This window comes from Pseudarthrobacter sp. ATCC 49987 (assembly GCF_009928425.1).
In the GTDB taxonomy this organism is placed as follows: Bacteria; Actinomycetota; Actinomycetes; order Actinomycetales; family Micrococcaceae; genus Arthrobacter.
On the sequence record NZ_JAABNS010000001.1, the window covers coordinates 3076759 to 3134429 of the forward strand.

37 protein-coding genes, 2 tRNA genes, 3 rRNA genes and 2 pseudogenes (1 of these 44 running past the window's edge) are annotated in these 57671 nt (G+C 63.2%); 15 read left to right on the forward strand and 29 right to left on the reverse strand.

Translation table 11 applies throughout. The annotated features are described in order from the left end of the window. Nucleotides 1-134 precede the first annotated feature (134 nt). Both GXK59_RS14245 and GXK59_RS14250 read right to left on the reverse strand, forming a co-directional pair. Nucleotides 135-217 (reverse strand) — tRNA-OTHER (locus tag GXK59_RS14245). Between the two features lie 408 nt (nt 218-625). Continuing rightward, the gene (locus tag GXK59_RS14250; protein ID WP_160667753.1) at nt 626-2611 is read right to left on the reverse strand and encodes an SIR2 family protein; all 1986 of its coding nucleotides are present in this window, start codon (nt 2609-2611) and stop codon (nt 626-628) included. Nucleotides 2612-2736: 125 nt separating this feature from the next. Here GXK59_RS14250 and GXK59_RS14255 point away from each other — a divergent pair, with 125 nt between their 5' ends. The 3 genes from GXK59_RS14255 (at nt 2737) to GXK59_RS14265 (ending at nt 9589) form a co-directional block, all read left to right on the forward strand. Further along, on the forward strand, nt 2737-3453 hold the full coding sequence (locus tag GXK59_RS14255; protein WP_160667755.1) for an 8-oxoguanine DNA glycosylase OGG fold protein: 717 nt from the start codon (nt 2737-2739) through the stop codon (nt 3451-3453). A gap of 186 nt (nt 3454-3639) precedes the next feature. After that, nucleotides 3640-4629: a hypothetical protein gene (locus GXK59_RS14260; protein ID WP_160667757.1), complete on the forward strand. Its 990-nt coding sequence runs from the start codon at nt 3640-3642 to the stop codon at nt 4627-4629. Nucleotides 4630-4747: 118 nt separating this feature from the next. Further along, on the forward strand, nt 4748-9589 hold the full coding sequence (locus GXK59_RS14265; protein WP_160667759.1) for a DEAD/DEAH box helicase: 4842 nt from the start codon (nt 4748-4750) through the stop codon (nt 9587-9589). A 32-nt stretch (nt 9590-9621) separates the two neighbouring features. On the opposite strand, the gene GXK59_RS14270 is transcribed toward GXK59_RS14265, so the two are convergent. From GXK59_RS14270 to GXK59_RS14280, 3 genes are all read right to left on the reverse strand, one after another. Beyond that, nucleotides 9622-9783: a hypothetical protein gene (locus tag GXK59_RS14270; protein WP_160667761.1), complete on the reverse strand. Its 162-nt coding sequence runs from the start codon at nt 9781-9783 to the stop codon at nt 9622-9624. Between the two features lie 82 nt (nt 9784-9865). After that, complete coding sequence (locus GXK59_RS14275; RefSeq protein WP_160667763.1) at nt 9866-10483, reverse strand: recombinase family protein; 618 nt, start codon at nt 10481-10483, stop codon at nt 9866-9868. Nucleotides 10484-10672: 189 nt separating this feature from the next. Continuing rightward, complete coding sequence (locus GXK59_RS14280; protein WP_160667765.1) at nt 10673-11140, reverse strand: hypothetical protein; 468 nt, start codon at nt 11138-11140, stop codon at nt 10673-10675. A gap of 483 nt (nt 11141-11623) precedes the next feature. Between GXK59_RS14280 and GXK59_RS14285 the strand changes: the two genes are divergently transcribed. The 5 genes from GXK59_RS14285 to GXK59_RS14305 all read left to right on the forward strand — a co-directional run bounded on the left by GXK59_RS14285 (nt 11624) and on the right by GXK59_RS14305 (nt 17543). Continuing rightward, on the forward strand, nt 11624-12760 hold the full coding sequence (locus GXK59_RS14285) for an IS701 family transposase (protein WP_160667767.1): 1137 nt from the start codon (nt 11624-11626) through the stop codon (nt 12758-12760). Between the two features lie 660 nt (nt 12761-13420). Beyond that, entirely contained in the window at nt 13421-14578 is a 1158-nt protein-coding gene (locus GXK59_RS14290; RefSeq protein WP_160667769.1) for a hypothetical protein, read from the forward strand. Between the two features lie 327 nt (nt 14579-14905). After that, on the forward strand, nt 14906-16483 hold the full coding sequence (locus GXK59_RS14295) for a phage/plasmid primase, P4 family (RefSeq protein ID WP_160667771.1): 1578 nt from the start codon (nt 14906-14908) through the stop codon (nt 16481-16483). A gap of 191 nt (nt 16484-16674) precedes the next feature. After that, nucleotides 16675-17142 carry a hypothetical protein gene (locus tag GXK59_RS14300; RefSeq protein ID WP_160667773.1) on the forward strand — a complete coding sequence of 156 codons (468 nt, stop codon included), beginning with the start codon at nt 16675-16677 and terminating at the stop codon, nt 17140-17142. A 62-nt stretch (nt 17143-17204) separates the two neighbouring features. Further along, the gene (locus GXK59_RS14305) at nt 17205-17543 is read left to right on the forward strand and encodes a hypothetical protein (protein ID WP_160667775.1); all 339 of its coding nucleotides are present in this window, start codon (nt 17205-17207) and stop codon (nt 17541-17543) included. Nucleotides 17544-17756: 213 nt separating this feature from the next. On the opposite strand, the gene GXK59_RS14310 is transcribed toward GXK59_RS14305, so the two are convergent. From GXK59_RS14310 to GXK59_RS14335, 6 genes are all read right to left on the reverse strand, one after another. Next, nucleotides 17757-18407 carry an MAE_28990/MAE_18760 family HEPN-like nuclease gene (locus GXK59_RS14310; RefSeq protein WP_160667777.1) on the reverse strand — a complete coding sequence of 217 codons (651 nt, stop codon included), beginning with the start codon at nt 18405-18407 and terminating at the stop codon, nt 17757-17759. Then, nucleotides 18407-19498 (reverse strand): DUF262 domain-containing protein, encoded by a 1092-nt coding sequence (locus GXK59_RS14315; protein ID WP_202129130.1) that lies wholly within the window; start codon nt 19496-19498, stop codon nt 18407-18409. Before GXK59_RS14315 ends, GXK59_RS14310 begins: the two co-directional genes overlap by 1 nt. A 784-nt stretch (nt 19499-20282) precedes the next feature. Beyond that, nucleotides 20283-21374 (reverse strand): tyrosine-type recombinase/integrase, encoded by a 1092-nt coding sequence (locus tag GXK59_RS14320; RefSeq protein ID WP_237393904.1) that lies wholly within the window; start codon nt 21372-21374, stop codon nt 20283-20285. A 173-nt stretch (nt 21375-21547) separates the two neighbouring features. Next, complete coding sequence (locus GXK59_RS14325) at nt 21548-21775, reverse strand: helix-turn-helix transcriptional regulator (RefSeq protein ID WP_160667783.1); 228 nt, start codon at nt 21773-21775, stop codon at nt 21548-21550. Nucleotides 21776-21911: 136 nt separating this feature from the next. Then, a tRNA-Thr gene (locus GXK59_RS14330) sits at nt 21912-21988 on the reverse strand. Between the two features lie 153 nt (nt 21989-22141). Beyond that, complete coding sequence (locus tag GXK59_RS14335) at nt 22142-23032, reverse strand: DsbA family protein (protein ID WP_160667785.1); 891 nt, start codon at nt 23030-23032, stop codon at nt 22142-22144. A gap of 274 nt (nt 23033-23306) precedes the next feature. Between GXK59_RS14335 and GXK59_RS14340 the strand changes: the two genes are divergently transcribed. Beyond that, nucleotides 23307-24716, forward strand: a complete 1410-nt coding sequence (locus GXK59_RS14340; RefSeq protein ID WP_237394015.1) for an alpha,alpha-trehalose-phosphate synthase (UDP-forming) — start codon at nt 23307-23309, stop codon at nt 24714-24716. Then, nucleotides 24706-25518, forward strand: a complete 813-nt coding sequence (gene otsB, locus GXK59_RS14345) for a trehalose-phosphatase (RefSeq protein WP_160667788.1) — start codon at nt 24706-24708, stop codon at nt 25516-25518. Before GXK59_RS14340 ends, otsB begins: the two co-directional genes overlap by 11 nt. A gap of 4 nt (nt 25519-25522) precedes the next feature. Here the strand turns inward: otsB and GXK59_RS14350 are convergent, their stop codons facing one another. Continuing rightward, nucleotides 25523-25957 carry an MIP/aquaporin family protein gene (locus tag GXK59_RS14350; RefSeq protein ID WP_202129132.1) on the reverse strand — a complete coding sequence of 145 codons (435 nt, stop codon included), beginning with the start codon at nt 25955-25957 and terminating at the stop codon, nt 25523-25525. A 572-nt stretch (nt 25958-26529) separates the two neighbouring features. Between GXK59_RS14350 and GXK59_RS14355 the strand changes: the two genes are divergently transcribed. Both GXK59_RS14355 and GXK59_RS14360 read left to right on the forward strand, forming a co-directional pair. Next, nucleotides 26530-27612, forward strand: a complete 1083-nt coding sequence (locus GXK59_RS14355; RefSeq protein ID WP_160667789.1) for an ABC transporter ATP-binding protein — start codon at nt 26530-26532, stop codon at nt 27610-27612. A gap of 130 nt (nt 27613-27742) precedes the next feature. Beyond that, a complete protein-coding gene (locus GXK59_RS14360) occupies nt 27743-29158 on the forward strand; it encodes a DUF4032 domain-containing protein (protein ID WP_160667791.1) in 1416 nt (471 codons plus the stop codon). 57 nt (nt 29159-29215) lie between these two features. Here GXK59_RS14360 and GXK59_RS14365 read toward each other — a convergent pair whose 3' ends face one another. Continuing rightward, the gene (locus GXK59_RS14365) at nt 29216-30583 is read right to left on the reverse strand and encodes an FAD-binding oxidoreductase (protein ID WP_160667793.1); all 1368 of its coding nucleotides are present in this window, start codon (nt 30581-30583) and stop codon (nt 29216-29218) included. Between the two features lie 160 nt (nt 30584-30743). Here GXK59_RS14365 and GXK59_RS14370 point away from each other — a divergent pair. Next, nucleotides 30744-30950 (forward strand): annotated as a pseudogene (locus GXK59_RS14370) (substrate-binding domain-containing protein); the annotation flags it as partial. 166 nt (nt 30951-31116) lie between these two features. Here GXK59_RS14370 and GXK59_RS14375 read toward each other — a convergent pair. The 7 genes and pseudogenes from GXK59_RS14375 to GXK59_RS14405 all read right to left on the reverse strand — a co-directional run bounded on the left by GXK59_RS14375 (nt 31117) and on the right by GXK59_RS14405 (nt 45297). Beyond that, nucleotides 31117-31617, reverse strand: coding sequence for an SRPBCC domain-containing protein (locus GXK59_RS14375; RefSeq protein ID WP_160667795.1), 501 nt, complete (start codon nt 31615-31617; stop codon nt 31117-31119). 160 nt (nt 31618-31777) lie between these two features. Then, a 5S ribosomal RNA gene (gene rrf / locus GXK59_RS14380) occupies nt 31778-31894 on the reverse strand. A gap of 188 nt (nt 31895-32082) precedes the next feature. Then, nucleotides 32083-35216 (reverse strand): 23S ribosomal RNA (locus GXK59_RS14385). A 528-nt stretch (nt 35217-35744) separates the two neighbouring features. Then, nucleotides 35745-37268: ribosomal RNA gene (locus GXK59_RS14390) — 16S ribosomal RNA — on the reverse strand. Together the 16S, 23S and 5S rRNA genes form the textbook arrangement of a ribosomal RNA operon. Nucleotides 37269-37750: 482 nt before the next feature. Then, nucleotides 37751-41449 carry a 1,4-alpha-glucan branching enzyme gene (locus tag GXK59_RS14395; protein WP_160667797.1) on the reverse strand — a complete coding sequence of 1233 codons (3699 nt, stop codon included), beginning with the start codon at nt 41447-41449 and terminating at the stop codon, nt 37751-37753. A gap of 1 nt (nt 41450) precedes the next feature. After that, nucleotides 41451-43247 (reverse strand): maltose alpha-D-glucosyltransferase, encoded by a 1797-nt coding sequence (gene treS, locus GXK59_RS14400; RefSeq protein ID WP_160667798.1) that lies wholly within the window; start codon nt 43245-43247, stop codon nt 41451-41453. After that, nucleotides 43244-45297, reverse strand: a pseudogene (locus GXK59_RS14405) (alpha-1,4-glucan--maltose-1-phosphate maltosyltransferase). The gene treS and the pseudogene GXK59_RS14405 overlap by 4 nt, the downstream one beginning before the upstream one ends. 170 nt (nt 45298-45467) lie before the next feature. Between GXK59_RS14405 and glgP the strand changes: the two are divergent. Then, nucleotides 45468-48086, forward strand: coding sequence for an alpha-glucan family phosphorylase (gene glgP / locus GXK59_RS14410; RefSeq protein WP_202129133.1), 2619 nt, complete (start codon nt 45468-45470; stop codon nt 48084-48086). 76 nt (nt 48087-48162) lie between these two features. Here the strand turns inward: glgP and GXK59_RS14415 are convergent, their stop codons facing one another. From GXK59_RS14415 to glgX, 3 genes are read right to left on the reverse strand one after another with little or no spacing between them, the layout of a single operon-like run. Further along, nucleotides 48163-48519 carry a barstar family protein gene (locus GXK59_RS14415; protein WP_160667802.1) on the reverse strand — a complete coding sequence of 119 codons (357 nt, stop codon included), beginning with the start codon at nt 48517-48519 and terminating at the stop codon, nt 48163-48165. Between the two features lie 7 nt (nt 48520-48526). Beyond that, nucleotides 48527-49048 (reverse strand): ribonuclease domain-containing protein, encoded by a 522-nt coding sequence (locus GXK59_RS14420; protein WP_160667804.1) that lies wholly within the window; start codon nt 49046-49048, stop codon nt 48527-48529. Nucleotides 49049-49080: 32 nt separating this feature from the next. After that, entirely contained in the window at nt 49081-51195 is a 2115-nt protein-coding gene (glgX, locus tag GXK59_RS14425; protein ID WP_160667806.1) for a glycogen debranching protein GlgX, read from the reverse strand. Between the two features lie 116 nt (nt 51196-51311). Between glgX and GXK59_RS14430 the strand changes: the two genes are divergently transcribed. Next, entirely contained in the window at nt 51312-52115 is an 804-nt protein-coding gene (locus GXK59_RS14430; protein ID WP_160667808.1) for a carbon-nitrogen hydrolase family protein, read from the forward strand. A gap of 571 nt (nt 52116-52686) precedes the next feature. Here the strand turns inward: GXK59_RS14430 and rlmB are convergent. The 6 genes from rlmB to GXK59_RS14460 all read right to left on the reverse strand — a co-directional run. Further along, on the reverse strand, nt 52687-53673 hold the full coding sequence (gene rlmB, locus GXK59_RS14435; protein ID WP_160667810.1) for a 23S rRNA (guanosine(2251)-2'-O)-methyltransferase RlmB: 987 nt from the start codon (nt 53671-53673) through the stop codon (nt 52687-52689). Nucleotides 53674-53796: 123 nt separating this feature from the next. Then, nucleotides 53797-55266 (reverse strand): cysteine--tRNA ligase, encoded by a 1470-nt coding sequence (gene cysS, locus GXK59_RS14440; protein ID WP_160667812.1) that lies wholly within the window; start codon nt 55264-55266, stop codon nt 53797-53799. Between the two features lie 55 nt (nt 55267-55321). Further along, nucleotides 55322-55651 (reverse strand): hypothetical protein, encoded by a 330-nt coding sequence (locus GXK59_RS14445; RefSeq protein WP_160667814.1) that lies wholly within the window; start codon nt 55649-55651, stop codon nt 55322-55324. 42 nt (nt 55652-55693) lie between these two features. Then, complete coding sequence (gene ispF / locus GXK59_RS14450) at nt 55694-56230, reverse strand: 2-C-methyl-D-erythritol 2,4-cyclodiphosphate synthase (protein WP_160667816.1); 537 nt, start codon at nt 56228-56230, stop codon at nt 55694-55696. A 2-nt stretch (nt 56231-56232) separates the two neighbouring features. Beyond that, nucleotides 56233-57051, reverse strand: a complete 819-nt coding sequence (locus GXK59_RS14455) for an IspD/TarI family cytidylyltransferase (RefSeq protein ID WP_160667818.1) — start codon at nt 57049-57051, stop codon at nt 56233-56235. A gap of 210 nt (nt 57052-57261) precedes the next feature. Continuing rightward, nucleotides 57262-57671 carry the 3' portion of a CarD family transcriptional regulator gene (locus GXK59_RS14460; protein ID WP_024367191.1) on the reverse strand. Its footprint extends 73 nt past the window's final position, so only the last 410 of its 483 coding nucleotides appear in the window; the start codon falls outside the window, past its right edge; the stop codon is at nt 57262-57264.

Below are 57671 nucleotides of genomic sequence, written 5' to 3' on the forward strand. Positions count from 1 at the left end.
TGAACGCCAGCCCCTGCACACGCGATGCGCTGTCTGGTTCCGGGGGAACCAGGAGGGTGCGCCCTTGCTTGGGGGGAAAACAAAAACCGCGCCGCCACCGGGACAATTCCCAGTGACTGCGCGGTTTCCTACCGGGCCCCCTGTCGGATTCGAACCGACGACCCCCGCTTATCGCGGCGGGGTATCCCGGGTGTTCCCGATGGTGCCCTGAACTGGCCTCTGACCAGCGGTTTCGCAACTGTTGATGTCGAAAGCGTACCCGCCGGTTCCCTGGAGCTCCCGTTGAAAGCGTGTCGTAAACGTGCCGTATCTGTGTTGTTTTCGTCAACAGCAATGCCGACCATCCATTGCAGAGGAGATCTGTCAGCGATCATGTGGAACGACCCACTAGCGGGCGCGAGTCTGTATGAATTTGGTGGGCTATTAGACGAGGATCGGCGTCGCCCTTCAGTGGGTAGGCGCTTACGACTGGCCCTCACCGCGCAACCGCCCCTCTCCCCTTAACGCGATCTGGACACCCCGTAGCTGATGAGCGACTGCGCGCCGTAGCCACCAGACGTCCCCTTGGGAAAGCAGCCTGGTACATCGGCGCGGCATCCGCGAACTGACAAACTCTAATTCTCCTTCAACTCCCCATTCCACCCATCGGCCACCCACCGGCTGGTACGTCATCGAGCCACGCTGAGGGAATTATGGATCCGACCTTATTGACCATGTAGCGAAAGACATAGTCTGACCCTTGCTTGCCGGCGGCTTTGGCTACGCCGGATAGAGAGACGAACAGTGAGGCTTGGCTGTCGGAAAAGCCAGCGGAGATCAGCGGGTGGTACTCCCCTTCCGTGGCCAAAGAATCCAGCAGGCGCTCCACTGCGGGTACGTGGAAGTCCGAGTCGTTGACGTGCGTCGTGAACAGGTGTGGGGCACCCACGTCAAGCAGCTGGCCGAAGCCGCTAAGGAGGTCGTTTCTGGTCCGGTCTTTCCTCCTGAGCTGCGCTCTCGCTTCCTCGGTCAGTGTCGCGTTCCGATCACTGGCTTCGTTTTTCTGCCTAAGCAGGTCATAGTCGGAGGCGGCGCGTGTGTACCCGGCAAAGTGGTCGGAGAAGGCCGGGGAATTCTGAAGTCTCGCGGCCAGTCGAAGCGCTTCGAATTCCTGCCAAGCATCATCCAGTTCCTGTGAGCTGATGGAAAGCGCTTCTTCCAAGACGGGCGCCAGGTAGCCGTGGATCCGGTTCGGAGGCATGCTGTGTTCTGCGTAGAGCCGGTCGGCAGAGAGAAGCGATCCGTAGTACTCGCGCCCGCCGAGAAGCCCCTCTGGGCGGCTCATGTTCAAGAGACGCGCCAGCACCTCATGGCGGTTCCCGGCTAGGGCAGCTATCCCCGCGGCATAATACAACGCTGCAGCCGAAAACAGCTTGAGATTCAGATGCCAGACCAAGCCTTCGGCCGGAGTCGGCGCTGCTAGTCTGCGGATCTCGTTCATCCACCACGTATCGGTCTGGGGCGAACCCCAGTAAGCCAAGGTGGCAGTGAGCGCCGCGGCAACGGTGGTCGCCTCTTCGATGGCTGCTACCACATCAGGCTTCGGAGTCATCGGGAGATTCGTCGACACGAAATGCGGACCTTCGTGCACCCGCACGATTTCGCGTTTGAAACGGTCGTGGACCGAAATTGCCACAGCCCTGCCGGCGAGTTCCCGCTTGGCCGTTTCCACGGCGGCAGCCACTAACAATGGGTGGCGGGCTTCCCGGGCTTTCATAGCCCGCACGGCGTCACTGAGTTGGCTGAACCCCTCGTCAGCGCTGATGCGGAGGAGAAAGCCCTTCTTCTCCTTGATCAAGTCCTGGGCTTCCTTGCTGGCCTCATGCGGCTCAAACCAGCCCATCGTCTGCCTGGCCGAGTACTTACTCCGGATAGCGTCATGAACCTGAGGGTCATACACGCCCGACCATCCAGCGATGATCAGACCGTACTCACGCACAATCTGCTCCAGGAGCTCCTGCCGTGGGGGGCTGTATGCCGCGAGTTCGTCGTACGTGTTCAGCATTGAGCTGGGATCTTGGTACTCGCCGTGCAGGTGGATGACCCGGCATCCTTGGGTGTGGAGCGGTTCCATTCCTTCCAGGCTGGCATTGGAGGACAGAATGACTGGGTCGATTCCCTGAGCTCTTATCGCCTTCTCAATGAGGTGGTCGAAGTTCAGGGTGACGATGACTTTCACATACCCATCTGCGACAAGACGGGCGATGGCATGGTGGGCGTCGGTGGGCTCTTTGAGGCCACTTTGTCGCTCTTCTTCTGTTTGTTTGAAAATGTCCTGCAGGATGCTCTTTCGCTCCCACGGGGTGGGCGCCAACCGTTCCAACAGTGGCTGATACTCGGCGTCGTTGCCGTAAGTCTCCTCGTACCAGGCGTTCGTGTCCTTGATGTCGTCGGGGTCTTTCCCGGCTTGGAGAGCAACCATCGAGGTGAGCTTTTGGCGTACACCCCACGCGGTAGGAATCCCGCTTGCAGCTGAGACCCCGGAGCCGATCAACAGAGCGTACGATCCCGGGTTGGAGTAAACGGAAAACGCTAAGGTCATTAGGTCGTTCTGGGTGCTTTTGACGGTCATGCACATACGCTAGCGTGAGCGAACCTGCCCGGCGGGACCGTGACGTCTTCGGTCCAGTTCCGGCCTAACACGTCGGAGTCGGAGCGGATGACCAGACCGAGCGGGTCCTCGCCTAAGGTGGGTCCATGAGCGAACCCAGCGAACTGCCCGCCGTCCCAGCCGCGTTGACGGCGTGGATTGAGGAGCACCCCCGCCCCAATGCCATCAACGGCCATGGGTTCGAGCTGAATCTGGGCTTGTGGAACCGGCAGATGGGGCACCTGCGTGGTGGGCCAGTGGCAGGTAGCCAGGGAGAGAATGACCGCGGACGAATTAGTCGCGAGGATTTGTTCCGTCTGGCTCCGGCAGCGCGCGATGACGAATCGGGTGTCGGCGCGCTGCGGCTCTTCTGGCACATGCTCGTATGGGGAACAGGTACTGCGCACCGGAACACCCCAGGACGTATCCAGTCCGTAGAGTCAGATCAGACGAAGGCTGGTCTGACTCTGCACAATGCGGCCAAGCGATCAGTCACGGATCCGCGCGCCGCGTTTCTGTTGATGCGGCCCTGGGGAAACGCCCTGAAACATCTCGGTCCGAACTTCTTTACGAAATTCCTCTATTTCTCAGGCGGCGGGGCGGTGGACCACCCTTGCCTCATCGTCGATAAGCGTGTCCTGACCTCCCTCTTCCGAGAAACGGGAATGAAGGTGTTTCTCCCTCGGACCACGAACTATGGCGTCGGTGTCTATGAGTACGCGTTGACGGTGATGCATTTCTGGGCACGGGAACTTTCCACTACCGATCGGACGGTGGGGGCAGACGAAGTCGAACGGTGGGCTTTTGCAACCGGGAAGGCCTAGAAGGTCGCCCTTTTGCCCCCGACTCTGAGAACCCGCCAGCGCCGCCATCAGGAACATCACGGCCGCGCCACTAGGCTGGTTCCCATGCAAAGCGACGGACCAAAGCCTCGTCCTGACATGGCCCCGTTTGAACTCGTCTGGCCGCCTGCTTTGAAGAGGCCCGCAACCCCGCCTACCTTGCTGTACTTGGATCTCAATCACTGGATAAACCTCGCAAAGGCGAAACTCCAGCGCGGAAGCGCGGCCCGCTACCAAGATCTTCTCTACCAATGCCGACGAGCCGTCACGGAAAAGCGGATTCGAATCCTATTGTCGGCCCCATTGGTGGAGGAGATCTACGCAATACGAGATCCGCGCCAGAGGAACGATCTGGCAAACCTCATAGAAGAACTAACTCATTTCGAGTACATGGCGAGCCTTGTGGACGTTAAGAAACTCGAACTGCAGGCAACCCTGGATGCCATGACTAAAACACGTGGCCTGGCGTTTTCACCCGTCCCTCTGGTTGGTAAGAGCCTTTTGCATGCCTTCGGCAGGGTAGGTGGGTTGCGTCTGGTGGATGCCGATGGTTTATCCGTCGAGCGCAACACCCTCGATCCAGAGCGTCAGGAGCGGCTGAGAGCCTTGGAACGTCAGGCCGAGCGAATGCTCATTGCAGGGCCGAGCGATGAGGACCTCCCGGGGATGCGAGAACGAGGATATGCACCCGAGGTCCATCGAGAGTCTCTTGTCGGCAACGTGCGAATTGAGCAGCACTTCGCGGATGAACAGCTTAGCGAAAGTTGGCGCCGCGGACGCTTGAGGGATGTGTTGGCCGGGCGCGAGGTGAATCTCGAACTCAACGACATGCTCACTGCCGAATTGACGGCGCGGGCCATGACTCTTAGTGATGTCGTGGACAACCTCACAGATGCCCGAAGACTGGTACTGAGCATGCCCAGCAGCTGCGTGACCGTTGAGCTGAAGACCCACTATCACCGCGACGCAAAGAAACGATGGTCCGTCAATGACCTCCACGACATCAGTGCCATGTCGCTCGCGGTGCCATACTGCGACATCGTCTTCACTGACGCAGCTGCAAGGAATGGCTTAGTACGAGCAAAGCTCCATGAGCGGATGAACACCATCCTGCCGAGAACTCCGGAAGACCTGGCAAATATCCTAAAGGACCTCTAAGTCCAATCGCCTGGCTCGCTTGGCCTCGCTGCCGGCCCGGACTGTAAGCAACCGCATGCCGCCATGTGCGTGGTCACGTTGAGCCGTTCGGGTCCACCAATGAGGCAAGATACTTCTCATGGGTTCCACAACTTTCGAAGACGTCCTTGACCGCTTGTACTTCAAAGCCATCGACCAGAAGGACAAAGGAACCAGCTTCGAACGCCTGATCCGGCGCTACCTTCAGCTCGAGCCCAAGTACGCGGACCAGTTCTCCGATGTCTGGATGTGGAACGAGTGGCCCGGCCGGAACGGCAAGGTGGACACCGGCATCGACCTGGTTGCACGGGACCGGTACACGGGAGAGCTCACGGCGATCCAGTGCAAGTTCTTCGACCCGACGCTGACTCTTCAGAAGGGGCAGATCGATTCCTTCTTCACGGCCGCCGGCAAGACTGACTTCTCCTACGGCATGGTGGTCTCCACCACAGACAAGTGGTCCAAACACGCCGAGGACGCGCTCGAGGGCCAGTCGAAGGAGATGACCCGGCTGCGGCTCAAAGATCTGGCCGAGTCAACGATTGACTGGTCCGAGTTCGACGTGGACCAGCCGGAGAAGATGCGCCAGCTGGACCGGAAGGCTCCGCGCAAGTACCAGCGAGAGGCGATCGACGACGTCGCCGCCGGCTTCAAGGCCGGCGACCGAGGAAAGCTGATCATGGCCTGCGGCACAGGCAAGACCTATACATCACTGAAGATTGTCGAGGAGCAGGTACCTGTCGGGGGCAGTGTGTTGTTCCTGGTGCCCTCGATCGCGCTGCTGCAGCAGACGCTGAATGAGTGGACGGCGCAGGCCACCGTCCCGTTGCGGCCCCTGGCCGTATGCTCGGACACGAAGGTGGGCCGGCGCGAGCATGAGGACGTCTCCGTGCATGACCTCGCGTTTCCGGCCACCACGGACCCGGTGAAGCTGCTCAACCGGGCACGCATCAGCACGGGCCAGGAAGCTGTCACCGTTGTGTTCTCCACCTACCAGTCCATCGACGTCATCGCCCAGGCCCAGAAGGATGGACTTGGCGACTTCGATCTGATCCTGTGCGACGAGGCCCACCGCACCACCGGCATCACGGAAGCCGACCACGATGATTCGACGTTCGTCCGCGTCCACGACAACTCCTACATCAAGGCCGCCAAGCGCCTTTACATGACCGCCACCCCACGGATCTACGTGCAGGATTCTAAGGCCAAGGCGGCCGAGGATAACGTCGCCGTCTACTCGATGGACGACGAGGCCGTCTACGGGCCCGAGTTCCACCATCTGGGTTTCGGCAAGGCCGTGGAGATGGGCCACCTGGCCGACTACAAGGTCCTGGTCCTTGCCGTCGATGAGGAAGCCGTCTCCCGGTCGTTCCAGGGCTTGTTCGAGGAGAACGGTGACCTGAAACTCGACGATGCTGCCCGAATCGTCGGCTGCTGGAACGGACTGTCAAAGCGCGGCGTCAACGGCCAGCGCCTGGACGTCGCGGACGCCTCGCCGATGCGTCGCGCCGTAGCCTTCGCCCGCAACATCAAGGAATCGAAGAAGCTCGCCGCCGAGTTCGAACTGATCGGGCGTCAACTTCTTGTCAACAGCACCGATGGCCAAGCCAAGACTGAAGAGACCGTCTCAACCGCACGGGCGGACTCCGCGCTAAGGCTGGAGGCAGGTCACGTAGACGGCACGTTCAACGTGCTGGAACGCTCCGCGAAGCTGGACTGGCTCAAGGAACCCACGGACGGGAACGTCTGCCGGATCCTGTCCAATGCCCGGTGCCTGTCCGAGGGCGTGGACGTGCCGACCCTGGACGCGGTGCTGTTCCTTAACCCTCGCAACTCACAGGTCGACGTCGTGCAGTCGGTTGGCCGCGTGATGCGCAAAGCGGAGGGCAAGGAATACGGATACATCATCCTCCCAATTGCCGTTCCCGCCTCCCAGGACCCGGAAACGGCACTAAACGACAACAAGAAGTACAAAGTGGTCTGGGACGTGCTGCAGGCCCTGCGCGCCCACGATGACCGGTTCGAAGCCATGATCAACAAGCTCGACCTTAACCGGAACGCCAACGACGTCATCGACGTCATAACGGTCGCCGACCCGTTCAACAACGACATCGAACCCGGCACCGGAGGCTCCGCGGACAGCGACGGCCCAAGCCAGGACACGCTGTTCCACCTCGCCGGCGCCGATGCCTGGCGCAACGCCATCTTCGCCCGCATGGTCCGCAAAGTCGGGGACCGGCGCTACTGGGAATCCTGGGCCGCCGACGTCAAGGAGATCGCGGACCGTCACGTCGTCCGAATCCGCACCATCCTCGACGGCCCCGACCCACGCGCCCGGGAAGAATTCGCGGTTTTCCTGGAAGGGCTGCGCGGGAACCTGAATGACGGCATCACCGACTCCGACGCGATCGACATGCTCTCCCAGCATCTCATCACCAAGCCCGTCTTTGAGGCCCTGTTCGATGGCTATTCTTTCGCCGCGCACAACCCAGTCTCCCAGGTCATGGACTCGATGATCGCGGTGCTGGAGCAATACAACCTCGACTCCGAGGTCCAGAACCTCGAGGACTTCTACCGTTCAGTGCGGATCCGAGCGGAGGGCGTCACGAACGCCGAAGGCAAGCAGAGAATCATCACCGAGCTGTACGAGAAGTTCTTCAAACTCGCGTTCCCGCGCGCGGCCGAGTCTCTGGGAATCGTTTACACCCCGGTTGAGGTCGTCGACTTCATCATCCGTGCCGTGGACGACGTCCTCGCAAAGGACTTCGACACCTCGCTCTCCGCCCCGGGTGTGCACGTGCTGGACCCGTTTTCCGGCACCGGCACGTTCACAGTGCGGCTCCTGCAATCCGGGCGCATCAAGCCTGAAGACCTGCTGCGAAAGTACACGGCCGAACTCCACGCAAACGAGATCCTTCTTATGGCCTACTACATTGCCGCAATCAACATCGAAGCGACCCTCCATGGGCTCCTAGAGGAGCAGGCTGCGGAACGCGGCGAGGACCCCGATACGGTCGAGTACGTGCCGTTTGACGGGGTCGTGCTCACAGATACGTTCCAGATGACCGAGGACGGCGACACCTTGGACGAGCACGTCTTCACGTCCAACAACGAGCGTGTCGTCGCCCAGAATGCACTGGACATCCGGGTCATTATCGGCAACCCGCCTTACTCGGTCGGCCAAACAAGCGAGAACGACGACAACGCCAATCTGAAGTACCCGACACTCGATGCATCAATCAGGTCGAGTTACGTCCGCCGGTCGTCGGGAGCGAGCCCGCGGTCTCTATACGACTCCTACGTCCGCTCCATAAGATGGGCCTCCGACAGGATTCTCAAGTCAGAGCACGGGGGCGTGGTCTGTTTTGTCTCCAATGGCGGCTACATCGATTCAAATTCAGCTGATGGGCTTCGCAAGACTCTCGTCGACGAGTTCCACGAGATCTACGTCTACAACCTACGAGGAAATCAACGCACGGCCGGGGAGGAGAGCCGCAAGGAGGGCGGCAAGATTTTCGACTCCGGCAGCCGGGCAACTGTGGCCGTCGTGATGCTCGTGAAACGCCCCGGCCCGGTCACAAAAGGTGTGCTGAACTATCGGGACATCGGCGACTTCCTGAGCCGCAAGGAGAAGCTCGAGATTGTCGACGAGGCAGAGCTCGGGACAATTCCGTGGACCCAAATCAGTCCTAACGCCAACGGCGACTGGATCAATCAACGGACGAACGAGTTCGAGGATTTCGCACCTCTGGCTCGAACTGCCCGTGGCAACCAAAGCGGGACCCCCATTTTCGAACGGACCTCCCTCGGGCTAACAACGAATAGGGATGTCTGGATTTACGGCTCGAGCCAAACGGAGCTGACAGGCAACATTAATAGAATGGCCACCAGCTTCAACGATCTGGTCGCAAGCGGGATTAAGGATCATGCTCACCTGGAGACTTCGAAAATCAGTTGGAGCGTAAACCTCAAGAAACGCCTGACCAGCGGGGTCCCGCTGGATCTCCGAAATCCGGACGTTCGAGTAGCCGCTTACCGTCCATTCAACAAGCAGTGGGCAATCCTTGAGCGTGACATCATTGAACGCCCCCGGAGTATTCCGGAGCTCTTTCCTAGTCCATCGGCGACGAATCTCGGTTTCTACATCACCTCGCCAGCATCGCACTATCCGACTTTCGAGGCTCTAATGGTCGACGGGATTCCGGATCTGCACATGTTGGACACCGGCCAGTTCTTCCCTCGCTACACGTACTCGGCGCAGGCAACGGGGACGCTATTCGACTCACCCGACGGAGAGATGCAGCGGGTGGACAACATCACCGACGCAGCTCTTGCCGGCTATTGTTCAGCCTACGGTCCTGAGGTGACCAAAGACGACGTCTTTTACTATGTCTATGGTCTACTGCATTCCCTCGAGTACCGGGCACGTTTCGCGGCGGACCTCAAGAGAACTCTTCCGCGCGTCCCCAAGGTCCCCGGCATGGAAAGGTTCCGCGCCTTCAGCCAAGCAGGGCGGGAGCTCTCCATCTTGCACATCGGCTACGAGTCGGTGGACCCATATCCGCTCAAGGAGATACAGACCGGGCTGGTGCCATCCGCCGAAGAGTACGCCAAATATGCGGTGACGAAAATGAGATACGCCGGCAAAGCCGGCGCTTGGGACAAGTCTCGAATCCTCTACAACTCCTACATCTCCCTTGCGGGCATTCCAGAGGACGCACAACGGTACAAACTCGGTTCGCGCTCCGCGGTGGACTGGATTGTGGAGCGGTACCAAGTGAAGAAAGACAAGGCCTCCGGGATTGTCAATGACCCTAATGGCTGGTCACGCGAACATAGCCAGCCCCGCTACATCATCGACCTGATCGGCCGGATCGTCACTGTCAGCCTGGAGACAAACCGAATCGTCGACTCCCTGCCGAGCCTCGGTTTGGACAAGTAGCAAACAGGCCGGTCCGTGAAGGCGCCGGGACCTTAGAGCAGTTTCATCTTCGTCCAAGTGTCGGGATCAACAGCCTCGATGCCCTCAAGGAAGAACGCCCGGTCCGGCCCGAGGATTTCGCCAATGGATTCTGCGAGTCGATCGAGGTGCCACAGCGACAGAGTTCGTCCTGGACCAGCTTCCAGAACGATCACGGAGCAACCGTCTGTCTCGTAATGCCAGACGTTGTTCCACGCGAGTCGGGCCGCGACTGCCCTAATGCGGCTCCCCTCCATGTCACTTAGCATCCTGCTCCTGGGTACGTTCCAGTCCTGTGGCTGCCTCTCCATCGCGACAACGCACGGCTCTCTCCCTCGCCCTGTAGACCGTCCCGCGCGAGACTGAAAAGAGTTCGGCGAGCTCAGCGACGGAATGTTCGCCGGCGTCGCTCAGGCGCATTAAATGCTCCTCCTGTTTGAGGCTCAGCTTGGGCTTCTTACCGCGAAGTTTTCCTTTGGCCTTTGCAATTTGCATCCCCTGGCGCGTTCTGGAGCGGAGGAGGTCCGCCTCGAATTCCGCGATCATCGATAGGCAGGTGTAGAGAAGACGGGACATAGGGTCTTGAGGGTCGTGAACGGAGGTTCCCAGTTGAAGACTCACACCCATGGCGGTCAACTCCTCCAGTATGTTCCGCGCGTCCGGCAGTGAACGGGCAAGTCTGTCCAGCTTTGCGACGACGAGCACGTCCCCCTCTCTGACGGCAGCCAGTGCCTCCCGAAGACCTGGACGGTCCCTATTAGTTCCGGTCAGCCCGTGGTCAACATATACCCGGGTCGCGCCAAGTTCCTGCAGTTGCTGACGTTGTGCAGCAAGGTCCTGCTCCGCGGTACTGCACCGGGCGTATCCGATCTTCAATTTTGTCTCCTTCGTGTTCGTTTAGCCCCCGCTCACCGGACGGTTCACCGGGCGGGTCTTACGGACGCACATATTCCGGATCTCAGCGGGCCGGGCCGGTGTACCGGTGGCCGATCCCCTTACGGACGCCCGTCGCGGCCTGTTCGGCGTCCGCTTCCCACCCGTGGTTTCCTGCTCCGAGGAAGGCTGCTATACCTGCGCGGCGAGGTTCTTCAACAGCTGCCCTCGCCACTTGGGGTCCGTGAGAAGGAATGCGTGTGCCACGAAGATAGCGTCGACCGTTTTCGATTGCGCCAGGGAGATATGCTCCAGCTCCTCGATAAAGTCGACGAGCAGGCCTTTGGCAGCATCCTCGTCCTCATCCGGGTAAACGGCGGCGCAGAACTGGGAAGTCCAGAGGGTGGCCGCCGCCAGAGATTCGGTGCGGGCCGCGACATCACTGAAGAGGTAGCCGTCATCGCGCCAAGCCAACAGAATGTTTTGGTGATCAGCAACCCAGCCGGCCGGGTAGACCAGATTTGTAAGCCGGAGGGCTAGAGCCCCGAGATAAAGAACATCTTCAAGCATGTCGGGGATGACGCCGCCATATGGAGAACTGTCAATCCCTTCGGCCGCCCGGGCGATTGCTCCCGGATGATATTCGTACTGCTCGTACATGGTTCTCCTCGATCTCGGCTGATCCTCTGCAACTCATGTGTGCGGACCGTTGAAGAAGTCCCGTCGCGAGGCGAGGGAACGGAGACAGGCCTGCACCTCTTCTTCAGGCGCCGAAGGCGCCTGAAGAAGAGGTGCAGGGTTCAGAGTCCACTACAACAGGGCCGAGACCACGTCGTGTTGCTTGGTGAAACGTAGGGTTCCGACGCGTCTCCACCGGCAGCGGACACCGACAACGCGCCTGAGGACGAGCGGGCCACCACATGACTCATTACTCCGGCCGACTCGGGAAAGCCGGCTCCTCAGATCCGCGGGCGGAGATCCTTGGAGCTGCAAACTAAGGCTCGCGTTCCGGCTGCTGTCTTTCACGCAGGGCACCGACGAGGCCTAGTACTACAGTCGCGTTTAATTTTGGCCGTATCGGCGGTTTAACCGGACTTTCCGCTCGCGGCCTGTTAATCGTTGGTGGTGAGTGATGATATTTGTGTGGCGGACGTAGAAGAGTGGGCCGATGGTCTGGAAGAAATCGGCGATCTGATTGGGCGGCGGTTTGTCCGGTCGGAACCGCGGCGGAACGCTGTGGGGTATGTGCGAGGGCTGCTTTCGGATGAGGAACGCAAGAATTCCTGGACGCTGTCCGAACGCGCCGGGCACGGCACCCCGGATGGCATGCAACGCCTGCTCTCGACCACCGACTGGGACCCGGATGCCGTGCGGGATGACCTGTTCACCTACGTCAACCGCCACCTGGGCGATCCCGACGGGATCCTGATCATTGACGAGACTGGATTCCTCAAGAAGGGCGCCGCCTCAGCCGGGGTCGCACGCCAGTATTCGGGCACCGCCGGGCGCGTGGAGAACTGCCAGATCGGGGTGTTCCTGACGTACTCCGCCCCGGCCGGGCGCACCCTGCTGGACCGGGAACTCTACCTGCCCAAAGCCTGGGCCGATGACCGGGAAAGATGCACCCGGGCCGGGATCCCCAAAACCCGGGAATTCGCCACGAAACCGGCACTGGCAGCGGACATGATCGACCGCGCCCTGGATGCCGGGATCCTTGCCCGCTGGGCCACCGGGGACGCGGTCTATGGGCAGCACACGGGGCTGCGCCGCCGTCTGGAAGCCAGGGGGTTGCACTACGTGCTGGCGGTTCCCATGAACCAGAACGTCATCGCCCCCACAGTCGGGATCGGCGAGCAATGGCGCGCGGATAAACTCATCGCCTCGCTGCGCACCAATGCCTGGCGGACCAGGACCGCCGGCGCCGGGACCAAGGGCGACCGCCGGTATTCCTGGGCACGAACCCGCATCAACGGACCCGCCGAAACAGGGGAACACTGGCTACTGGCCCGCCGCTCCCTGAAAGACCCCTCCGATCTGGCTTACTACATCTGCCATGGCCCGAACCGCGTCTCGCTGGCCGAGCTGGTGCGGATCGCCGGCGCCCGCTGGGCCATCGAGGAAACCTTCCAAACTTCCAAAGGAGAAACCGGACTGGACCACTACCAAGTGCGCCAATACACCGGCTGGTACCGCCACATCACCCTCTCCATGTTCGCCCAGGCCTTCCTGACCGTGGTCCGCTCCAAAAAAGGGGCCCTGCCGCCGAAACCGCGGAACTGATCCGGCTCTCACTGCCTGAAATCAGGCGCCTGCTGGTCCGAATGGTCTGGCACCGGACCACCGCCCCCGAACAAGTCCTGGAACACTCAACCTGGCGACGAAAACACCAACACCGCGCACGACATAGTCATTACAAAGCCCGCGGACACACCCCATAAACGCGACTGTAGTACTAGGCAGCGAACGAATCATCTGAGGACCGTCTGGCTGCACATCAACGCCGGCGTAGACGCTGCAGCTCGTCTACGCCGGCTACCCAGGTCTCCCTCGGTGCGTAGATAAAAATGCGGACGACATTCCCAGTCATTCCGGGGTGATTTCGAGGCTGAGGGGTCGGGTCTACCTGTCTACTCGAATTTGAGAGTCATTCAAATATTTTCTAGTCCTGCCCCTGACAAGCAGGCGGGGATGCTCGGGGTAGATCTCGTAGACGGCCGAACGCCTCGGCCACAAGGCACCCACGCATCCCCGCGCCCCGGACGCGTCCGGCCTTTCCCGGGAAGAGAGCTGTCATTCTTCGTGCCTAGTCTCGCGTTTGCCGGGACCGACCCGGACCATGACCGGGGTCTCCACCCCAAAAATGACATCGGCGATTTTTTGCGCGGGGCACCCCTTCTATAGGCGACAACAACTCTGGCATCGACAGAAAGAGGTATCCTCGTGGACCTCGCCGCCTGGCACCAACAGTACGAAACGCTCTATGGAGCCCACATCGCCGCCGGCCACTACCAGGACGCTCTTCTGGGCATCAGCGTCCCGGGCAACTGGGCCGGGTTCAAGATCCCGCTCCTCGACACCGTTGCCATCGATAAGAAACTGATACAGCTGGATCGGGCCGGCAAGGACATTTATTTCCGGGTCGTCCCGCTGAAGGCCGGGGTTTACGGTCAGGGCGAACGGGCGGGCGCCGACCGCAACGATCTGATGCCCGCCGCGTGGGGTGACGGAGACACCCGGGACGGCGAACACAAACCGTTCCGTGGCGAATTCAAAGGCTTTCCGCACCCCACCACCGACCAAGTGCTGGACATGTACGAGGCCGTACTGCCTGTCTCGATGGCCAACGGTTCAGGAGGAGGCGTGCACGCGTACTGGCTCCATGCCATGCCGCTCGAGAACGCGGCCGGGAACAACGCGTCGATGAACATCCTCAGGCGGATCGATTACGCCATGAAGCAGGCGGCAAAGGAACGGGGCTTCGGTTTGGACACCGGCATCACCTCCGATCCTGCCCGCATCCTTCGGGTTGCCGGCTCCATGAACTACAAGCGCAGAAACGACCCGCGACACGTCACCGTGCTCACCAACAACACGGGCATCCTCTACACATTCGAGCAGTTGGACTCGATTCTGCCGCACATACCCAGGATCGAACCAAAACGCTCCATCGCCACCGCACCGAAACGCACAGACCGGAAACAGATCAATTCCTGGTCAGCGCAGGTTCCCGTCTCCTTCCTCATGGAGGAGGTCTGGGGCATGACCACCGCAGACGGCGACGCTGACACCACCGAATACCGCCGGTGGGTCTACCCGCGCGAAGACGGCACCGCATCCGAAAGCGACAAGCATGCCAAAACGTTCCTCTCCGAACGCGGCGTCGAGTACGTGGTCGCCTACGGCGGCCGCATCCAGGACGAATGGGGCATCAACGACTTCCGCACCGCGCTGACCTCCTGGGACCTGCTGCTGACCTGTCTCGGCGGAAACATGCCGCTAGCCCGCTTCATGGCCAAAGAATTCCCCGAGCCCTCCCAGGACCTCGTCGACAACCTCATATCCGCCAACGAAGCGCGCCACGGTATCACCGCCGGCTGACCGAACACTGTCTAAAAAAACTCGCAACAAATATTTCACCGTTTTTGCGCGGCGCGCCCCTTCTGTCTGTAGCAGGAAAAAATAACTGACCGCCCCGGCCCCAGGGCCACGTCTGAAAGGCAACACGTCATCGACGCCCCACCCCCTACACCGCTGGAATACACACCCCGCCACGTCGGGCCCGGCCTCCTTCAACTCGGGCCGCTCCTGGCACCCACCCCTCCCACAGCCCTGCCGGCCCTCGCCACAACCAGTGGCCCCGCCCAACCTTGCGCGGCATCGTTCTATGGCAAGGTCCCCGACCCGTCCCGCATTCTGTTCGCGGCCATGATGAACCTCACCGACATGGGTCTCGGCGCCCGGCTGGCCATCCATTACAAGGACTGTATTGCGTTCTGTACGAGCGCCAAGGGCGGCTTCTGGGTCATCTGGACCGGCACTCACTGGACTCAGGACGTGGACGGTGTCCTGGTTGAGTCCTTCGCCCGCACTGTCATTGCCTCCGTCAGTACCGACGAGGCAGAACATGCAAAGAACACCGACCCCGATGTGCTCAGCGCCCGGTCAGCCCTGGACCACGCCACCGCCTTGGGACAAGCACCAAAGGTGCTGCTGGCCCTCCAAGCAGCCCTCGAGGCCGCTGAGCAGAGGGCCGTCTACAACCGCAAACAGTTCGGCGAGCGTTGCGAAAACGGGATGATCCACATCACGGCAGCCATCAAGGCGGCCCAGGCTCACCTGACGGTCCCCGCCGAAAAGTTCGACACCAACCCCTACCTGATGAACTTCAAAAACGGCACTCTCGACCTGCGAACCAAATCCCTCACCCCGCACGACCCAAAGCAGTACATCACCAAAGTCTGCGCCGTCGACTACGTACCCGCTGCGGAGAACACGGACATGGACCAGATCCTGGCCACCTTGGCCAAATCCGATCCAGGGCTTCCTCTGTTCCTGAAAAGGTACCTCGGCAGCGCAACGACCGGTCTGTCCACCTCCAAGGTATTCCTGTATCTGAAGGGCGCAGCAGACGCCGGCAAGAGCACCCTGTTCCAGGCTTTCGCCCACGCACTCGGTGACGTGAACGGCGACGGCTACGGCCGGATCGTCTCCCCCTCCCTGTTCGCCCTCTCAAGCGACAGCGGCGAAAGCGCGCAACCGAAGCTGCACGACCTCATGGGCATCCTGTTCATCTTTCTGGACGAAGCAGAACGAGGGTTCATGAACCGCGAAACGATGAACAAGATGAGCGCCGGCGGCCAGATGCAAACCCGGCAACTGCACGGAAAACCCGTCACTTGGAAGGCAAAATCCAAAATCGTGTTCGCCGGAAACGACTGGATGGGCATCCCCGACAACGACCCCGGCATCGCCCGGCGCCTCATCGCCTGCGAGCTCACCCACAAGCTCACCGCGGAAGAACTGGACGTAAACCTCCAGGACCGCATCGTGACCCCCGAGGCTATGGAAGCCATCATGGCCTGGGCCGTCGACGGTGCCCACGATTGGATCCGTGAAGGCGCGGATCGCGCGGCCCTGCATCCTACCCCCGCCATGGAAGCGACCTCCGCGCGCTATCTCACCACGGCGGACCCCCTTGAAGCCTGGTGGGACGCCTACATCATCGAAGTCGAGGAAGGAAGCGAGGAAGCCACCCAATACGTCCCACTGACCACCGCCCAGTTCCACGCGCGCTACGCCAAGTATTGCCGGGAGCACGGGACCAAAGTCAAAGTCGACGAACGACACTTTGCCGCAAGGCTCACCGCCCGAGGATTTCCTGCCAAGCCGACCGCCGGAAAGTTCCGTCTCGGTGGCGCCATCTTGAATGCCGGGAAGTTCCGCCAAGGCATCCGACACATTGGCGCCACCACGGCCATCGGCATCGACCTCACCAACTTTTAGACCAGCGTCCGACCTCCCCTCACACTTCAGGCCCATCTGCACCCCCGCGTTGCAGATGGGCCTGGAGGACCTGACTCTCAAATGACCGCCGTCATCGACCGAGGCGCATAGGGGAAGCCAGAAACAGAATTTTTGATCCAACCACGAACCCCGGAGTCACTATGATCACCGCCCCACCCAAGGAACAAAACATGAGCAGGACAGCACCGCCGGCCGGGACAGTACTTGTCCTCGTTTGGCACGACGACACGGAACACCGTCTCGGAATCCTCCCTGACGACCACGTCGACTTCATCGAGGACGTCCTGCTTGACGCCGGCATCCCCGTTGACCGCGAGAGCGGGGATGACTACCTCTGGACCCAGAACAACATGTCAACACCCGTCCAAATCGCACTGCGCCTGGCCGGGCAGGAGGTCGTTTACCTCGACAAGACGGTCTACCGGTACTCGGTCGACATCAAGTCCAAGGCCTCGGGCAAAACCTGCCAGCGCCTGACCGTTCACGCGCACACCGAAAAAGAAGCCCGCAAGATGGCAATGCTCGCATTCGAGCATCGCCACGGCGTTCACGATCCCACAAACTTCAAGCTTTCCGACTACGCCCCTGGGAGAGTCACGAAGGACTGCGACCCCGGACCTTTCAGCACCGCTATCTGAGACCCACAGCCCGGTGATTCGATCCCGGGGATAAGAACGCCTCACCCAGGACAGGAAAGACAATGACCAAACAATCACTTAACCCGTTTCACGCTGTATTCAACGCGATGACACCCGAGGAGCAGAAAGAACATATCCGCGGCCACGCAGACATCGTGGAAGCATTCGTGGACCGCTTCAACCAAGAGCACGGCACTCGAGCCCACGTGATCGAGGAGGGTGTCTGGGGTAGCGCACAATTTTACGTCGCCCGAATCGGCGTCGACCGCAAAGGCTTCGCTATCGACCGCAAACACACCGTGATAGCGCAGACCGCGCACCTTGAGTACTACCTGGGACTCCTCCAAGCTGCACACGAGCTGCGCCAGATCTTTAGGTTGCATGGGGTTACAGACAGCTGAGTTGGGGGTTCCCCTGGGGCGGCGAAGCGGTTCCGCGCTCTAAAGCTAAAGGACTCGTAGCCCTGCTCGTAGCCCTGCAGCGATGGAGTCCTCCAGGCAATGATCGACGCTTGGAGCTAGACATCGATCGAGAACCATTCCCAAACCATGACCCCTGCAGTCAGCGGTCTGCACCGAACACGTGTGTCACAGATTAGCAATCGTACGAGCCCGTTAGACAGTTTCTGCTAGATGAGCGTTCGTGGAAGCAGCATTCTTTACGTCGTCGGTGAAGAGCTGCAACAGAGAAAGCACGTCCTGATGAAGGGTGAGGAAGTCATCAGCTTTGAGCTCCAAGAACTTTCCATGTGCGATCGTATTTCTTCGGTTAACAAGCTCCTCGTCAATCATGTTCGCTCGAGTGGAGTACTCCGAACGCCGCGGTAAGCCCAGGCGCTCTACTACACCACTCAAGACCTTTGACGAGAGGTTGCTTTGGGTTTGCACAAGGTCCTCGGAAAGACGGGCCTTACCCGCGAAACCCTCGATCAGGAACGAAGCGAACTCGTTGTGAATCGCTGGCGTCGATGCTTCTTCTATCGAGGAGATCTTCACCTTCAGTGCATTGCCGAGGAACGCAGCGCTGAGCTGAGCGTAAGTCGGGCTCTGGCTGTTGACATAGCGAATATACAACTGAGCGACGCTCTTGACCCAACCCTCCCAGTGCGCGTACAGGATGAGCACGCCCGATCGCAGGTTGGCAGTCTGACTCGACCCCGAGGACTGCTGCACGAGCTTTCGCGCCGTAGTGAGTTCGTGCTTACGCCAGGCTGTCTCTTCGGAGATAGCGTCTTCCAACGCCTCGAGGGTCCGGATCTTTGCCATCAGGAACTGAGGATCTCGCGCCCTTTGGGCACCATCAACCGCAGGCGTGCCTCCGTCGACTTCCCTGTGGCGAACTTCTTAGTCATCTCCGGTTCATTCCAGAAGTCGATAGCGGCTTCGCGTAAGTTTGGCCGAGGTGTCCTGCCCTCCTTGAGGAGATAGCCGAGACCGACCGCGAGCGCCTCAAAGGAAGTGTTCAGGAACCCTCCCGTAAACCTCCCCTTCTGAGCATCCCAACGCCGGAGGACATCCTCGTCGGCGGCATGGAGCTTATCGAACGTCTCCTCAAATACACCACCCAGGCGGTCTTTGGAGTCGCTCGAGAAATTCAGTGCCAAGGCACCTGAGAACTCCTCCAGTTCGTCTTGGAAATTGCGAATTTCAGCTATCTCTTCGTTTGATTTCGTGTGCAGGAACAGGAACCGGAGTGCGAGCTCTTCGTCGTATTTCTTTGCCTTGTCAGCGTCAGGCAGCCGCAGGAGAGAGACGAACGACTCTCGGCCCGCGAGTTCACTTAGCCATGCGACAAAGTCAGGGTTTACTCCCACTAGCTGCGCGTTTCGTATCTCCTGATTAGAGAGCCTGGATCCGAACGAATTCAGACGCTGGAAGAGATCGAACTTGGTCTTGGGGTCTGAGCCTCGCTGGACGATCTTAAGGTCGATCTTCGCACGCTTTATGTCCAGTCTTTGAGCTGGAGTGAGAGACGATTGCGTCTCTGAGTCCCACACCGCGCCCTCCAGTGACGGGAGATACTTCGTCGCGGTCAATTCGAGGGGAGGAAACTCTTCAGTGTCGAGCAGACCTTGGAGTTGCAGAAGGGTGCTAACTCGCTGCAAACCGTCGACGAGCTCCCACTTGCCACCCTCATCCTGAACGACAAAAATCGACGGCAACGGAATCCCTATGAGTATGCTCTCGATCAGTCGCGACTTCTGAGAATCATCCCAACGGAACAGTCGCTGAAACGGTGGACGGATCACAAGCTCACCGTCACGGTAAAGATTGGTTAGCTCCCCAATACTCATCGGATAACCGTCCGTATGGATGGTCCGGCGCGCCGCCTCGAGTTCCGAATCTAGAGTTGTCATTTGTGCGAAAATCACCAATCTTTTCCCAAGTGTCACCTCGGGGCGTGGCAGGGGCAGTGTCGCCTCGATGTTACCCCACTGCTCGCTTTCTAGGTCCGCCGCTCGCATAGGTTCTAGACACTCGCCAGTAGCCCCATGAAGGCCAACGCCGGAGCGGTAATTCGGCCAACGGGAAAGATCGCGGACGTCCGCCTCAACGATTCGAGGGACAGCTCTTCGCCGAACTCCGCACGTGCAATGTAGGAGAGGTTAGACGAAAGGTCGGCCAAGGTGGCTTGATAGCCCATGCCACACAGCCAGCGGCTGTAGCGACCAGGCCCCCGCCAATATCCAGTACGTGCCCCGATTTTGGCAGGTCCATGGATGGCGGGTCGGGGTTAGGACAGCAGCCAACTCGAGAGCCGCCGGGAGGCCGACTCTCCGAGGAGCCGCCTTGGTGGTCGCGACATCCTTGTGGCCGGCCTCGTTGGCCTGGTCCTGGGCGGGATACAGGTCTCCCGGACGATTTACGATCAGACCATGACCAACGCCTCAACAACTTTAGCTTCGTGAGGGCCAAGGCATCCGGGACAAGCATGGGTCGTGACTTCCAGAATATCGACCTTGAACAAATGAATATCTCCGATCTGAGCCTGGATTCGTCCAACTTCCACAGAAATTCCCTGCAAACAGTGGAGCTAAGGAGATTCGAACTCCTGACCTCTTCGATGTGATCCGTCCTCAACTCGGCGCGGACGGATCACATCGAACGGGTCGGCATGCCTCTCCTGGAGTCTGCGTGGATTCAGCCGATGTCCGCAGGCAGCCGGCTCGGATTCGGCTTTGGCGCGAGCCGCTCCAGGACCGTTGTGTAATCCGCCACGTCCCTTAGCCTCTCGATGTAGGCGGCGTGGGTCATGGAGACGTCGGCGTGACCAAGCATGGCGGCAGCGGCTCCGTCGGTCAGCTCCCTAGCGAGAAGGGACGCAACCGTTCGCCGAAAGGCGTGCGGAGTGATGACTGCCGTGTTCTCCATGTTGGAGGCGGTCAGTGCGGAACGCAGCTGCCTCCGTACGCTTGACGCTTGAACGTAGGTGCCGGTCCTGGACCAGAAGAGGGCCCCGGCCTTGTTGATCTCCGGAGATTCGAGACTCCTGCGGATGAGTACGTCGACGACAAACCGAGGCACTGGGATGACCCGTTCGCTGCTGCGGCTCTTGAGGAAGCTCTGGCGGTACTTGGGGCCGTGACGAGGCTCCACCAGCGTTCCGGTGAGTGCGATCTTTCCGACGTCGCCTGACAGGTCGATGTCTTCCAAACGGATTGCCAGGACCTCCCCGATGCGTGCCCCGGTGCCGATCAGAACATCAACGACATCTGCCAGTACGTTGCTGGGGCGGGGACCGAAGTGGCCGGGTTCTGTCCGCCAAATCCGGACAGCTTCGCGAACATCGTGCAGGGTAGCCGCGCTCAAGCTAACGGGCTTCTTCCGGACCCTGTTCAGCCGATCGACCTCACGCACCGGATTGCCACCCACGTACAGGTCGTGCCTGATGGCGTAGGACATGATCTGCGTCAGCACCGTTTTGGCCAGCCGGGCATTCGTATGCCCTTTCCCGTCCACTACCAGGGACCGCAGGAAGGCGTCACAGGTGGAGGTGTTGATTTCATTGATCTTCAGCGCACCGAGAGCGGGCTCGATGAGGCGGTAGATGAGCCCTTCGTACTGGTCCCAAGTCTGGCGCCGGATACCGCCCGCGCTGGTAGCCGCGACCATATTCCCGTTGTCGTCGACAACGACTTTAGGAACCTCGATGCTGGCGAGCCACTTCTCGGCAACGTCGTTCAGCGGAGGGTTCGCGGTCACTCGACCTGCGAGCAGCTGGCGCTCTTTCATGGACGCCAGCAGGGCTGTCTCGGCTTTGCCCTTGGTTGACCCGAACTTGCTGTAGCTCCGCGTGACACCGTCCCAGCCACGGAACCTACAACTGGCCCGCCATTTTCCGGACGCTGCGTCTTTCTTGGCACTGACCGTTCCCCAGGCACCAACCGGGAGGCTCGACCGCCCCATCAGGCCGCAGCCTTCGAAGTTCTGCCGATCCAAGCCTCGACAGCGGCCCGGTCGTAGCGGACGACGCTATGGAGTTTCAAGGCCTTCGGTCCGATCCCGGCGGAGCGCCAGTTCCGGAGGGTCTTGGGCGCCACCTGCAGCCAGACGGCCACTTCCTCGGTGGTCAGGAGCTGCACTGCGTTGCCTTGGTCCGTTGCCGGTGCCAAGGTCTTTCTGCTTGTCTGCATGGCTTCCCCTATGCAGCCCGGGAGCCGACGGGCCTATGCCGTCTTCCTGAAAGCGTGTCGTAAGCGTGTAGTGCCCTGTTTTCGCGCACAAAAAACCCCTCCGTTCCGGGCAAAACCGCCGGAACGGAGGGGTTCGTGGGGCCCCCTGTCGGATTCGAACCGACGACCCCCGCTTTACAAGAGCGGTGCTCTGGCCAACTGAGCTAAGGAGGCATTCCTGTGCGCCAGCTGGCACCGGGCCACGATGAGGGGCCAGGCGCCATGGCGCTAGATAAGGTTAGCCCACGGATGCCCGGGGATAAAAACAGGCCCGGCTCCGGAAGAAGCCGGAACCGGGCCCGCGGTTTTGCTGTTGGACGCTGCCGCTTACTGCTTGGCGTCGATGGCGGCCTGGAGGAACTGCTCGAACGGGGTCTGGGCGCTGTCGCCCTTGCCCCACTGCTTGCCCTCAACCAGGACGGTCGGCGTTCCGGTCACCCCGATGGACGCGGCCTGCTGCGTGGTGTATTTGACCCACGGGCGGTAGGTCTTCTCGTCAACGCAGGTGTCGATGCTCTTGGCCCCGAGGTCGGTTGCCATCTTCTTCAGATCCGCGTCGGAGATGCCGGCGCTGCCTTCAGCGGGCTGCTTCTCGAAAAGCATATTGACGAAGTCCGCGTACTTCTCCGGAGACTCGTTCACAACACACGCTGCCGCGTTGGCCGCGCGGGAGGAGTAGTTTGTGGTGGAGCGCGTGTCGAGGAAACCCAGTGGACGGTATTCCACGGTGATCTTGCCTTCATTGCGCAGCTTCGTGAGCGTCTCGTTGTACTGAGTCTCGAAGTTCTTGCAGACAGGGCAGATGAAGTCGATGTAGAGGACCACCTTGACCGGTTTGCCCGCCTCGGCTTCGGCGCCGGGCGCAGTAATCTGTGCCGGCGGCGTGGCCGGAGCGGAGGGAAGATCGGCGATCCTGACGGTCGCAGGCTCGGTCTTCGCCACCTCGGAGTTGGCCAGCAGGGTGACGCCGCCGTAAACGTTGCCGTTGGCGGGGGTGGGGCCCTCGTCGGCCACCGGGGCGTTTTTCTGGATGTTCGAGGTGACTACCAGCGCCACCACCACAATGATGGCCACGACGGCGGCAACGATGCCCCAGCCGATGAGCAGCTTGTTGCGCTTTTCCTTCTTCAGCTGCGCCTCGCGGATTTCACGGGCTTTCTCGCGGGCCGCGGCAGTTCGCTCTGATTTGGACTGACGGGGTTCGTTTGCGGGGCTCATTAGTTCCTCGGGTCGATCGGCCGGTGATATCCACTGGGTGGCAATTCATCATTTTAGGGGAGAAAACTGGGAAGTTGCGCTTTCAACTTTCTCTCCCGCCTCCCAACGGACGAATAGCACAGAAGATTCCGCCGGGCTAGGGTGGATGAGAGCCACGAGCGAACCCCAGGGGGCACCAATGCAGGCAACCAAACACGCCGAATCGGGTCGAGATACCGACAGCAAAGCCGCGCACGGCGCCAGCGACACCGATCCGGACGCGCAGTATGACTTCATGGTGGTCTCCAACCGCCTGCCGGTCGACCGTTGCGCGCCGGACGAGCCGGGGTGCGAGGACGGCTGGCGCCGCTCCCCCGGCGGCCTCGTCACGGCACTGGCCCCCATGATGACCAAGACCGACGGCGCGTGGGTCGGCTGGCATGGCGCGCCGGATGAGCATGTCCAGCCTTTTAGCCACGGCGGCATCGACCTCGTTCCGGTCCAGCTGAGCACGCATGACATCGAATTCTTCTACGAGGGCTTCTCCAACGCCACGCTCTGGCCGCTCTACCACGACGTGATTGCCCCGCCGGAGTTCCACCGGACCTGGTGGGACTCCTACCGCAAGGTCAACCGCCGGTTCGCCGACGCCGTCATCCACCACGCCAACCCCGGCGCCACTGTCTGGGTCCAGGACTACCAGCTCCAGCTCGTCCCCAAGATGCTGCGCGAGGCCCGTCCTGACCTGAAGATCGGATTCTTCAACCACATCCCCTTCCCGCCGCCGGAGATCTTCGCGCAGCTGCCGTGGCGCCGCGCCATCATCGACGGGCTGCTCGGCGCTGACCTGGTCGGATTCCAGCGCAGCAGCGACGCCGGCAACTTCATGCGCTCCGCCCGGCGCTTCCTCGGCGCCAGCGTCAAGCAGCAGCAGGTCCACGTCAGGGGCAGCGACGGTGAAACCACGCACATCGCCCGCGCCCAGGCGTTCCCCATCTCGATTGACGTCCAGCAGATCAGCGAACTTGCCCGGAATCCCGAGATCATCGAGCGCGCCCGTCAGATCCGCGAGGACCTCGGCAACCCGAAGACGATCCTGCTCGGCGTCGACCGCCTGGATTACACCAAGGGGATCAGGCACCGGCTCAAGGCCTATGAGGAACTCCTGGCGGACGGCAAAGTGACGGTGGAGGACGCGGCCCTGATCCAGGTCGCCAGCCCCAGCCGGGAACGGGTGGAGCAGTACCGCCTGCTGCGCGAAGAGGTCGAGGGCACGGTGGGCCACATCAACGGCACCTATGACACGCTGCAAAACACCGCGGTCCGCTACCTGCACCACAACTACCCGATTGACGAGATGGTGGCGTTGTACCTGGCAGCGGACGTCATGCTCGTCACCGCCTTGCGGGACGGGATGAACCTCGTGGCCAAGGAGTATGTCACGGCCCGGACCAACAACGACGGCGCCCTGGTGCTCAGCGAGTTCGCCGGCGCCGCGGATCAGCTCAAGCAGGCGCTGCTGATGAACCCGCACGACATCGACGGCCTCAAGGACACCATTATGAGGGCCGTCAATATGCAACCTTCGGAGGCCGCGCGCCGGATGCGCTCGATGCGCAAGCAGATCCTGGACCACGACGTCGATCGCTGGTCCTCCGAATTCCTGAGCGCGCTCGAAGAAAAGGTAATCCGCGATGACTCCTGATCTCTCACCCGGACAGACCCCGCTCTCACTCTCCCCGGACCTGCTCGAGGCCCTGCGCCGCATCGCAGCGACCGAGCACCTGCTGGTCGCCATGGACTTTGACGGCACCATGGCGCCGCTCGTGGACCACGCGGGGGACGCCCGCGCCCTCCCCCGCTCGGCTGCGGCCTTCGCCGCGCTCACCGAACTTCCGCGGACGACGACGGCACTCATCTCCGGGCGCGCCCTTGACAGCCTGCGGGCGGTCGCTTTTCCCCCGGAGAAGACCCTGCTGATCGGGAGCCACGGCGCCGAAGTCTGGATGGGACCCGGGTCCTCGAAGCTGGAACTCGATGACGCCCGCCGGGAATTGCTCGCCGAGGTCCGGCACGAACTGGAGGGCATCGTCGAGGTGGCACCGGGCACCCTGCTGGAGGACAAGCCCGCCGGCGTCGTCCTGCACACCCGCCTCGCCGCGGACGACGTCGCCGCGGATGCCGTGGCCGCGGCCCGCGCCGTCCTGCAGGACAAACCCGGCGTCTACCTGAAGAGCGGCAACCGGGTACTGGAAAGCTCCGTGGTGCACGCCTCCAAGGGGGAAGGCGTTGCCTTCCTGCGTCAGGCGACCGGTGCCACGGCAACGGTCTTCGCCGGCGATGACACCACCGACGAGGACGCCCTCGCAAGCCTGCTCCCCGGGGATCTCGGGGTGAAGGTGGGCTTGGACTTCACCCAGGCCCAGTTCCGGATCGAAGCCCCGACGCACGTTGCCGAGCTGCTGGAGGCACTGCTGCGGGAACGGACGAAGGCCGTCGGCGCCTGAGCGGCTAGATCCCGGTCGCCCGGTTGGTTTGCGACGCCGGAGGCGTCTCCCCGCCGGCCCGGCCGGGAGGCGTGGCCTCCTGCAACTTCTCCCGGGCGTGCAGGACGTCTCCGATAAACCAGTCGTAGACCAGCACACCGATCATGCCCCCGACCAGCGGGCCGACGATCGGAACCCAGAAGTACCAGCTGAAGGACCCGTCCACAGTGCCCGGCAATGCTGTCTGCCCCCAACCGGCCAGCCAGGCAAAGACCCTCGGCCCGAAATCGCGGGCAGGGTTGATGGCGTAGCCGGCGTTTGCGCCGATGGACATGCCGATGGCGGCCACGGCCAGCCCGATCATGAACGGGCCCAGGTTCGCCTGGACGGCCGTATTGCGTATGTCGATGATGGCCACCACGAAAATAACTAGGAAGGCAGTGCCGACAATCTGGTCCACCAGCGGCCCCACGGGGTTGCCGTCAAAGTACGGTGCCGGGAACGTGGTCAGACGATGAAGAAGGTCAGTACATCGAAGGGGACTACGGCGGGGCAGGCAGCGAAGGCGGACTGCCAGAACCGCTGGGCGACAAGGCCAGGGAATCGGGACGATATGTCAGGGCCAACTACGGCGGGGCCGGATCCACACCGGCCGAACGGCTGAATCGGAAATCGGCCGATATTCGGAAGGCGACTACGGGGCCGACGGCAAGGTGGATCCCGCGCGCAAATCCCGCGCCGATAAAGAGGCAACCACGACGGAATAGACCTCCGGGCCCCGCGCTCACCGCTTGCGCAGGTAAGTGACGTCACGTGTGAGTTACGTAACATTTTGGCCCACTAACCAAAAATCTGACATACTCTGGTTGTGATGTGGCGCACAAGTACCGTGCGGCGTCATTGGATACTCCTCGGCTTCGGCCGGGGAGTATGCGCACGATCAGGTGCGGACAACTGAATTAACAACTGAACAATAAGACCATTCACTACGGATCGTCCGGCACGTACCTGCCGGTGAAGGGATTGATAACTGTGGCTACAGTTACTTTTGATAACGCAACACGTCTGTACCCGGGCACGGATAAGCCCGCTGTTGACAAGCTCAACATTGAAATCGCCGATGGCGAATTTCTGGTCCTCGTTGGACCCTCCGGCTGTGGAAAGTCGACCTCCCTGCGCATGCTCGCAGGTCTTGAGGACGTCAACTCCGGCCGGATCCTGATTGGCGACCGCGATGTCACCGACGTCCCCCCGAAGGACCGCGACATTGCCATGGTTTTCCAGAACTACGCGCTCTACCCGCACATGACGGTCGCGGACAACATGGGCTTCGCCCTGAAGATCGCCGGCGTCAGCAAGGAAGAGCGCGCGGAGCGTGTCCGTGAAGCTGCCAAGCTCCTGGACCTCGAGCCGTACCTGGACCGCAAGCCGAAGGCACTCTCCGGCGGCCAGCGCCAGCGTGTCGCCATGGGCCGCGCGATCGTGCGTAACCCGCAGGTCTTCCTCATGGATGAGCCGCTGTCCAACCTTGATGCCAAGCTCCGCGTGCAGACCCGCACGCAGATCGCGTCGCTGACCCGCCGTCTGGGCGTCACCACTGTCTACGTGACCCACGACCAGGTCGAGGCCATGACCATGGGCGACCGCGTCGCCGTGCTGAAGGACGGCCTGCTGATGCAGGTCGACACCCCGCGCAACCTGTACGACAAGCCGAAGAACGTGTTCGTGGCCGGCTTCATCGGCTCCCCCGCGATGAACCTGCTGGAGCTTCCCGTCGTCGACGGCGGCGTGCAGTTCGGCGGCACCATCTACCCGGTGCCGCACAACGTCCTCGAGGAGGCCAGCGGCAAGACCGTCACCCTCGGCTCCCGGCCGGAAGACCTGGAGCAGGTTGCCCAGGGCGAAGGCCTCCAGGTTGAGGTCGACGTCGTCGAGGAGCTCGGCGCCGACGCTTACGTCTACGGCCACACCACCCTGGACGGTACGAGCCACGACATCGTGGCCCGCGTCGACGGCCGCACCCCCCCGATGAAGGGTGAGACCATCTGGGTCCGCCCGCAGTCAGGTCACGTACACCTGTTCGACACCAAGACGGGCCTGCGCCTGGGCGACTAATCCCACCCACGCACCCACCCCGCGCGGCTGACGGCGGTCCTCCCCACTGGAGGGCCGCCGTCGGGCGTTAACTTACCCTGGCAGCACCCGTTCGTTAGGGCAGCCGCCCTTAGTACGGAAGAATTGGCTTATGACCGAGGAAAACAGCGCCCAGTGGCACGACGAACCCACCGACTACGGTCAGATCGGCAAGCTGCCCCGGTTCGAAGCCGCCAGCGCCAATGACAGCAAGGCCGTGGCGTCGAGCTCGCTGAGCATCACCGCCGCCGCCACCGAGCCGGAGCTCCTGGACCTTCCCTGGCACATCGCCCTGGAGGACTGGCCGGCGGAGTTCCTCGCCGCGCTCCCCCGCGGCATCTCCCGCCACATTGTGCGCTTCGCCCACCTTGGCGGCTCCGTCATCGCCATCAAGGAACCCTCGGAACACGTCGCCCGCCACGAGTACCACATGCTCCGCAAACTCGCCCGGCTGGATGTCCCCTGTGTGGAACCGGTCGCCGTCATCACCGGCCGCACCACCCCCGAGGGCCGGCCGCTGAACCCCGTGCTGGTCACCCGGCACCTGAAGTTCTCCATGCCGTACCGTGCCCTCTTCTCGCAGATGCTGCGCAAGGACACCCTCACGCGCCTGATCGATGCCCAGGCCCTGCTCCTGGTGCGGCTGCACCTGATCGGGTTCTACTGGGGGGACGTCTCGCTCTCGAACACGCTGTTCCGCCGCGACGCCGGCGCGTTCGCCGCCTACCTCGTGGACGCCGAGACCGGCGAGCTGTATCCGGACCTCTCCACGGGCCAGCGCGAATACGATCTGGAGATCGCCCGGGTCAACATCGCCGGTGAACTCATGGACCTGCTCGACGGCGGCCTCATTGAGGAAAAAGTGGACCCCGTGGCCACGAGCGAACTCATCATGGACAGCTACCGGCGCCTCTGGACCGAGCTGACCGAGAAGGAATCGTTCGAGATCGGCGAACGCTGGCGCGTGGCGGCACGCATCCGCAAGCTCAACGAATTGGGGTTCGACGTCGAGGAATACGCGATCAAAACGACGCAGAACGGTTCCACCATCCAACTCCAGCCCAAGGTGGTCGACGCCGGCCACCACCAGCGCCGGCTGCTGCGCCTGACCGGCCTGGACGCCCAGGAAAACCAGGCCCGCCGGCTCCTCAACGACATGGACACCTTCCGTGCGGATAACAACCCGGGGATGGATGAGGAGTACAGCGCCCACCTCTGGGTCAGCCAGATCTTCGAACCGATTGTCCGTTCCATCCCCCGCGACCTATCCGGGAAGCTGGAGCCCGCGGAAGCCGTGCACGAGATCCTGGAGCACCGCTGGTACATGTCCGAGAAGGAGAACCGGCACATCCCGCTGGCCGAAGCCGTGCAGTCCTACATTGACTCCGAGCTCCGGCACCGCCGGGACGAGGCGGCCATCATGCTGAACCCGGACACGGAAATGCTCAAGATCCTCGAGGTCGAAACAGAGGAATCCCGCTACGGCGCCGACGAGTCCGACGACGAATACCCGGACTCCGACGACTAAGGTGCCAGCAGGCTTCCGCGGCGCCGGTTTTTGGAGCCGGGTTGTGGCACAGCCGCGCTAGATGGCCTTGCCGGGATTCAGGATGCCGGCCGGGTCGAACAGTTCCTTGATCCGGCGCTGCAGTTCGCGCACGGGTTCCTTCTGTTCCAGCCCGAGCCAGCGCAGTTTGTACTGGCCGATCCCGTGCTCCCCGGTGATGGTGCCGCCGATGGCCAGGGCCACGGTGATGGATTCGTCCAAAGCGGCCCCGAGGCGCGTCATGGCATCCGCTGCCACGGTCTTGTCCACCCGGTCTACCCAAAAGGTGGGGTGCAGGTTGCCGTCGCCGGCGTGCGCCACCACCTTGAGCTTGACCTGGTGCGAGGCCGCCATGGTCTCGAGGGCTTCCACATAGTCGACCAGCCGGGAGCGCGGGACGGCGACGTCCTCGCCCACGCGGTATTCGTCGTCGACCTCCACACCGCGGCTGTTGCGCCGCAGTTCCACCAGCTGCTCCGCTTCCGCGCTGGCTTCCATGGTGACGACCGCGCCGCCCGCCACAAGGACGGGCCTGATCGCGGCCGCTTCCGCGGCTGCGCCGAAGCCGTCGGTCTGGATCAGCAGCAGGGACTGCCCTCTGGAGGCGAGGTCCGAGCCGTGGATCTCATCGAGCTGGGCCAGGGTTCCGCTGTCGAGCAGTTCCATGATGGCCGGCTGCACGCGCGCCTTGCCCACGGCGAGGACACCTGCCGCGGCGCTGCGGAAGTCCGGGTAGAAGGCGGCGATCGTGTGCACGTCCTGCGGGAGGTACTTGAGCCGGACGGTGATTCCGACCACGATGCCCAGCGTCCCCTCGGAGCCGACGAACAGCCCGGTGAGGTCGTAGCCGGCGACGCCCTTGAACGTCTGGTGGCCGGTGTGGATGAGCGAGCCGTCCGCCAGCACGACGTCGAGCGCCAGCACCGAGTCGCGGGTCACCCCGTACTTGGCGCAGCGCAGGCCACCGGCGTTCGTGGCCACGTTGCCGCCGATCGTGGACAGCTTGAAGCTGGCCGGGTCGGGTGCATACATGAGTCCGTGGACTGCGGCGGCGGCGTTGAGGTCCGCGTTGATGACCCCGGGCTCGACGACGGCCGTCTCGTCATCGGGGTTGAGGTCCAGGATGCGGTTCATCCGTTCCAGGCTCAGCACGATGCAGCCCTTGCTCGCGTGCGCACCGCCTGAAACGCCGGTCCCGGCGCCGCGGGCCACCAGCGGGACCCCGTGGGCGGCGCAGGCGCGGACGGTGGCCTGGACGTCGTCGATCGACTCGGCCCGGACCACGGCCTGCGGCAGCTGGTAGTCCAGCACCGGCGCCTGATCCACGGCATAGGCAGTCAGGGTGGGGTCATCCAGCGCGACTTTGGCCGGGCCCAGGGCAGAAGTGAGCTCATCGATGATGCTCATGCGGTCTCCGATTCGTCGATTCCGGCCTTCAGTCTAAGGCGCGGCTCCGGGCGCCCCGGCTTACGGCGTCGATTGTGGCGTGCCCCCCGGCGGAGTGGCTCCCGGCGGGGTGGCTCCCGGCGGCGGGGTGGCGGGCAGTTGCGCGCCGGGCAGCATCCATGTGGCACACGCCAGGGCCCGGCAGCTGCTCGGCGGCTCCGTCGATCGGCCGACAGCAGTGTTCGCGGCCTCCGATGAGATGGCGATCGGCACGATTCTTGCCGCCCGAGACTTCGGACTCCGCGTGCCCTACGACTTGTCAGTCACCGGCATTGACGGCCACGAACTGGGTGAGGTTATTGGCCTCACGACGATTGACCAGGACGCCCTGGCTCCGTGGCTGTCCCTTCGTTGCCGCGTTCCTGCCCAGTTGATCGATCCGGCACCTCGCGGTTCCGGCGGGCAAACCCTCTAATCCGGGGAAGTCGCGGGGTGGCAGGTGCTTGTGGGCACAATAACTGGGCGGGAGCGCTTGCCGCCGTAGTCCAGGAACCTCAGGCGTCGGCCCCACCCATGAAACGCACGAACCGGTCCAGCACTCCCGGCCAGCCGGCGGCATAGTCCGCGCGTGTTGCGGCGGGATCCTCGGAACCCTCCCACCCGCTGTGCACGAGGCGAAGCTCCGCGCCGGCCTCCACGGCCCGGAACGCGACCCGAAGTTCGGTGGACCAGACGGCGGAGGAACCGGGGTGCCAGCTGGCATGGAAGGACAGCGGGGGCTGCCAGTCATCGATGGAGCCCCAGATGGCCGTCCTGCCGTCGTCGGAGGTCTCCAGGATGAGGTTCTCTTCGAATTCCACGTAGGACCCGGCACCGAAGACGCCGTGCTCCTCGAGCGGCCACCAGAGGTGCGTGTGTTCTGTGAAGCCCACAAAGGCCCGGGCGACTGCGCCCGGAACAACGACAGTGTAGACGACGGGGTCGAGCCCGTTAGCTGCGGCCGGCTCCGGCGTCCCCGCGCGCTCAGAGGCAGCGTGGCTGAAGAGGTTATCCATGGGCACCAACTCTACCCGCGGCCTCTGCTCCGTCGCGATCTGCGGGAGGGTTGACGGCTGGGCCACCGGGGGTGCGGGTGGGTCTGTTTTTTTGTGAAGGAGGGTTAAATGCGGGAGAGCCCCAACCGTGGTGGTTGGGGCTCTCGACCGTTTAATGATGTTCCGGCGGTGACCTACTCTCCCACACCCTCCCGGGTGCAGTACCATCGGCGCTGTGGGTCTTAGCTTCCGGGTTCGGAATGGGACCGGGCGTTTCCCCCACGCTATGACCGCCGTAACCTTTTGTCCCGTTCCCCCTGGGGGGTGGGAAGTCTGGTGTTACAACTGTGGTGTTATTCAGTTGGTTTGGTTCCTCGAACAACGGGTTTGTTGTTTGGGAACCACATAGTGGACGCAAGCAGTCTTGTTTCTTTGTACTCTCTTCATGGTGTGAACGTCTTTTGAATCCGTTCACGAAGAGAGTGTGTGGTGTAAGTTATCGGCCTATTAGTACCGGTCAGCTTCACGAGTCGTTAGTCCTCGCTTCCACATCCGGCCTATCAACCCAGTGGTCTGGCTGGGGGCCTCTCACACACAAGGTGTATGGAAATCTCATCTCGAAGCGAGCTTCCCGCTTAGATGCTTTCAGCGGTTATCCCATCCGAACGTAGCTAATCAGCGGTGCACTTGGCAGTACAACTGACACACCAGAGGTTCGTCCGTCCCGGTCCTCTCGTACTAAGGACAGCCCTTCTCAAATTTCCTGCGCGCGCAGCGGATAGGGACCGAACTGTCTCACGACGTTCTAAACCCAGCTCGCGTACCGCTTTAATGGGCGAACAGCCCAACCCTTGGGACCTACTCCAGCCCCAGGATGCGACGAGCCGACATCGAGGTGCCAAACCATGCCGTCGATATGGACTCTTGGGCAAGATCAGCCTGTTATCCCCGAGGTACCTTTTATCCGTTGAGCGACGGCCATTCCACAATGTACCGCCGGATCACTAGTCCCGACTTTCGTCCCTGCTCGAGATGTCTCTCTCACAGTCAAGCTCCCTTGTGCACTTACACTCGACACCTGATTGCCAACCAGGCTGAGGGAACCTTTGGGCGCCTCCGTTACTTTTTAGGAGGCAACCGCCCCAGTTAAACTACCCATCAGGCACTGTCCCTGACCCGGATTACGGGCCGAAGTTAGATGTCCAAAGTGACCAGAGTGGTATTTCAACGATGACTCCACCCGAACTGGCGTCCGGGCTTCAACGTCTCCCACCTATCCTACACAAGCCACTCCGAACACCAATACCAAACTATAGTAAAGGTCTCGGGGTCTTTCCGTCCTGCTGCGCGTAACGAGCATCTTTACTCGTACTGCAATTTCGCCGAGTTTATGGTTGAGACAGCGGGGAAGTCGTTACTCCATTCGTGCAGGTCGGAACTTACCCGACAAGGAATTTCGCTACCTTAGGATGGTTATAGTTACCACCGCCGTTTACTGGGGCTTGAATTCTCAGCTTCGCCTTGCGGCTAACCGGTCCTCTTAACCTTCCAGCACCGGGCAGGAGTCAGTCCGTATACATCGTCTTGCGACTTCGCACGGACCTGTGTTTTTAGTAAACAGTCGCTTCCCCCTGGTCTCTGCGGCCCCTGCACGCTCCGGACAGCTTGTGTCCATCACGATGGGGGCCCCCCTTCTCCCGAAGTTACGGGGGCATTTTGCCGAGTTCCTTAACCATAATTCTCTCGATCGCCTTAGTATTCTCTACCTGATCACCTGTGTCGGTTTGGGGTACGGGCGGCTAAAACCTCGCGTCGATGCTTTTCTAGGCAGCATAGGATCACCGAATCCCCCCTCACGGGAGTCCCATCGGGTCTCAGGCATCATGAACGGCGGATTTGCCTACCGTTCGCCCTACATCCTTAGACCGGGACAACCATCGCCCGGCTCGGCTACCTTCCTGCGTCACACCTGTTAATACGCTTGCCTCCCAGGATCAGGTCCCGCGCTCCACCAAAACCCTTCACCCACAAGGGGTGTCAGGCAGGCTTCGGGCGGTTAGTATCCCCTGTTCAGCATGGGCGGTTTTTCGCCGGTACGGGAATATCAACCCGTTGTCCATCGACTACGCCTGTCGGCCTCGCCTTAGGTCCCGACTTACCCAGGGCAGATTAGCTTGACCCTGGAACCCTTGATCATTCGGCGGACGGGTTTCTCACCCGTCTTTCGCTACTCATGCCTGCATTCTCACTCGTGTAGGCTCCACCGCTGGTTTACACCGCGACTTCACTGCCCACACGACGCTCCCCTACCACTCCAGACGCCTGAACCAACCCACAAGGGGCGGCTTAGCTAATATCTGAAATCCACAACTTCGGCGGTGTACTTGAGCCCCGCTACATTGTCGGCGCGGAATCACTTGACCAGTGAGCTATTACGCACTCTTTTAAGGATGGCTGCTTCTAAGCCAACCTCCTGGTTGTCTTCGCAACTCCACATCCTTTCCCACTTAGCACACGCTTAGGGGCCTTAGTTGGTGGTCTGGGCTGTTTCCCTCTCGACTATGAAGCTTATCCCCCACAGTCTCACTGCTGCGCTCTCACTTACCGGCATTCGGAGTTTGGCTGACGTCAGTAACCTTGTAGGGCCCATTAGCCATCCAGTAGCTCTACCTCCGGTAAGAAACACGCAACGCTGCACCTAAATGCATTTCGGGGAGAACCAGCTATCACGAAGTTTGATTGGCCTTTCACCCCTACCCACAGCTCATCCCCTCCATTTTCAACTGAAGTGGGTTCGGTCCTCCACGACGTCTTACCGTCGCTTCAACCTGGCCATGGGTAGATCACTTCGCTTCGGGTCTAGATCACGCCACTGCAACGCCCTATTCAGACTCGCTTTCGCTACGGCTTCCCCACACGGGTTAACCTCGCGACGTAACACTAACTCGCAGGCTCATTCTTCAAAAGGCACGCCGTCACAACTACAAGGTTGCTCCGACGGATTGTAAGCACACGGTTTCAGGTACTGTTTCACTCCCCTCCCGGGGTACTTTTCACCTTTCCCTCACGGTACTGGTCCGCTATCGGTCATTAGGGAGTATTTAGGCTTATCAGGTGGTCCTGACAGATTCGCACGGGATTTCTCGGGCCCCGTGCTACTTGGGATACTCCCCGGGCGGTACACAACATTTCGGTTACGGGGCTCACACCCTCTCTGGCCGGCCTTTCAAGACCGTTCACCTATGCCTGCACTACACACCCCACTGTCCCGGCAGAGACAGAATGGGAAGTCCCACAACCCCGACCATGCAACGCCCGCCGGCTATCACACATGGAACGGTTTAGCCTGATCCGCGTTCGCTCGCCACTACTGACGGAATCACTATTGTTTTCTCTTCCTGCGGGTACTGAGATGTTTCACTTCCCCGCGTTCCCTCCACGCACCCTATGTGTTCAGATGCGGGTCACCAGGCAGCTCGCGCCCCTGGCGGGGTTTCCCCATTCGGACACCCTGGGATCACAGTCCGGTTATCGACTCCCCCAGGCTTATCGCAGATTCCTACGTCCTTCTTCGGCTCCTAATGCCAAGGCATCCACCGTGTGCTCTTAAAAACTTGACCACAAAAGATCAAAAACGCTAATTTTCGAGAGAACCATGAAAACCACACCGCCACCCAAGCCACACCCCAAAGGGCACAACCAACGCAACGGCACAGATCCAGGTTCATATTCTTGGAAATTGCTTCTTATAAAAGATGCTCGCGTCCACTATGTAGTTCTCAAACAACAACCCCATACCACACACCCCACACACACGTGTGCGCTCGGTGCAGCCAGGAAACCAGAAACACAAGTCCCGGACACCACAGCCAAAGCCGCGGACCCCGGTCCTGTTGCCTCAGGACCCAACAGTGTGCCAAACACTAAACCCCCCGTACCCCCCGGACACCGTTCCAGGAACCCCGCACTTCCAAAGAAGCACAAAAGGATCCGTACTGGGCGCCGCAGGAAAAACCAGCGGCCGCTATTTGTTGATATTCCACCCGTGAGCACCCGCCGCAGAACTAGCGTCTGCGCAACGGGCGTACTCCTGACAACACCACCACACAGACATAACGCCTGGCGAGGTTGTTGTAGGTGCTCCTTAGAAAGGAGGTGATCCAGCCGCACCTTCCGGTACGGCTACCTTGTTACGACTTAGTCCCAATCGCCAGTCCCACCTTCGACAGCTCCCTCCCACAAGGGGTTAGGCCACCGGCTTCGGGTGTTACCAACTTTCGTGACTTGACGGGCGGTGTGTACAAGGCCCGGGAACGTATTCACCGCAGCGTTGCTGATCTGCGATTACTAGCGACTCCGACTTCATGGGGTCGAGTTGCAGACCCCAATCCGAACTGAGACCGGCTTTTTGGGATTAGCTCCACCTCACAGTATCGCAACCCTTTGTACCGGCCATTGTAGCATGCGTGAAGCCCAAGACATAAGGGGCATGATGATTTGACGTCGTCCCCACCTTCCTCCGAGTTGACCCCGGCAGTCTCCTATGAGTCCCCGCCATAACGCGCTGGCAACATAGAACGAGGGTTGCGCTCGTTGCGGGACTTAACCCAACATCTCACGACACGAGCTGACGACAACCATGCACCACCTGTAAACCGACCGCAAGCGGGGCACCTGTTTCCAGGTATTTCCGGTTCATGTCAAGCCTTGGTAAGGTTCTTCGCGTTGCATCGAATTAATCCGCATGCTCCGCCGCTTGTGCGGGCCCCCGTCAATTCCTTTGAGTTTTAGCCTTGCGGCCGTACTCCCCAGGCGGGGCACTTAATGCGTTAGCTACGGCGCGGAAAACGTGGAATGTCCCCCACACCTAGTGCCCAACGTTTACGGCATGGACTACCAGGGTATCTAATCCTGTTCGCTCCCCATGCTTTCGCTCCTCAGCGTCAGTTAATGCCCAGAGACCTGCCTTCGCCATCGGTGTTCCTCCTGATATCTGCGCATTTCACCGCTACACCAGGAATTCCAGTCTCCCCTACATCACTCTAGTCTGCCCGTACCCACCGCAGATCCGGAGTTGAGCCCCGGACTTTCACGGCAGACGCGACAAACCGCCTACGAGCTCTTTACGCCCAATAATTCCGGATAACGCTTGCGCCCTACGTATTACCGCGGCTGCTGGCACGTAGTTAGCCGGCGCTTCTTCTGCAGGTACCGTCACTTTCGCTTCTTCCCTACTGAAAGAGGTTTACAACCCGAAGGCCGTCATCCCTCACGCGGCGTCGCTGCATCAGGCTTTCGCCCATTGTGCAATATTCCCCACTGCTGCCTCCCGTAGGAGTCTGGGCCGTGTCTCAGTCCCAGTGTGGCCGGTCACCCTCTCAGGCCGGCTACCCGTCGTCGCCTTGGTGAGCCATTACCTCACCAACAAGCTGATAGGCCGCGAGTCCATCCAAAACCACAATAAAGCTTTCCACCCCCCACCATGCGATGAGGAGTCATATCCGGTATTAGACCCAGTTTCCCAGGCTTATCCCAGAGTTAAGGGCAGGTTACTCACGTGTTACTCACCCGTTCGCCACTAATCCCCCCACAAGTGAGGTTCATCGTTCGACTTGCATGTGTTAAGCACGCCGCCAGCGTTCATCCTGAGCCAGGATCAAACTCTCCGTTGAAGTAAAACAGACACAACACGCGCCCCCGGGAAAACGGGATGCACGCGCTGCACAAAATTTGAAACCAGCTGTAAAAACCAGACCACACCACGGGGTGGCGGACCTGATCAATTCAACCAATTCAATACAATAAATTGGTATCAACAAACTTGGCACACTATTGAGTTCTCAAACAACAGACACACCCGGCACCACCACAACCAAGGCCGTGGATCGCTCCGGAGCAACTTATCAAAGTTACCGGGCCGCTTCACCCTTGTCAAATCGCCATCCCGACTCAGTCTCGCCGTGAGGCTTCTGGGTCTTGGTGGCGGATCAACTCCGGGGAGCAGCGCGGAAATAAACTCTACCACCAGTTTGCCCTGGTGACAAAGGGAGCCCCGAGCGGCCTCCCGCAGGATCGCAAAAAGCCCGGAATTACGCGGATTCCGGGCTCTTCGACGAGGCTTAGCCAGTCCGTTTCCGGGGCGGCAGTCCCGGCGTCAGTTCACTGGTTTGAAGAATGCGGCGCCCAACGGAGGCAGCGTGACGGTGAGGGTGGCCGGCTGGCCGTCGATGTCGACGTCGGCCGCCGTCAGGGTGCCGCCGTTCAGGACACCGGAACCGCCGTACGTGTCGGCGTCGGTGTTCAGCACTTCGCGCCACTGCCCCGGCGAAGGAACGCCGAGACGGAAGTCCGTGTGCGGGGCACCTGAGAAGTTGAAGGCGCAGACCAGGGGGTTGCCCGCGGCGTCCCGGCGGATGAAGGTCAGGACGTTGCGGTTTGAGTCGCCGCCGTTGATCCATTGGAAGCCGGCGGGGTCGTTGTCCTGTTCGTAAAGGGCCGCGGTGGAGCTGTACAGCTCGTTGAGGTCCTTGGTCAGGAGCTGGATCCCGCGGTGCGCCGGAATTTCCGCCAGCCACCAGTCGAGGCCGTGCTGTTCGGACCATTCCGCTTCCTGGCCGAATTCCGTGCCCATGAAGATCAGCTGCTTGCCAGGGTGCGCCCACTGGTAGCCGAGGAAGGCGCGCAGGTTGGCCAGCTGCTGCCAGCGGTCGCCCGGCATCTTGCGCAGCATCGACCCCTTGCCGTGCACAACCTCGTCGTGGCTGATCGGCAGGAGGAAGTTCTCCGTGTAGGCGTAGACCATGGAGAAGGTGATGGTGCCGTGGTGCCACCGCCGGTTGAACGGATCCTCGGCCATGTACTTGAGCGAGTCGTGCATCCAGCCCATGTTCCACTTGATGCCGAAGCCCAGGCCGCCCTGGCTCGTGGGCGCCGTGACGCCCGGGAACGCGGTGGATTCCTCGGCGATCATGACCGCACCGGGGTGGGTCTTGTAGACCGTGGCGTTGACCTCTTGCAAGAACGAGATGGCCTCCAGGTTCTCCCGTCCGCCGAACCGGTTCGGCTGCCACTGACCCTCCTCGCGGGAGTAGTCGAGGTAAAGCATCGAGGCGACGGCGTCCACGCGCAGGCCGTCGATGTGGAATTCATCGAGCCAGTAGAGCGCATTCGCGACCAGGAAGTTACGGACTTCGCTGCGGCCGAAGTCGAAGATGAGCGTTCCCCAGTCGGGGTGTTCGCCCAGGTTCGGGTCGGCGTGCTCGTACAGGGCTTCGCCGTCGAACTTTGCCAGCGCCCACTCATCCTTCGGGAAGTGCGCCGGCACCCAGTCCAGGAGCACGCCGATGCCGGCCTGGTGAAGTTCATCCACAAGGTACCGGAATTCGTCGGGGTGGCCGAAGCGCGACGTCGGGGCGAAGTAGGAGGTGACCTGGTAGCCCCAGGATCCGCCGAAGGGGTGCTCTGCCACTGGCATGAATTCCACATGGGTGAAGCCAAGCCACTTGACGTAGTCGACCAGTTCCTTGGCCAGCTCCCGGTAGCTGAGCCCGACCCGCCAGGAGCCGAGGTGCACTTCGTAGACGCTCATCGGCGAGTTGTGCGGATCCCGTCCGGCCCGGGTTTCTATCCACTCCGCGTCCTTGAAGGCGTAGGCGGGCTCCACGACCCGCGACGCCGTCAGCGGCGGAACCTCCGTGCCAAAGGCCAGCGGATCCGCTTTCTCCACCCAATAGCCGTGCTTGGTCCGGATCTCAAACTTGTAGCACGCCCCTGCTACAACGCCGGGGATAAAGACTTCCCAGACGCCGGAGGAGCCGAGGGACCGCATCGAGTGCTGCCGGCCGTCCCAGCCGTTGAAGTCGCCCTTGACGCGGACTGCCTGGGCATTGGGCGCCCACACGGCGAAGGACACGCCGTCGACGTCGCCGAGGCCGGACTTGTAGTGCTGGACGTGCGCGCCGAGCACATCCCAGAGGCGCTCGTGGCGGCCCTCGCCGATCAGGTGCAGGTCGAGTTCGCCGATGGTGGGCAGGTAGCGGTAGGGGTCGTCGGCCGGCTCCGGTGCGTGGCCCTCGTAGGTCACTTCCAGCCGGTAGTCGGGCACATGGCCCGACTCCAGCGGCTCCAGCACGGCAACCCATACCCCGCCGGACTCGTGCGTCATCGGGAAGGTCCCGGCAGCGGTCACCACGGAGACGGCTTCGGCGAGGTGCTTGACCGTGCGGATGGTGACGTGGCCGTGGTCATCGAGGTGGGCGCCCAGGACCGAGTGCGGCGCGTGGTGTTCGCCGGCGGCGACCCTCGCAAGAGTGTCCGCGTCCACCGGCAGTGGGCTTCCGGGACGATCGATACGTGCTGAACCTGTCATTTTGATACCTTCCGCTGCGGCTTCGGCGGGGACGCCGGAGCCTGTACTGCCGAGGAGACGACGTGATGCGTGGACCGGAATGGAGAGCCAGTCCGGCCTGTTCCGTAGTTCGTAAATGACTTCATACAGGGCTTTGTCGAGCCACAGCGCCACAAAGAGGGGCGCATCGCGGTCAATGCTGCCGGGGATGACTTCCGCGTAGCCGGCCAGGAAGGCCTCGGCGCAGTCGTCCACCCAGGTTTCCGGGACGTCCGCGTCGGGGTGCTCGCGCTCGGCTGCGCCGGCGGCGTAGTCAAAGGACCTGAGCATTCCGACGACGTCGCGCAGCGGGACGTCCGGGAAATTGCGTTCGGAGATCGGCCGGAGCGGCTCCCCCTCGAAGTCGAGGATGGCCCAGCGCGGCGCCATGCCGGCTCCGCCGGGAACCTGGAGGATCTGGCCCAGGTGGAGATCGCCGTGGATCCGTTGCAGGGTCCCGGCGCTGCTGCCTTCGAGGCGTTCCAGGAGCCTGTCCAGCGCTTCACCGTAGGGTCCGACGGCGGCGCCGGCCTGCGCCCAGGACTGCCGCACGCGCTCGGCTACGCCGGGCGCGATGTCGCGTCCGGGAACGGATTCGGCGGCGACGCCGAGTGCCTCGGCCAGCCGGCGGTGCACGGTGGCGGTGGCGGCGCCGAGCGCGTGTGCCTCGGCGGTGAAATCCCGGCCGCCGCTCGCCGCGTCGACCGCCAGCCGCCAGGCGTCCAGGCCGCCGGCGAGGAACTCGTGCGCCACGGCCAGTTCGCCGAGCGCGGGGCCGGTGCCGTGCCCGGATGGCGGTTCCCACTCGCCGGTGACCCAGCCAAGGGTGGCCGGCACTTCGACGGTGTGTCCTGCGGTCAGGGCGGCACCGATTTCCACTTCCGGGTTCTGGCCTTCGGAGAGCACCCGGAAGAACTTCAGGATGGCGGCGGATTGGCCGTCGTCCACGATCACGGAACTGTTGGACTGCTCCCCGGAGAGGACTTTCACGACGCCGGTGGCCCGGGGCAGGCGGTGGCCGGACTCAACGAGGCGGCCGGTGGCGTTCCCGGTGGGGGTGGTGCCGCCGTGGCGCATCAGTTCCAGCCACGCCGAGATGAACGCCGGGTCGTGGACGCCGTCGTAGATCCAGAGACCGCCGGGGGCGCCGGCGGGCCCGGCGGCGGGCCCGGGTCCGGAAATCTGCCCGATCAGCGCTCCATCTGCCCCGGCCAGGGGGGAGCTGCGGATGCTGAGCGGGACCTGGACGACGTCGGTGCGGGAGCCATCCGGCGTCGGGTAGCTCACGGCCAGCAGCAGCACCTCGAGTCGGGCCGTGCCGGCCTCGCCGCCAGGAGCGCCGGCGAGGCGCAGTCCCCCGGCGGTCTCGAAGCTGAACGCCGCGCTCTTGACGGGGAACCAGCGCTGGCGCGGCAGCCAGTCGCCGAGCAGTCCGCTCAGGGCCGGGGTAAGGGTGGGTCGGGTCATGTCAGCCTTCGATGGACAGGATGGGCATGGCCTGGGTGTAGGGCGATGACGGGTTGGAGGCAGCCGAGCGGATCCGCAGCCAGAAGAAGTCGTGGCTGCCCAGGGTCAGCGTCAGGGTTCCGTCCTCGGAAATCGCCGGGAACGCCTGGCCGCCGAACACGTCCCGGAGGCCGCGGCCGGCGAACCTCGGGACCCGCAGGGTGGTGGCCACGGGATGCTGGGACAGGTTGAAGGCACACAGGATCGTTTCCCCGTCCTCCCCGGCAGAGTTGCCTTCCGGCAGCTCGCGCAGGTAGGCGAGAACGACGTCGTGGTCGGCTTCGACGTGCTCAAAGGCGCCCAGCCCGAAGGCGGGGTGGTTCTTCCGGACGCTGAGGATCTGGCGTGTCCAGCGCAGCAGCGAACCCGAGTGGGCCGCTTCGGCCTCGACGTTGGCCATGCTGTAGTTGTAGACCAGCGACTGGATCACCGGAAGGTACAGCTTGCCGGGGTCCGCGTTGGAGAACCCGGCGTTGCGGTCCGGGTTCCACTGCATGGGGGTACGGACGGCGTCGCGGTCCTCGAGCCAGATGTTGTCCCCCATGCCGATCTCGTCCCCGTAGTACAGGAACGGGCTGCCGGGCAGGGACAGCAGCAGGGCATTGATGAGCTCGATTTCGGAACGGGAGTTGTCCAGCAGCGGCGCCAGCCGGCGGCGGATGCCGATGTTGGCGCGCATGCGCGGGTCCGGCGCGTACCAGCCGAGCATCGCGGCACGCTCGTCGGCGGTGACCATTTCCAGTGTCAGCTCGTCGTGGTTCCGCAGGAAGGTGCCCCATTGGGCGCCTTCGGGGATGTTCGGGGTGTCCTTCATCGTCTCGATGATGGGGGCGGCCTTCTGGTCCCGCAGCGCGTAGTAGAGCCGCGGCATGATCGGGAAGTGGAACGCCATGTGGCATTCCGGTTCCTCTTCGGTGCCGAAGTACTCAACCACCTCGGCCGGCGGCTGGTTGGCCTCGGCGATGATGACGCGGCCCGGGTAGCTTTCGTCGACCATCTTGCGCAGCTTGCGGAGGAACTCGTGGGTCTGCGGCAGGTTCTCGCAGTTGGTGCCCTCCTCCTCGAAGAGGTACGGGATGGCGTCCGCGCGGAAGCCGTCAATGCCCTGGTCCAGCCAGAACCGGACGACGTCGAAGAGGGCGTCGATGACTTTGGGGTTCTCGAAGTTGAGGTCAGGCTGGTGGCTGAAGAATCGGTGCCAGAAGAACTGCCGCCGGATCGGGTCGAAGGTCCAGTTGGATTCCTCGGTGTCCACGAAGATGATGCGGGCGTCTTCGTACTTCTCGTCCGTGTCGCTCCAGACATAGAAATCGCCGAACGGTCCGTCCGGATCCTTGCGGGATTCCTGGAACCAGGGGTGCTGGTCGGACGTGTGGTTCAGCGGAAGGTCAATAATCACGCGCACGCCGCGGGCGTGGGCCTCCGCGACGAGGCGTTTGAAATCGCTGATGGTGCCGAATTCGTCGAGCACGGAGTTGTAGTCCGAGATGTCGTAGCCGCCGTCGCGGAGCGGGGACTGGAAGAAGGGCGGGAGCCAGAGGCAGTCGACGCCGAGCCACTGCAGGTAATCCAGCTTTTCGATCAGGCCATGGAAGTCGCCCGAGCCGTCACCGTTTCCGTCGGCGAACCCGCGGACCAGCACTTCGTAGAAGACCGCCTTGCGGTACCAGTGCGGATCATGCTGGAGGCCGGGCGCATTCAGTTCAAAGGACCCCTTCGGGCTGAAGTGCTGGTTGGGGTTGGTCGGGCTGAAACTCACGCGTGCTGCCTCCGGATGCTAAGAATGTGCGCGGGTTCGACATGGGCGTCCAACCGAACGTAGTTGTACCCCCCCATTCCCAGCTTTCGCCGGTCACCAGATCATCCACCATGAACCGGCCGTTGTGCGTGAGGTCGTCGGGGTCCAGCTCCAGCGCCGCCAAATCCAGCGTGACCGTGCTCTCGCGGATGCCGTGCGGATCCACGTTGACGACGACGATCAGGGTGTCCTTCGAGCCGTCGGGGAGGGTCTTGTGCTTCGAGTAGACGACAGTGGCGTTGTCCGTGCTCTGGTGCACAGTCAGGTTCTGCAGGTCCCCGAGGGCCGGGTGGGCGCGCCGGATCTCGTTGAGCCGGCTCAGGTACGGGGCCAGCGTCCGGCCGGAGCCGGCCGCCGTGTCCCAGTCACGGGCCTTGTACTCGAACTTCTCATTGTCGATGTACTCCTCGGCGCCGGGCCGGGCCACGTGCTCATAGAGTTCGAAGCCGGCATAGACACCCCAGATGGGACTCGCGGTGGCAGCCAGCGCGGCCCGGATCTTGAACGCGGGCGGGCCGCCGTACTGCAGGAATTCGGTCAGGATGTCCGGGGTGTTGACGAAGAAGTTCGGCCGGAAGTAGGCCGTGGACTCGTGGCTGACTTCCTGGAAGTACTCTTCCAGCTCCTCCTTGGTGTTCCGCCAGGTGAAGTAGGTGTAGGACTGCTGGAAGCCGGCCCGGCCCAGCGCGTGCATCATGGCCGGGCGGGTGAAGGCCTCGGCGAGGAAAACGACGTCGGGGTGTTTCTTGTTGACCTTGGCGATCAGCCACTCCCAGAACCACACCGGCTTGGTGTGCGGGTTGTCGACGCGGAAGATCTTGACGCCGTGGCTCACCCAAAGGAATACAATCCGGAGGATCTCGTTGGACAGGCCCGCCGGATCGTTGTCGAAGTTCAGCGGGAAGATGTCCTGGTACTTCTTCGGCGGGTTCTCGGCATAGGCGATGCTGCCGTCAACGCGCGTGGTGAACCACTCGGGGTGGCTTTCGACCCAGGGGTGGTCCGGGGCGGCCTGCAGTGCAAGGTCCAGGGCCACTTCCAGTCCCAGTTCCCCGGCCCGCGCCACGAAGGCATCGAAGTCCTCAAAGGTGCCCAGGTCCGGGTGGATGGCGTCGTGGCCGCCCTCCTTGGCCCCGATGGCCCAGGGGGAGCCGGGATCGTGCGGTCCTGCCAGCAGGGTGTTGTTCGGGCCCTTGCGGTGCTGGATGCCGATCGGGTGGATCGGCGGCATGTAGATGATGTCGAAGCCCATGGCCGCGACGGCGTCGAGCCGCTTCGCGGCGGTGCGGAAGGTGCCGGAGGTCCACTCCCCGGTGTCGTGGTTGCGGACGGCGCCCTCGGACCGGGGGAAGAACTCGTACCAGGCGCCCCGGCCGGCGAGCTCGCGCTCCACCAGCAGCGGGTACTGCTCGGAGACGGTGACCTGTTCGCGGATCGGCTGGCGATCGATGACGGCGGCGACCTCCGGGCTGAAACCGGCGGCGAGGCGTTCCTCGGTGGTCTTGGACGTGTCATTGAGCCCGACGACGGCCATCCGGAAGGTCCGCCGGTCAGCCGACGGCCGGGAGGAGTCCTCGGACGCTTCGGCGAGCAGCGCGGCGCCCTCGGCCAGCATCAGCTCGACGTCGATTCCGGCTTCCACCTTGACCTCGGCGTTGTGGTGCCACGTGCCGTAGCGGTCATGCCAGGCCTCGATCATGAAGGACCAGGTGCCGGTGGCGGACGGGGTCAGGAGGCCCTCCCAGCGGTCGGTTCCCTGGCCGCGCGGGCCGCGGGGCGGGGCGAGACGGACGCGCTGGCGTTCCTTCCCGCGGGGGTCGAGCAGGACGGCGCTGACGCCGAGCTGGTCGTGACCTTCGCGGAAGGCGGTGGCACCCACCACCAGGGTTTCTCCCACAACGGCCTTGGCAGGGAATTTCCCGCCTTCCACCACAGGCTGTACGGCGGTGATTGGAAAACGGCCAAAGCGAAGGCCCTCCGTGATCAGGGCCTTCGGCTTTTGCTTGGACACGGCACTGGTTCGCGAGTTAGTCGTCACAGCCTCGACGTTATCGACAAATCGGCCAGATTGCTAAGGCTGCTCACTTTTTTCGGGGCGTTTTCGGGAACACTGACCGTCATTTATGCAAAAGAAACTCAAACCGGTTCCGAGCCTCCGACTTGTCAGTTAGTGTTTCGCAGGTGAAGGCAATCCGCAGATTTACCGTCCGAACCGTTCTTCCTGAGCCGATCCGGCCGCTGGCCCGGCTGGCCACCAATCTTCGGTGGTCCTGGCACCTCCCCACGCGCGAGCTTTTCGAGGGCCTGAACCCGAAGATCTGGGCCGAGAGCGGCCACGACCCCGTGACCTTCCTCGGCCTGGTCAGCAGGGAGGAGCTGCAGCGTCTCGGCGCAGACCAGGACGTGGTGAAGCGTGTCCACGCGGCCGCCGCGGACCTGGACCGGTACCTCGAGCAGCCCCGCTGGTACCAAAGCCTCGGCGACGGCGCACCGGCGTGCATCGCCTACTTCTCCCCTGAATTCGGTATCACCGAAGTGCTGCCGCAGTACTCCGGCGGCCTCGGCATCCTCGCCGGCGACCACTTGAAGGCAGCCTCGGACCTTGGTGTGCCGCTGATCGGCGTGGGACTGCTGTACCAGGCCGGCTATTTCAAGCAGTCGCTCTCCCGCGACGCCTGGCAGCAGGAAACCTATCCGGTCCTGGACCCGGACGGACTGCCCCTGACACTGCTGCGCGAGGCCTCCCCTGACGGCACCGGCAAGCCCATCCAGATCTCCCTGCCGCTCCCCAACGGCCGCCGGCTGCTGGCGCACGTCTGGCGCGCCGACGTCGGGCGTGTTCCGCTCCTGCTGCTGGACTCCAACGTTCCCGGCAACGACGAGGCCGCCCGCGGCATCACCGACCGGCTCTACGGCGGCGGCGGCGACCACCGCCTCCAGCAGGAGCTCCTGCTGGGCATGGGCGGCGTCAAGGCCTTGCGCGCCTACCAGAAGCTCTCCGGCAGCCCCGCGCCGGAAGTGTTCCACACCAACGAGGGCCATGCCGGGTTCCTGGGAGTGGAGCGGATCCAGGAAATGATGTCCGCCGCGGAACCGCTGAGCTGGGACGAGGCGCTGGCCGCCGGCCGTGCTTCCACCGTGTTCACGACCCATACCCCGGTGCCGGCCGGCATTGACCGCTTCGAGATCTCGCAGATCCAGCACTTCTTCGACGCCGGGCTGGCTCCCGACGTGCCCGTGGGCAAAATCCTGAACCTCGGCCGCGAGGACTACACCGACGGCAATCCGTTCGTCTTCAACATGGCCGTGATGGGCCTGCGGCTGGCGCAGCGCGCCAACGGCGTGGCCAAGCTGCACGGCGTGGTCTCCCGCGGCATGTTCTCCGCGTTGTGGCCAGGATTCGATCACTCCGAGGTGCCCATCACCTCGGTCACCAACGGCGTGCACGTGCCCACCTGGGTGGATCCGCGGGTGTCCGCACTGGCGCGCGAGCAGTTCGGCCCGGACGCGGAAACGCAGGGCCGCTGGGACCTCGCCTATAACGTCAGCGACGAGGACGTCTGGGCCCTCCGCCGCGAGATGCGGGTGTCCCTCGTGGAGGACGTGCGGCGCCGCCTCCGGGCAGCCTGGAAGAAGCGCGGGGCGGCCGACGCCGAGCTCGCGTGGACGGACTCCGTGCTGGACCCGGACATCCTGACCATCGGTTTCGCCCGGCGTGTGCCGACCTACAAGCGGCTCACCCTGATGCTGCGCGAGCCCGAGCGGCTCAAGGCCCTGCTGCTGCACAAGACGCACCCGATCCAGCTGGTCATCGCGGGCAAGTCGCACCCGGCCGACGACGCGGGCAAGAAGATGATCCAGGACCTCGTCCGGTTCACCGACGACCCGGCGGTGCGGCACCGGATCGCGTTCCTGCCGAACTATGACATCGCCATGGCCCGGACCCTTTTCCCGGGGTGCGATGTCTGGCTGAACAACCCGCTGCGTCCGCTCGAGGCCTGCGGCACCTCCGGCATGAAGGCCGCCCTGAACGGCTCGCTCAATCTCTCGGTCCTGGACGGCTGGTGGGACGAGATGTACGACGGCGAAAACGGCTGGGCGATTCCGACCGCCAACAACGACGCGTCCCCGGAGGAACGCGACGACATCGAGGCTGCGGCGCTGTATGAGCTGCTGGAGACGCAGGTGGCCCCCCGCTTCTACGGGCTGACAGTGTCCGACGGCGCCGGCGCGGCAGGGCCCTCGACGTCCGGTCCGCAGGCTGTTCCCACGCACTGGGTCTCGATGATCAAGCACACCATGTCGCATCTGGGCCCGGCAGTCTCCGCGGAGCGGATGCTCCAGGACTACGTCAACGTCCTGTACCGTCCTGCCGCCGTCGCCGGCCGCCGGGCCGGGGCGGACAACTATGCCGAGGCCAAGTCCCTCGCGGCCTGGGTTTCCCGGGTCCGGGCCGCCTGGCCGCAGATCCAGGTGGAGCACGTGGACTCCGTGGGCGTCTCGGAAGACCCGCAAATCGGCGACATCCTCCAGGTCAACGCCTACGTCGCCCTGCACGACCTCACCCCGGATGATGTTTCGGTGGAGGTCGCCTACGGCAAGGCAGAGGACAGCGACGAACTGGCCGACGTCACAGTGGCGGAGCTGAAGGCGGTTGAAGACCTCGGCAAGGGCCGGCACCTTTTCAGCGGCACCCTGGTCATCGACCGGTCCGGCTCCTTCGGCTACACCGTCCGTGTGCTCCCGAAGCACGAGGCGCTGGCGTCCAAGGCGGAACTTGGACTGATCGTCAACGCCTGACACCTGCCGGCCGACCGCACGACGAAGAGCGCCGCAACCCGGTACCCGGGCTGCGGCGCTGTTGTCTGTTGCGGGCTTACAGGCAGACGGCGATGACAGCCAGGTTCTTGCCGGCATAGCGTTCGGCGTCCTGCAGGATTTCGCAGATGACGCCGAAGGAGCGGTCCGAGCGGAAAACGGCCGGGACCTCCCAGATGAAGGTGATCGGGCTCTGGCCGTCGTCGGAAACGGCATCGGCGAAGTCGTGCAGGGAGTCGTTGAGGGCATCCAGGTTCACGCCGTAGTCCGCCGGGAAGTCCAGCGTTTCCGCGAACGTCTCGAGCACGGTCCGCTTGGTGTCGGCGGCGGGAATCAACACCGCGCGCCGCCCGGCGTCGGCCGCCAGCGCCTGCAGTTCCTCGACGGTCCAGGTGTCTGCGGAGTATATCTTCATGGGTTCCCTACTTGCCTTCGATAATGAATCTGAACGAGTTGTAATGGTCCGCCGTGTAGTACTTTTCGCCGGCTTCTCCGGCCACGATCCGGCGGGCGCCGCGGTCGGACTCCCCCGGGGTCCTGACCGTATATTCCTTGTAGTAGCCGGAGGATTTCCGGGGAAGAACACGCTCGAAATTGCCGAACGTGACGTCAACCCTGGCATACGGGTAGGGCCCGCCCTGGGCGATGAGCGCCAGGGTCTGGCGGGCTTCGGCGGGAAGTTCGGAGGCCTTCACCTCCGGCAGCCCGGATGGGTTGGCGACCGCGGCCGGGGCCGCCGGGGCGGGAGCACGGGACTGCGCTGGGTCTGACTGGATGGGGCTTGACTGGATGGGGCTTGACTGGATGGGGCTTGACTGGATGGGGCCTGGCTGCGTGGGGCCGGCCGGGGCGCTCCCGGTCGGCGGGACCCCTGTCAGGACGAACGCCAGTACCGCCAGTCCGACCAGCAGGGCAAGCAGGGCCGTCAGCCGCTGGACCTTCATCTTTCGTTCCTTATGCCTGAACCGGGGCCAGGCTACGTGCGGTAGATGTTGATGGAGTTGGCCTGCACGACGTCCCGTTCCCCCGAAGCGACGCGGACGCCCTGGCGCCGGTCGTGGAGCTCGGAGGTGGTCAGGCGCAGTTCGAAGAGCCGGTTGCCGGTTCCGTCCTCGTTGCTCAGCAGCGGCAGGTTGACCTTGACGTCCTGGGAGCCGCCGTTGACCACCACCAGTCCGTCGACGTGGCCGTCGTCGGAACCGAGCAGGAGCTGCACCACCCGGTGCCCCGGATCCTGCCATCGCTCCCCGGCCATGGGCTCGCCGCGCTCGTCGAACCAGTGGAAGTAGGACTGCTTTTCGCGCGTCGGGTAGTCATGCGGCTGCCCGGCGAGGAATTCCTTGCGGAGCCGGATCACGCGCTTGGTGGTGCGCAGCATCGAATGCGCCTCGGGAGTGCTGGTCCAATCGATCCAGGTGATGGGATTGTCCTGGCAGTAAGCGTTGTTGTTGCCCTGCTGGGTGCGGCCGATCTCGTCGCCGGCGGTGATCATGGGTACGCCCTGGGAGATCATCAGCGAAGCCATCAGGTTGCGGCTGGCCTGCGCCCGCCGGGCGAGGATGTCCTCGTCCTCGGTGGGGCCCTCGAAGCCGTGGTTGTAGCTGCGGTTGTCGCCGTGTCCGTCACGGTTCTGTTCGCCGTTGGCCTCGTTGTGCTTGCGGTCGTAGGACACGAGGTCGGCCAGGGTGAACCCGTCGTGGGCGGTGACGAGGTTGACCGAGGCGAGCCGGGACCGGCCTGACGGCTCAAACAGGTTTGCGGAGCCGGAAAGGGCGTCCGCGAGGCGGGCCACGGAGCCGCCCTGCCCGCCGCCGTCGATCGCGGCGCGGTCGGCGAGCCAGAAGCTGCGGACGGCGTCGCGGAAGTGATCGTTCCAGTCGACCCAGCCGGCCGGGAAGCGGCCGGTCTGCCAGCCTCCGTAGCCGATGTCCCAGGGCTCGGCGATGAGCTTCGTGGCGGACAGTACGGGGTCGGCGCCGATCGCAACCAGGAACGGGTGCCGGGGATCGAACTCGTTGGCGGCGTTGCGCGCCAGCGTCACCGCGAGGTCGAAGCGGAAGCCATCGATGTGGAACTCGGTCACCCAGTAGCGCAGGGAATCCAGCACCAGCTGGACCACGCGGGGCTCGCCGAAGTTCAGGCTGTTGCCGCAGCCGGTGGTGTCCACGTACTTGCCGTGGCCGTCATTGCGGTAGTACGTCATCTCGCCCAGGCCACGGAAACTGAGGGTCCGGCCGTCCCGGCCGCCCTCCGCAGTGTGGTTGTAAACGACGTCGAGGATGACCTCCAGTCCGGCGGCATGCAGCAGCTTGACCATGCCCTTGAACTCATCCTGGACGGCCTTCGGGCCGGCGGCCTGCGCCGCCTCGGTGGCGTAGCCGGGGTGCGGGGCGAAGAACGCGGCCGTGTTGTAGCCCCAGTAGTTCGTCATGCCGAGATTCTGCAGGTGCGGTTCGTCCACGTGGAAGTGCACCGGCAGGAGCTGGACAGCTGTGATCCCCAGCGCGATCAGGTGCTCGATCATGGCCGGGTGCGCCAGGCCTGCGTAGGTGCCCTGGAGGTCCTGGGGGATGTCGGGGTGCAGTTTGGTTTGGCCGCGGACGTGGGCCTCGTAGATGATGGTGTTGCGCCAGAGAATCCTGGGGCCGCGGTCCGTGCCCCAATCGAAGCCGCTCTCCACCCGGACGCTCGTGATGAAATCCTCGCGCTCATCCACTGCCCGGCCGTAGGGGTCCAGGAGCAGCGGCTGCTCGCCGTCGGCGTCGAAATCCGTGGCGGGCATGGACAGCGGGAGCGCCTCGTGGTCCGGGGTGGCACGGAATCCGTAGCGCGAACCGGCCGGCATGCCTTCGACGATGCCGTGGTGCACACCGTCGGTCACGTTCGGCAGGGTTTTCAATTGCCAGGCGCCGCCGGGCGCCTGGAAGGCAATTTCGAGGGTCGTCACGCCGGGCGCGTAGACAGCCACATTCGCGAAGGCACCCCGAGGATCGTCCGTTGCCGGCGAACCGGTGCACGGAACGCTGATTCCCAGCGGAAACGCACGCGAGGCGTCTACGGTGGAAGCTGTGTCTACAGAGGGCATAACCATTGCTTAAAGTTTAGCGGGGCCGATCAAATAGCCCCGGATTCTGATTTCCTGACGAAGAGCAGTGTACGGAATAGCGGCGTTGCATACAGGAACAGGCGCCACAATTGGAGGTAACAGTGCTCATTGCACTCGCTCAAATCATTACCGGACGCGACCTTGCCGGAAATCTTGCCCTGGTGGCGGACCATGCCGCCCGGGCCAAGGCCGGCGGCGCGGAGCTCGTGGTGTTCCCCGAGGCCACGATGCGCGCGTTCGGCAATTCGCTGCTGGACATCGCCGAGCCGCTCGACGGCCCATGGGCATCGCGGGTGCGCGCCATCGCGGCGGAACAGGACATCGTGATCGTCACCGGGATGTTCACCCCGGGGACGGCGGGCGACGGCAGCAAGGTGCGCAACACCCTCCTGGTCACCGGCCGGGGCATCGAGGCCAGCTACGACAAGATCCATCTCTTCGACGCCTTTGGTTTCGCGGAATCGGACACTGTCGACGCCGGCGCCGAGCCCGTCACCTTTGAATTCCACGGCGTGACGTTCGGCCTGGCCACCTGCTACGACATCCGATTCCCGGACCTCTTCACCGAGAATGCGGACCGCGGAGCCGATATCAACATTGTCTGCGCCTCGTGGGGATCCGGTCCGGGCAAGGCCGAGCAATGGAAGCTTCTGGCCCGCGCCCGCGCCCTGGACTCCACCACCTTCATCCTCGCCTGCGGCCAGGGCGACCCGGCCAGCCAGGGAATCGAGCCCAAAGGCGCGGCGCCCACCGGCGTCGGACACTCTGTTGTCGTCTCCCCCCTCGGAGAAGTCCTCGAAGAGCTCGACGCCGCCCCCGGCCTGCTCTTCGCCGACCTGGACACCGCCGTCGTCAAGGAAGCCCGGGCCAAACTCCCGGTCCTCGCCAACCGCCACAAGTTCTAGGCGTCCCGCCGGGTTCTCCGTGGTCACCTTCCCCGGACACCGGCGCCGTGCCCTGGCCACCTTCCGCGGACACCGGCGCCTTGCCGTCGCTTAGACACCTCCCGACGCCTCCTTCGGCCGCGGACGGCCTCATCCGGCTCTGGTCGGCGATGCGCTCCTGGCAAGACCTCGGCGCCCGCTTGAATGTCCGGCACCCGGCGTCGGGGTACTTGAAAGAACCGACGCTCCCCCACCTTTCGCAGTTTAAATGGAAACGCTCCCTCACGATACGTGAGAGGGCGTTTCCTGACTTTCCACCAAACGTGCGGGAGCGTTTCCCTATCTGTCGCCAAGGGTGCGGGAGAGTCAGAGCCGGTGCCGGCGTTTTGCTAAGGAGCGCATCGCCGACCAAAGCGGAGTGAGGCCGCCCGCCGCCGAGCGCACAGCGTCGGGAGGAAGGGAAGCCCCGAGGGCCCCGAACTGAGCTTGCGAAGTTTGGGAAGGGGCTGACCGCTAAGCGACGGCAAAGCTCTGGTTCCGGCGGACCCAACCACACGGGCGACGGGGGCGGAACCGCAGCAACCAGCGAAGGTTACTTGACTGCCCGCTGGCGGGAGATCTCGTACAGGGAGATGCCGACCGCCATGGAGGCGTTGAGCGACTCCATCGCCGAGTCGATCGGGATGGAAACGATCTGGTCGCAGTTTTCGCGGACCAGGCGGCTGAGGCCCTTGCCCTCGGAACCCACGACGATGCAGACCGGCTCGGTGGCCAGGGCAAGGTCGGGCAGCGAGACGTCGCCGTCGCCGTCGAGACCCAGAACATAGATGCCCATGTTCTTGAACGCCTTCAGCGTGTTGTTCAGGTTGGCCGCGCGTGCCACGGGGACGCGGACGGCCGCACCGGCGCTGGTCTTCCAGGCGGAGGCGGTGACGCCGACGGAGCGGCGCTCCGGGACGATCACGCCGTGGCCGCTGAACGCCGAGACGGAGCGGATGATCGCGCCGAGGTTGCGGGGGTCGGTGATGCCGTCGAGGGCGACGAAGAGGGGCGCGTTGGAGACGTGGCCGCGCTTCCAGCTTTCAAGGGTTTCCTCGGCAAGCTCGTAGGCGTCCTGGTATTCGTACGGCGGGATCTGCAGCACGAGGCCCTGGTGGATGGCGTCGTCGGTCATCCGGTCCAGCTCGGGCTTGCCGGTTTCGAGCAGCGGAATGCCGCGCTCGGCAGCCAGCTTGAGGGACTCCTTGACGCGGTCATCCATCTCGATGCGGATGGCCACGTGCAGGGCCTTGGCCGGGATGCCGGCGCGCAGCGCCTCCACGACCGAGTTGCGTCCGGTGACGACTTCCTCGGTGGCGCGGCCCTTGGGGCCGGAACGGGCGCCGGCGTTGCGCGGGGCTCCCGGGCGCTTGGCCGCGGAGCGTTCCGCGAGCTGCTTGTTCTTGTGGGCCTTGTGGTAGGGACGGTCCTCCGCCTTGGGAGTGGGGCCCTTGCCCTCGAGGGCCTTGCGGCCGTGGCCGCCAGTTCCGACAGTGGGGCCCTTCTTCATTTTGACCGACCGGCGACCGTTGTTGGCCATAAGTTTCACCCTTTTAAATACGCGATTCGTTAATAAGTCTGAACTCCAGTCTACTGACTCGAGTTAAATCCTCGACCGCAGGGCTTGGCGGGGTCCCGGCTCAGCGCCCGGAACGGTGTCGACTCAGCCGCGCTTGAGGCTCCAGCTTGCGCCGTCCGGTCCGTCCTCGACGACGACGCCGGCGGCGGCGAGGGTATCGCGGATGGCGTCCGACGCGGCCCAGTCCTTGCTGGCGCGGGCCTGTGCCCTGGCCGCGAGCTGCGCTTCAACAAGGACGCCGAGGGCGGTGTTGCCCTGTTCGTCGACCGCCGGCGCCGCGGCGTCGTTGAGACCAAGGACACGCAGCATGTCGGTCACGCTGGCGAGTGCCTGCCGGGCAGCGTCGAGCTCCCCGGCGGTGAGCGCAGTGTTGCCGGCCCGGACGGTGTCATGCAGGACGGCGAGGGCCTGCGGGACGTTGAGGTCATCGTCCATCGCGGCGGCAAAGGCGTCCGGGACGATGCCGTAGCCGGCAAAGCCGTAGCTTGCCGGGGTGCCGCCGTCGGCGCCGGCAAGGGTCCGGACGGCGCGGCTGATGAAGCCGTCGATCCGCTCCATCGCGGCTGCGGCCTCGTGCAGCGAGGTGGGCTGGTAGTCCAGCACCGATCGGTACTGCGCCTGGCCGAGGTAGTACCGGACCACCCGCGGCGAGGCCAGTTCCAGCATTTCCGCCGGGCTGACGGTGTTGCCGATAGACTTGGACATCTTCTCGCCGGCGTAGGTGACCATGCCGTTGTGCATCCAGAAATTGGCGAAACCGTGGCCCGCGGCCTGGGACTGGGCCATCTCGTTTTCGTGGTGCGGGAACCTCAGGTCCAGCCCGCCGCCGTGGATGTCGAACTCGGCGCCGAGGTACTTGGTGACCATCGCGGAGCATTCCAGGTGCCAGCCCGGCCGGCCGGTGCCCCACGGCGAAGCCCAGCCCGCCGTCGTCGGCTCCCCCTCCTTGTGGCCCTTCCAGAGCGCGAAGTCGCGGGGGTCCTTCTTCCCACGCGGGTCCGCGTCCGGCGCCCCCTGCATGTCATCGATCTTCTGCCGGGTCAGTGAGCCGTACCTGGCCCAGGAGCGCACGTCGAAGTACACGTCGCCGGAATCATCGAGGGCGGGGTACGCGTGGCCGCGGTCAATCAGCTGCTGGATCAGGGCGTGCATTTCCGGGATGTGGCCGGTGGCACGCGGCTCATAGGTGGGGCGGGAGACGCCCAAAGTGTCATAGGCCTTGAGGAATTCCTGCTCGTAGCGGTAGGCCAGCGCCCACCATTCCTCCTCGCGGACCGTGCCCGGCTCGCCCTCGAAGTCAGGGGCGAACGAATCCGCCGACTTCGCCAGGATCTTGTCGTCAATGTCGGTGACGTTGCGGACCGCGGTGACGCGGAATCCGCGGTACTGCAGCCACCGGGTGAGCTGGTCAAAGGCAATGGCGGAGCGGATGTGCCCGACGTGCGGCATGCCCTGCACCGTGGCGCCGCAGTAGTAGAGGCTCACTTTGCCCGGAACCAGGGGGACGAAGTCACGGACTTCGGCGGATGCAGTGTCATAGAAGCGCAGGGTCACCGCTCCAGATTAGCCGATGGGGATCCGGCCCCGGCGTGCGGACCACCCCCGCAGCTTACTTGCAGTATTCGCCGATCCTGTTGTTCTGTTCCGTGAGCTGCTTGGTCTGCTCTGCACTCGTGGCCCCGAGGGAGGTGCCCGCCACCTGCTTCATGATGTCCGCCATCTTCTGGATCGGGTCGGCCACTTCGGGCGCCACCTTGTCCGCGACCTCCTGGTAGTGCTTGGCGATCTGCTCAGCCTTTTGCTGCTGGTTGCCGGTGGGGACAAAGGTGTCCTTGTTGAGGAAGGCGCAGCTCTCCGGGATGCTCATCTTCGGCGTCGCGGCGCAGCCGGTCAGCAGCAGTCCTGCCAGAAGAACGACGGCGGGCAGCAGCTTTTTCACGGGAGGTCTCCAGGTGTTGCGGGAAGGGATCTTCCGTTAAGCCTAGGCGACACGTGCCGGAGGCGCCGAGCGGGAGGGGTAGACCAGGGCAGTCGCCGTGGCTGAAATCCCTTCGCCGCGGCCGGTGAAGCCGAGGCCGTCGCTGGTGGTGGCCGAGACACTGACCGGGGCGCCGGCGGCTTCGCTGAGGACGGCTTGGGACTCCTCCCGGCGCGGGCCGAACTTGGGGCGGTTGGCGACGAACTGTATGGCGATGTTCCCGATTTCGAAGCCGGCAGCGCGGGCGATCCGGGCGGCCTCGGCGAGCAGGGTCACGCCGGAGGCGCCAGCGTATTCGGGCCGGTCGGTGCCGAAGTGCGTGCCGAGGTCCCCGATGCCGCAGGCGGAGAAGAGGGCGTCGGCGGCAGCGTGGGCGACGGGGTCACCGTCAGAGTGGCCGGACAGTCCGCGTTCCCCTTCCCAGAAGAGTCCGCCGAGCCAGAGCGGCTGGGGTGCGTCCTCGGGGGCGTAGGCGTGGACGTCGATGCCGATTCCGGTCCGCGGTATGACGGGCAGCGGGGCGTTCTGGCTTCCGGACATGCTCAGCCTTCCACCCAGCGGGCGCCGAGCGGGCCTTCGAGGAGACCTTCGGCGATGATCAGGTCCAGCGGCGTGGTGATTTTCAGCGATTGGCTGGCGCCGCGCACCGCGTAGACCGGAACGCTGAGGAGTTCCACCAGCATGGCGTCGTCGGTGACGGCGGCTGCCTGGCCGGCGTCGAAGGAGGCCGCCGCGTCGTGGGCGCGCCGGAGGGTGGCAAGCTCGAACCCCTGGGGGGTCTGCACAGCCCGGAGGGTTTCCCGGGCTGCGGTTCCGGTGACGAGCTCCGGGGCGATTGCTGCGCCACCGCCGGTGGCCGGCTCCGCCGTCTTGACCGTGTCCACCACGGGCATGACCGGGATGACGGCCAGTGCGCCGGCCGCAAGTGCCTGGGACACCCGGTGGAAGACCGCCTCCGGCGTCAGGGCGCGTGCGGCGTCGTGGACCAGGACTGCTTCTGTGGCTGGCAGGAGCGCTGCCAGCGCGGCGCGGACGGACTCGGCGCGCGTGGCGCCGCCGTCGACGATCGTCACGACCGGGAGCTGCCCGCCGTCGCCCGCGTGGCCGGCGCGCCGCCGCTCCGCTTTGAGGTCCTGGGCGAAGGCCTCACAGAGGGCGTGGAGTTCCGGATCGCCGGGCGGGATGGCGACGCAGATCTGCCGCGCGATACCCGCGGCGGCGACGCCCCGCAGGGCGTGGGTGAGGATGCTGTCCCCGCCCAGGGGTACCTTGGCTTTCGGCATGCCGTAGCCCAGGCGCTGGCCTGAGCCGGCAGCCACGACGATGACCGCGGTGACGGGGGTTCTTGGTGCAGAGTCCATGCGCACAAGACTACGTCCCGCACCACCCGTCGAGGTGACAGTTAACGCCCATGTTCTCGACCAGCATGGGCGTTAAGTGTCACCTCGACGAGGGGTGTCGAGTGGCAGAGCCACGTGGCCGGAGCCGCCCCGGGCGCGGCTGAAGAAGGGCAAAAAGAAACCCGGCAGCCGTTACGCTACCGGGGTTCGATTCTTGGCTGTTCGACTTGCTTAGGAAGCCAGGACCTCGTCGAGAACGCTTGCAGCCTTCTCTTCGTCGGTCTTTTCGGCTAGCGCCAGTTCTGAAATCAGAATCTGGCGTGCCTTGGCCAGCATGCGCTTCTCCCCTGCGGAGAGACCCCGATCGTGATCGCGGCGCCACAGGTCACGGACGACCTCTGCCACCTTGATGACGTCACCGGACGCAAGCTTCTCCAGGTTTGCCTTGTATCGACGTGACCAGTTGGTGGGTTCTTCAGTGAACTCGGCCCGCAGCACTTCAAACACGTGCTCCAGACCTTCTTTGCCCACTACGTCCCGGACCCCAACTAGGTCTACGTTTTCTGCTGGAACTTCAATGGTCAGATCACCCTGAGCCACCTTGAGCTTGAGATACATCTTCTCTTCGCCCTTGACAGTGC

Excerpts from the sequence above, each read along its gene's own strand:
- GXK59_RS14250 (WP_160667753.1), bottom strand. The coding sequence starts at position 2,611 with ATGACCGTCAAAAGCACCCAGAACGACCTAATGACCTTAGCGTTTTCC.
- GXK59_RS14255 (WP_160667755.1), top strand. The coding sequence starts at position 2,737 with ATGAGCGAACCCAGCGAACTGCCCGCCGTCCCAGCCGCGTTGACGGCG.
- GXK59_RS14265 (WP_160667759.1), top strand. The coding sequence starts at position 4,748 with ATGGGTTCCACAACTTTCGAAGACGTCCTTGACCGCTTGTACTTCAAA.
- GXK59_RS14280 (WP_160667765.1), bottom strand. The coding sequence starts at position 11,140 with ATGTACGAGCAGTACGAATATCATCCGGGAGCAATCGCCCGGGCGGCC.
- GXK59_RS14295 (WP_160667771.1), top strand. The coding sequence starts at position 14,906 with ATGATGAACCTCACCGACATGGGTCTCGGCGCCCGGCTGGCCATCCAT.
- GXK59_RS14300 (WP_160667773.1), top strand. The coding sequence starts at position 16,675 with ATGAGCAGGACAGCACCGCCGGCCGGGACAGTACTTGTCCTCGTTTGG.
- GXK59_RS14305 (WP_160667775.1), top strand. The coding sequence starts at position 17,205 with ATGACCAAACAATCACTTAACCCGTTTCACGCTGTATTCAACGCGATG.
- GXK59_RS14310 (WP_160667777.1), bottom strand. The coding sequence starts at position 18,407 with ATGGCAAAGATCCGGACCCTCGAGGCGTTGGAAGACGCTATCTCCGAA.
- GXK59_RS14315 (WP_202129130.1), bottom strand. The coding sequence starts at position 19,498 with ATGACAACTCTAGATTCGGAACTCGAGGCGGCGCGCCGGACCATCCAT.
- GXK59_RS14320 (WP_237393904.1), bottom strand. The coding sequence starts at position 21,374 with ATGAAAGAGCGCCAGCTGCTCGCAGGTCGAGTGACCGCGAACCCTCCG.
- GXK59_RS14325 (WP_160667783.1), bottom strand. The coding sequence starts at position 21,775 with ATGCAGACAAGCAGAAAGACCTTGGCACCGGCAACGGACCAAGGCAAC.
- GXK59_RS14335 (WP_160667785.1), bottom strand. The coding sequence starts at position 23,032 with ATGAGCCCCGCAAACGAACCCCGTCAGTCCAAATCAGAGCGAACTGCC.
- GXK59_RS14340 (WP_237394015.1), top strand. The coding sequence starts at position 23,307 with ATGGTGGTCTCCAACCGCCTGCCGGTCGACCGTTGCGCGCCGGACGAG.
- otsB (WP_160667788.1), top strand. The coding sequence starts at position 24,706 with ATGACTCCTGATCTCTCACCCGGACAGACCCCGCTCTCACTCTCCCCG.
- GXK59_RS14360 (WP_160667791.1), top strand. The coding sequence starts at position 27,743 with ATGACCGAGGAAAACAGCGCCCAGTGGCACGACGAACCCACCGACTAC.
- GXK59_RS14365 (WP_160667793.1), bottom strand. The coding sequence starts at position 30,583 with ATGAGCATCATCGATGAGCTCACTTCTGCCCTGGGCCCGGCCAAAGTC.
- GXK59_RS14375 (WP_160667795.1), bottom strand. The coding sequence starts at position 31,617 with ATGGATAACCTCTTCAGCCACGCTGCCTCTGAGCGCGCGGGGACGCCG.
- GXK59_RS14395 (WP_160667797.1), bottom strand. The coding sequence starts at position 41,449 with ATGACCCGACCCACCCTTACCCCGGCCCTGAGCGGACTGCTCGGCGAC.
- GXK59_RS14415 (WP_160667802.1), bottom strand. The coding sequence starts at position 48,519 with ATGAAGATATACTCCGCAGACACCTGGACCGTCGAGGAACTGCAGGCG.
- GXK59_RS14420 (WP_160667804.1), bottom strand. The coding sequence starts at position 49,048 with ATGAAGGTCCAGCGGCTGACGGCCCTGCTTGCCCTGCTGGTCGGACTG.
- glgX (WP_160667806.1), bottom strand. The coding sequence starts at position 51,195 with ATGGTTATGCCCTCTGTAGACACAGCTTCCACCGTAGACGCCTCGCGT.
- rlmB (WP_160667810.1), bottom strand. The coding sequence starts at position 53,673 with ATGGCCAACAACGGTCGCCGGTCGGTCAAAATGAAGAAGGGCCCCACT.
- ispF (WP_160667816.1), bottom strand. The coding sequence starts at position 56,230 with ATGTCCGGAAGCCAGAACGCCCCGCTGCCCGTCATACCGCGGACCGGA.
- GXK59_RS14455 (WP_160667818.1), bottom strand. The coding sequence starts at position 57,051 with ATGGACTCTGCACCAAGAACCCCCGTCACCGCGGTCATCGTCGTGGCT.